This window comes from Bradyrhizobium sp. Rc2d (assembly GCF_900099855.1).
Taxonomy (GTDB): domain Bacteria; phylum Pseudomonadota; class Alphaproteobacteria; order Rhizobiales; family Xanthobacteraceae; genus Bradyrhizobium.
In genome coordinates, this window is record NZ_FNCU01000046.1 from 1 (window position 1) to 56,063 (window position 56,063).

Annotated in this window: 54 protein-coding genes, 1 tRNA gene and 1 pseudogene (1 of these 56 running past the window's edge); 29 read left to right on the forward strand and 27 right to left on the reverse strand. The window is 64.2% G+C overall.

Translation table 11 applies throughout. From position 1 onward, the window contains the following. Window positions 1-299, forward strand: a 299-nt coding sequence (locus tag BLV07_RS48395; protein WP_210187838.1) for a transposase, incomplete at its 5' end; no start/stop codon positions are given. A gap of 141 nt (window positions 300-440) precedes the next feature. Beyond that, window positions 441-1,217: a mechanosensitive ion channel family protein gene (locus tag BLV07_RS36055; protein ID WP_091895422.1), complete on the forward strand. Its 777-nt coding sequence runs from the start codon at window positions 441-443 to the stop codon at window positions 1,215-1,217. Between the two features lie 8 nt (window positions 1,218-1,225). On the opposite strand, the gene BLV07_RS36060 is transcribed toward BLV07_RS36055, so the two are convergent. Together BLV07_RS36060 and BLV07_RS36065 are read right to left on the reverse strand one after the other, a co-directional pair. Then, entirely contained in the window at window positions 1,226-1,834 is a 609-nt protein-coding gene (locus BLV07_RS36060) for a CinA family protein (RefSeq protein WP_091895425.1), read from the reverse strand. 4 nt (window positions 1,835-1,838) lie between these two features. Next, complete coding sequence (locus tag BLV07_RS36065; protein ID WP_091895428.1) at window positions 1,839-3,020, reverse strand: bifunctional 2-C-methyl-D-erythritol 4-phosphate cytidylyltransferase/2-C-methyl-D-erythritol 2,4-cyclodiphosphate synthase; 1,182 nt, start codon at window positions 3,018-3,020, stop codon at window positions 1,839-1,841. Between the two features lie 282 nt (window positions 3,021-3,302). Here BLV07_RS36065 and dusB point away from each other — a divergent pair, with 282 nt between their 5' ends. From dusB to ntrC, 3 genes are read left to right on the forward strand one after another with little or no spacing between them, the layout of a single operon-like run. After that, window positions 3,303-4,304 (forward strand): tRNA dihydrouridine synthase DusB, encoded by a 1,002-nt coding sequence (dusB, locus tag BLV07_RS36070; RefSeq protein ID WP_091895431.1) that lies wholly within the window; start codon window positions 3,303-3,305, stop codon window positions 4,302-4,304. Continuing rightward, window positions 4,301-5,470, forward strand: coding sequence for a two-component system sensor histidine kinase NtrB (locus tag BLV07_RS36075; RefSeq protein WP_091895573.1), 1,170 nt, complete (start codon window positions 4,301-4,303; stop codon window positions 5,468-5,470). The genes dusB and BLV07_RS36075 overlap by 4 nt, the downstream gene beginning before the upstream one ends. 9 nt (window positions 5,471-5,479) lie before the next feature. After that, a complete protein-coding gene (ntrC, locus tag BLV07_RS36080) occupies window positions 5,480-6,922 on the forward strand; it encodes a nitrogen regulation protein NR(I) (RefSeq protein WP_091895433.1) in 1,443 nt (480 codons plus the stop codon). 168 nt (window positions 6,923-7,090) lie between these two features. Here the strand turns inward: ntrC and BLV07_RS47970 are convergent, their stop codons facing one another. Continuing rightward, window positions 7,091-7,237 carry a hypothetical protein gene (locus BLV07_RS47970; protein ID WP_176945983.1) on the reverse strand — a complete coding sequence of 49 codons (147 nt, stop codon included), beginning with the start codon at window positions 7,235-7,237 and terminating at the stop codon, window positions 7,091-7,093. 174 nt (window positions 7,238-7,411) lie between these two features. Between BLV07_RS47970 and BLV07_RS36085 the strand changes: the two genes are divergently transcribed. The 4 genes from BLV07_RS36085 to hflX all read left to right on the forward strand — a co-directional run bounded on the left by BLV07_RS36085 (window position 7,412) and on the right by hflX (window position 13,188). Then, window positions 7,412-9,829 carry a sensor histidine kinase gene (locus tag BLV07_RS36085; RefSeq protein ID WP_091895436.1) on the forward strand — a complete coding sequence of 806 codons (2,418 nt, stop codon included), beginning with the start codon at window positions 7,412-7,414 and terminating at the stop codon, window positions 9,827-9,829. Window positions 9,830-9,846: 17 nt separating this feature from the next. Continuing rightward, window positions 9,847-11,217, forward strand: coding sequence for a nitrogen assimilation response regulator NtrX (gene ntrX, locus BLV07_RS36090; protein ID WP_027558046.1), 1,371 nt, complete (start codon window positions 9,847-9,849; stop codon window positions 11,215-11,217). Between the two features lie 310 nt (window positions 11,218-11,527). After that, window positions 11,528-11,776 (forward strand): RNA chaperone Hfq, encoded by a 249-nt coding sequence (gene hfq, locus BLV07_RS36095; RefSeq protein WP_007591126.1) that lies wholly within the window; start codon window positions 11,528-11,530, stop codon window positions 11,774-11,776. 11 nt (window positions 11,777-11,787) lie between these two features. Then, window positions 11,788-13,188 (forward strand): GTPase HflX, encoded by a 1,401-nt coding sequence (gene hflX / locus BLV07_RS36100; RefSeq protein ID WP_176945984.1) that lies wholly within the window; start codon window positions 11,788-11,790, stop codon window positions 13,186-13,188. A gap of 132 nt (window positions 13,189-13,320) precedes the next feature. Here hflX and mazG read toward each other — a convergent pair whose 3' ends face one another. Continuing rightward, window positions 13,321-14,175: a nucleoside triphosphate pyrophosphohydrolase gene (gene mazG / locus BLV07_RS36105; RefSeq protein WP_091895439.1), complete on the reverse strand. Its 855-nt coding sequence runs from the start codon at window positions 14,173-14,175 to the stop codon at window positions 13,321-13,323. Window positions 14,176-14,301: 126 nt separating this feature from the next. Between mazG and queC the strand changes: the two genes are divergently transcribed. Beyond that, entirely contained in the window at window positions 14,302-15,015 is a 714-nt protein-coding gene (queC, locus tag BLV07_RS36110; RefSeq protein WP_091895442.1) for a 7-cyano-7-deazaguanine synthase QueC, read from the forward strand. A 239-nt stretch (window positions 15,016-15,254) separates the two neighbouring features. Here the strand turns inward: queC and BLV07_RS36120 are convergent, their stop codons facing one another. Genes BLV07_RS36120 through nthA form a run of 3 tightly spaced genes read right to left on the reverse strand, consistent with a single transcriptional unit; the run spans window position 15,255 to window position 16,914 of the window. Continuing rightward, a complete protein-coding gene (locus BLV07_RS36120; RefSeq protein ID WP_176945985.1) occupies window positions 15,255-15,632 on the reverse strand; it encodes a nitrile hydratase accessory protein in 378 nt (125 codons plus the stop codon). Continuing rightward, complete coding sequence (nthB, locus tag BLV07_RS36125) at window positions 15,632-16,291, reverse strand: nitrile hydratase subunit beta (RefSeq protein ID WP_091895451.1); 660 nt, start codon at window positions 16,289-16,291, stop codon at window positions 15,632-15,634. Before nthB ends, BLV07_RS36120 begins: the two co-directional genes overlap by 1 nt. Further along, window positions 16,288-16,914, reverse strand: coding sequence for a nitrile hydratase subunit alpha (gene nthA, locus BLV07_RS36130; RefSeq protein ID WP_091895454.1), 627 nt, complete (start codon window positions 16,912-16,914; stop codon window positions 16,288-16,290). The genes nthB and nthA overlap by 4 nt, the downstream gene beginning before the upstream one ends. A gap of 240 nt (window positions 16,915-17,154) precedes the next feature. Between nthA and BLV07_RS36135 the strand changes: the two genes are divergently transcribed. The 3 genes from BLV07_RS36135 to BLV07_RS36145 all read left to right on the forward strand — a co-directional run bounded on the left by BLV07_RS36135 (window position 17,155) and on the right by BLV07_RS36145 (window position 20,657). Further along, entirely contained in the window at window positions 17,155-18,627 is a 1,473-nt protein-coding gene (locus BLV07_RS36135; RefSeq protein ID WP_091895457.1) for a DASS family sodium-coupled anion symporter, read from the forward strand. A gap of 229 nt (window positions 18,628-18,856) precedes the next feature. Continuing rightward, entirely contained in the window at window positions 18,857-20,002 is a 1,146-nt protein-coding gene (locus tag BLV07_RS36140) for a methionine ABC transporter ATP-binding protein (RefSeq protein WP_176945986.1), read from the forward strand. Further along, a complete protein-coding gene (locus tag BLV07_RS36145; protein WP_091895460.1) occupies window positions 19,992-20,657 on the forward strand; it encodes a methionine ABC transporter permease in 666 nt (221 codons plus the stop codon). Before BLV07_RS36140 ends, BLV07_RS36145 begins: the two co-directional genes overlap by 11 nt. Before the next feature lie 151 nt (window positions 20,658-20,808). Here BLV07_RS36145 and BLV07_RS47975 read toward each other — a convergent pair whose 3' ends face one another. Continuing rightward, window positions 20,809-21,027, reverse strand: coding sequence for a hypothetical protein (locus tag BLV07_RS47975; RefSeq protein ID WP_176945987.1), 219 nt, complete (start codon window positions 21,025-21,027; stop codon window positions 20,809-20,811). A 144-nt stretch (window positions 21,028-21,171) separates the two neighbouring features. On the opposite strand from BLV07_RS47975, the gene BLV07_RS36150 reads away from it, so the two are divergent. From BLV07_RS36150 to BLV07_RS36160, 4 genes and pseudogenes are all read left to right on the forward strand, one after another. Next, window positions 21,172-23,160 carry a TonB-dependent siderophore receptor gene (locus BLV07_RS36150; RefSeq protein WP_176945988.1) on the forward strand — a complete coding sequence of 663 codons (1,989 nt, stop codon included), beginning with the start codon at window positions 21,172-21,174 and terminating at the stop codon, window positions 23,158-23,160. Window positions 23,161-23,219: 59 nt separating this feature from the next. Then, the gene (fsrB, locus tag BLV07_RS36155; protein ID WP_091895466.1) at window positions 23,220-24,512 is read left to right on the forward strand and encodes a siderophore utilization protein FsrB; all 1,293 of its coding nucleotides are present in this window, start codon (window positions 23,220-23,222) and stop codon (window positions 24,510-24,512) included. 197 nt (window positions 24,513-24,709) lie between these two features. After that, window positions 24,710-25,090, forward strand: a complete 381-nt coding sequence (locus BLV07_RS46820; RefSeq protein WP_143035592.1) for a hypothetical protein — start codon at window positions 24,710-24,712, stop codon at window positions 25,088-25,090. Window positions 25,091-25,209: 119 nt separating this feature from the next. After that, window positions 25,210-26,033, forward strand: a pseudogene (locus tag BLV07_RS36160) (hypothetical protein). Here the strand turns inward: BLV07_RS36160 and BLV07_RS36165 are convergent. Beyond that, complete coding sequence (locus BLV07_RS36165) at window positions 26,030-27,226, reverse strand: M24 family metallopeptidase (protein WP_091895469.1); 1,197 nt, start codon at window positions 27,224-27,226, stop codon at window positions 26,030-26,032. The pseudogene BLV07_RS36160 and the gene BLV07_RS36165 sit on opposite strands and share 4 nt — an antisense overlap. 470 nt (window positions 27,227-27,696) lie before the next feature. Here BLV07_RS36165 and BLV07_RS36170 point away from each other — a divergent pair, with 470 nt between their 5' ends. The 4 genes from BLV07_RS36170 to BLV07_RS36185 all read left to right on the forward strand — a co-directional run bounded on the left by BLV07_RS36170 (window position 27,697) and on the right by BLV07_RS36185 (window position 33,895). Continuing rightward, window positions 27,697-28,716 (forward strand): TRAP transporter substrate-binding protein, encoded by a 1,020-nt coding sequence (locus BLV07_RS36170; protein WP_091895472.1) that lies wholly within the window; start codon window positions 27,697-27,699, stop codon window positions 28,714-28,716. 15 nt (window positions 28,717-28,731) lie between these two features. After that, window positions 28,732-30,621, forward strand: a complete 1,890-nt coding sequence (locus BLV07_RS36175; protein WP_091895475.1) for a TRAP transporter large permease — start codon at window positions 28,732-28,734, stop codon at window positions 30,619-30,621. 21 nt (window positions 30,622-30,642) lie between these two features. Continuing rightward, window positions 30,643-32,292, forward strand: coding sequence for an acyl-CoA synthetase (locus BLV07_RS36180; RefSeq protein ID WP_176945989.1), 1,650 nt, complete (start codon window positions 30,643-30,645; stop codon window positions 32,290-32,292). A 238-nt stretch (window positions 32,293-32,530) separates the two neighbouring features. Beyond that, window positions 32,531-33,895 carry an autotransporter outer membrane beta-barrel domain-containing protein gene (locus BLV07_RS36185; RefSeq protein ID WP_091895481.1) on the forward strand — a complete coding sequence of 455 codons (1,365 nt, stop codon included), beginning with the start codon at window positions 32,531-32,533 and terminating at the stop codon, window positions 33,893-33,895. Between the two features lie 72 nt (window positions 33,896-33,967). On the opposite strand, the gene BLV07_RS36190 is transcribed toward BLV07_RS36185, so the two are convergent. The 9 genes from BLV07_RS36190 to BLV07_RS36230 all read right to left on the reverse strand — a co-directional run bounded on the left by BLV07_RS36190 (window position 33,968) and on the right by BLV07_RS36230 (window position 43,718). After that, a complete protein-coding gene (locus tag BLV07_RS36190; protein ID WP_091895484.1) occupies window positions 33,968-34,945 on the reverse strand; it encodes a TRAP transporter substrate-binding protein in 978 nt (325 codons plus the stop codon). Window positions 34,946-34,982: 37 nt separating this feature from the next. After that, window positions 34,983-36,296 carry a TRAP transporter large permease gene (locus BLV07_RS36195; RefSeq protein ID WP_091895487.1) on the reverse strand — a complete coding sequence of 438 codons (1,314 nt, stop codon included), beginning with the start codon at window positions 36,294-36,296 and terminating at the stop codon, window positions 34,983-34,985. Between the two features lie 2 nt (window positions 36,297-36,298). Then, on the reverse strand, window positions 36,299-36,892 hold the full coding sequence (locus BLV07_RS36200) for a TRAP transporter small permease (protein WP_091895490.1): 594 nt from the start codon (window positions 36,890-36,892) through the stop codon (window positions 36,299-36,301). A gap of 163 nt (window positions 36,893-37,055) precedes the next feature. Next, on the reverse strand, window positions 37,056-37,853 hold the full coding sequence (locus BLV07_RS36205; protein ID WP_091895493.1) for an MBL fold metallo-hydrolase: 798 nt from the start codon (window positions 37,851-37,853) through the stop codon (window positions 37,056-37,058). Further along, complete coding sequence (locus BLV07_RS36210; protein WP_091895496.1) at window positions 37,850-38,638, reverse strand: TatD family hydrolase; 789 nt, start codon at window positions 38,636-38,638, stop codon at window positions 37,850-37,852. The genes BLV07_RS36205 and BLV07_RS36210 overlap by 4 nt, the downstream gene beginning before the upstream one ends. Window positions 38,639-38,651: 13 nt before the next feature. After that, window positions 38,652-40,613, reverse strand: coding sequence for a methionine--tRNA ligase (metG, locus tag BLV07_RS36215; RefSeq protein ID WP_091895499.1), 1,962 nt, complete (start codon window positions 40,611-40,613; stop codon window positions 38,652-38,654). 110 nt (window positions 40,614-40,723) lie between these two features. Continuing rightward, window positions 40,724-41,770, reverse strand: coding sequence for a DNA polymerase III subunit delta' (locus BLV07_RS36220; RefSeq protein ID WP_091895502.1), 1,047 nt, complete (start codon window positions 41,768-41,770; stop codon window positions 40,724-40,726). Beyond that, a complete protein-coding gene (gene tmk, locus BLV07_RS36225) occupies window positions 41,767-42,453 on the reverse strand; it encodes a dTMP kinase (RefSeq protein ID WP_091895505.1) in 687 nt (228 codons plus the stop codon). The genes BLV07_RS36220 and tmk overlap by 4 nt, the downstream gene beginning before the upstream one ends. Window positions 42,454-42,455: 2 nt before the next feature. Further along, window positions 42,456-43,718, reverse strand: a complete 1,263-nt coding sequence (locus BLV07_RS36230) for a D-alanyl-D-alanine carboxypeptidase family protein (protein ID WP_176945990.1) — start codon at window positions 43,716-43,718, stop codon at window positions 42,456-42,458. A 154-nt stretch (window positions 43,719-43,872) separates the two neighbouring features. Here BLV07_RS36230 and BLV07_RS36235 point away from each other — a divergent pair, with 154 nt between their 5' ends. Further along, window positions 43,873-44,829: an alpha/beta fold hydrolase gene (locus BLV07_RS36235; protein ID WP_091895511.1), complete on the forward strand. Its 957-nt coding sequence runs from the start codon at window positions 43,873-43,875 to the stop codon at window positions 44,827-44,829. Here BLV07_RS36235 and BLV07_RS36240 read toward each other — a convergent pair. Continuing rightward, window positions 44,823-45,758 (reverse strand): septal ring lytic transglycosylase RlpA family protein, encoded by a 936-nt coding sequence (locus BLV07_RS36240; RefSeq protein WP_091895514.1) that lies wholly within the window; start codon window positions 45,756-45,758, stop codon window positions 44,823-44,825. The genes BLV07_RS36235 and BLV07_RS36240 overlap by 7 nt on opposite strands. Window positions 45,759-46,565: 807 nt before the next feature. Between BLV07_RS36240 and BLV07_RS49860 the strand changes: the two genes are divergently transcribed. Further along, the gene (locus tag BLV07_RS49860; protein ID WP_256465491.1) at window positions 46,566-46,694 is read left to right on the forward strand and encodes a hypothetical protein; all 129 of its coding nucleotides are present in this window, start codon (window positions 46,566-46,568) and stop codon (window positions 46,692-46,694) included. Window positions 46,695-46,726: 32 nt separating this feature from the next. Here the strand turns inward: BLV07_RS49860 and BLV07_RS36250 are convergent, their stop codons facing one another. Next, window positions 46,727-46,960, reverse strand: coding sequence for a hypothetical protein (locus tag BLV07_RS36250; protein WP_244551318.1), 234 nt, complete (start codon window positions 46,958-46,960; stop codon window positions 46,727-46,729). A gap of 224 nt (window positions 46,961-47,184) precedes the next feature. Between BLV07_RS36250 and BLV07_RS36255 the strand changes: the two genes are divergently transcribed. Next, on the forward strand, window positions 47,185-47,775 hold the full coding sequence (locus tag BLV07_RS36255; RefSeq protein ID WP_091895520.1) for a TIGR00645 family protein: 591 nt from the start codon (window positions 47,185-47,187) through the stop codon (window positions 47,773-47,775). 19 nt (window positions 47,776-47,794) lie between these two features. Here the strand turns inward: BLV07_RS36255 and BLV07_RS36260 are convergent, their stop codons facing one another. The 4 genes from BLV07_RS36260 to BLV07_RS36275 form a co-directional block, all read right to left on the reverse strand. Then, complete coding sequence (locus BLV07_RS36260) at window positions 47,795-48,112, reverse strand: DUF1476 domain-containing protein (protein WP_176945991.1); 318 nt, start codon at window positions 48,110-48,112, stop codon at window positions 47,795-47,797. Window positions 48,113-48,359: 247 nt separating this feature from the next. Next, a complete protein-coding gene (locus BLV07_RS36265; protein WP_091895525.1) occupies window positions 48,360-48,551 on the reverse strand; it encodes a hypothetical protein in 192 nt (63 codons plus the stop codon). Between the two features lie 246 nt (window positions 48,552-48,797). Further along, window positions 48,798-49,472 carry an endonuclease/exonuclease/phosphatase family protein gene (locus tag BLV07_RS36270; RefSeq protein ID WP_091895578.1) on the reverse strand — a complete coding sequence of 225 codons (675 nt, stop codon included), beginning with the start codon at window positions 49,470-49,472 and terminating at the stop codon, window positions 48,798-48,800. Beyond that, window positions 49,472-51,505 (reverse strand): VTT domain-containing protein, encoded by a 2,034-nt coding sequence (locus BLV07_RS36275; RefSeq protein WP_091895528.1) that lies wholly within the window; start codon window positions 51,503-51,505, stop codon window positions 49,472-49,474. The genes BLV07_RS36270 and BLV07_RS36275 overlap by 1 nt, the downstream gene beginning before the upstream one ends. Window positions 51,506-52,011: 506 nt before the next feature. Between BLV07_RS36275 and BLV07_RS36280 the strand changes: the two genes are divergently transcribed. The 3 genes from BLV07_RS36280 (at window position 52,012) to BLV07_RS49865 (ending at window position 53,263) form a co-directional block, all read left to right on the forward strand. Continuing rightward, window positions 52,012-52,218: a hypothetical protein gene (locus BLV07_RS36280; protein WP_091895531.1), complete on the forward strand. Its 207-nt coding sequence runs from the start codon at window positions 52,012-52,014 to the stop codon at window positions 52,216-52,218. 707 nt (window positions 52,219-52,925) lie between these two features. Beyond that, window positions 52,926-53,144 carry a DUF6894 family protein gene (locus BLV07_RS36290; protein WP_091894579.1) on the forward strand — a complete coding sequence of 73 codons (219 nt, stop codon included), beginning with the start codon at window positions 52,926-52,928 and terminating at the stop codon, window positions 53,142-53,144. Continuing rightward, the gene (locus BLV07_RS49865) at window positions 53,141-53,263 is read left to right on the forward strand and encodes a hypothetical protein (RefSeq protein WP_283806564.1); all 123 of its coding nucleotides are present in this window, start codon (window positions 53,141-53,143) and stop codon (window positions 53,261-53,263) included. The genes BLV07_RS36290 and BLV07_RS49865 overlap by 4 nt, the downstream gene beginning before the upstream one ends. 746 nt (window positions 53,264-54,009) lie before the next feature. Here the strand turns inward: BLV07_RS49865 and BLV07_RS36300 are convergent. Further along, window positions 54,010-54,219, reverse strand: coding sequence for a hypothetical protein (locus tag BLV07_RS36300; RefSeq protein WP_091895539.1), 210 nt, complete (start codon window positions 54,217-54,219; stop codon window positions 54,010-54,012). Between the two features lie 485 nt (window positions 54,220-54,704). Between BLV07_RS36300 and BLV07_RS49870 the strand changes: the two genes are divergently transcribed. Beyond that, on the forward strand, window positions 54,705-54,830 hold the full coding sequence (locus BLV07_RS49870; RefSeq protein WP_283806565.1) for a hypothetical protein: 126 nt from the start codon (window positions 54,705-54,707) through the stop codon (window positions 54,828-54,830). Window positions 54,831-55,338: 508 nt separating this feature from the next. Beyond that, on the forward strand, window positions 55,339-55,611 hold the full coding sequence (locus tag BLV07_RS36305) for a hypothetical protein (protein WP_091895541.1): 273 nt from the start codon (window positions 55,339-55,341) through the stop codon (window positions 55,609-55,611). A gap of 90 nt (window positions 55,612-55,701) precedes the next feature. Here BLV07_RS36305 and BLV07_RS46830 read toward each other — a convergent pair whose 3' ends face one another. Next, complete coding sequence (locus tag BLV07_RS46830; RefSeq protein WP_143035594.1) at window positions 55,702-55,908, reverse strand: hypothetical protein; 207 nt, start codon at window positions 55,906-55,908, stop codon at window positions 55,702-55,704. A gap of 82 nt (window positions 55,909-55,990) precedes the next feature. After that, window positions 55,991-56,063: transfer RNA gene (locus tag BLV07_RS36310), tRNA-Ser, on the reverse strand; it runs 17 nt beyond the window's last position.

Here is a 56,063-nt window from a genome sequence, read left to right on the forward strand (position 1 = left end):
AGATGCGCCGCCGGGCCGAACTCGCCGAACACCCCTTCGGCACCCTCAAATGCCGGGCGGGCTACCGCCACTTCCTCGTCCGCGGCTTCGACAAGGTGCGCGGCGAATGGAGCCTGATGGCGCTCTGCTACAACTTCTCCCGCGTATTGAGCATCCTCGGAATCGACAGCTTCATGGCCTATCTGGCCAATTGCCATCCACATTGGGCGTTCTGGCTGCTTAACGCCGTCACCCGCCTACAAGCCACGGCACCGCGCTTCCAAGCAAAAATACGCCCGACCCTCGGCTACGCCATATAATCAGGGGCGAAACACAATTCTTGCCCACTCTCTGCGCTCCATCCGGGCTACACGACTACGGCACCCGTGTTCCCCCGACATCTGCCGGGATCATTTCGCGCCGTCGCGGGTTCTCAACGGATTGTCCGGGTTGGAGCCGCCATGACCATCAATTTTGACACGCTGAAAGCATCGCTCGTCCTGTATGGCTTGAACGCGATTTACGCGATGATTCTGCTCGCGGTCGGCTGGTATCTGTCCGGCGCATTGCAGCGTTTCGTCACGCGCCTATTGAGCGTCACGCACCGCGTCGATCCGCTGGTGACCTTGTTCGTTGCCAGCGTCGCTCGCTATGCCGTGCTCGCGGTCGTCGGCATCGCCGTGCTTCAGCTCTTCGGCATCCAGACCGCGAGCCTCGTTGCCGTGCTGGGCGCGACTTCACTCGCCATCGGCCTTGCGCTTCAAGGCACGCTCTCCAATCTCGCCGCCGGTGTCATGCTGCTGCTGTTCCGTCCCTTCCATATCGGCGATGACGTCGAGGTCGCCGGCAAGGCGGGGAAGGTGAAGTCGTTGTCGCTGTTCATGACCGAACTGGTCGCGCCCGACAACACGCAGATCCTCTTGCCGAACGGGCAGGTGTGGGGCGCGGCCATCATCAACCACAGCGCCTATCCCGGTACGGGCGAGATCAAGGTGGCGTTTCCGGTCAGGGCAGGGGCGGCCAATGCGTTGGCCGACCAGATCCTGAAGGAGCTGCGCGACGATCCCCGCATCGACGACAGGACCGCCCCCTCGGTCAATGTAACAAAGGTGATCGCTGCCGATCCCGCAGCGCCCGTCGTGGAATTGACGGTGAGCGCAAAGGTGAAGCCGTCCGATGCCGATGCCATCAAGCAGCGGGTGCTCGATCATGCGAGTGCGCTGCTGGCGGCGGCGTGAGAGCGCCTTTAGCCCCGCGGCGAGCGCGGCGGCCTGCGCTTCACCGCATGCCGGCGCGGCGAGCGGGTGACGCGGGGACGAAGGCGGCTCGTGGCTGCGGGGCGCGGCTTGGCCTGGGCTTGTGGGCCGCGGGCGAGGTCCATCAGCATGCGCAGTGCCTCGACCACGGAGCGGGCACGCACGGCACTGCGGCCGATCGCGCCGAAGCGGTGCTCGCGATGAATGATGCGGCCGTCGCGCGCGGCCGCCGCGAAGTGCACGAGGCCGACCGGCTTGCCGGGCGTGGCGCCGCCGGGGCCGGCAATGCCGGTGATGGCGACCGCGAGATCGACATCGGCGCGCTCGAGGGCGCCGATCGCCATCGCGGTTGCGGTCTCCTTGCTGACCGCGCCGAAATTAGTGAGCGTGCTCGCCTCGACCCCTAACATCGCGCGCTTGGCGTCGTTGGAATAGGTGACGAAGCCGCGATCGATGACATCAGAGGAGCCGGGAATATCGGTCAGCGCGCCGGCAACGAGGCCTCCGGTGCAGGACTCGGCCGTCGCGATCGTCAGCTTGCGCATCCGGCAAAGATCGAGCAGCGAGCGGGAGAGGGCGCGTGCGTCGCTGCCGCCCATGATCTTACACGCTCCAGGGAAGACGGATGGTGGCGCTCGCGGTGGCCGCGATGCCTTCCTCACGGCCGGTGAAGCCGAGCCGCTCGCTGGTCGTCGCCTTCACCGCGACGCGCGAAATGTCGACGCCGGAGATCTCGGCGATGCGGGCGCGCATGGTGTCGCGCAACGGGCCGATCTTCGGCCGCTCGCAGATCAGCGTCACCTCGAGATTGGCGACGCGCCCGCCGCGCGCCGCAACGCGCTCGATGGCATATTTCAGGAACTGGTCGGAGGAAGCACCCTTCCACTTCGCATCGCTCGGCGGAAAGTGCGAGCCGATGTCGCCGTCGGCGAGCGCGCCGAGGATGGCGTCGACCAGAGCATGCAGGCCAACATCGCCGTCGGAATGGGCGAGGAAGCCTTTCGTATGGGGGACGCGCACGCCGCAGATCATGACGTGGTCGCCTTCGCCGAAGGCGTGCACGTCATAGCCCGTGCCGGTCCTGATGTCGCCGAGCTGGGCGGCCAGGCGTGCTTCCTCGCGCACGAAATCCTCGGGAGTGGTGAGCTTCATATTGGCAACATCGCCTTCAAAGGTTGCAACCGTCAATCCTGCCCATTCGGCAATGGCGGCATCGTCGGTGAAATCCGAGCGTCCGTCCTTCGCCGCGCGACGATGCGCCTCGAGGATGACGTCGAAACGAAAGGATTGCGGCGTCTGCGCGATTCGCAGCCGCGCGCGGTCCGGCGTACCCTCGATATGGCCGCTCTCGCCGGTGAGCTTGATGGTGTCGGTGACGGGGACGACGGGGATCGCAGCGCCGGTGCGACTTGCCGCCTCGATCGCACGGGAGATCACGGCGTCGGAGACGAAGGGGCGGGCGGCGTCGTGGATCAAGACGATATCGGGCTTGTGCTTGGCCAGCGCTTCCAGACCCGCGAGCACCGAGGCCTGACGGGTGGCGCCACCATCGGTCGGCGGCTCGTGCTTGAGCCCTAAGACCGCGGCCGTGAATATCGCGCTGTCGTCGGGGTTCACCACCGGTTGCACCGCCGACACGTCGGGGTGACGACTGAAGGCTTCCATGGCGCGATAGATCACGGGAACACCGCCGATCTCGCGATATTGCTTCGGCCCGCCGGCGCCGGCGCGCAAGCCCCGACCGGCTGCGACGAGGACGACCGCAGTGCGTTGTGATTTCGCCATAGGACTCAAATACTCAGTTGGTGATGAAGAGTCGGGGAGTGGGGTGATTTGACGGCATGCCTCTAGCACGGCAGGCCCGCAAAAAAAGGGGGTTTCCACCCTTTGTGGGAAACAGCATTTTGCTGCACTGCACTTGAAAGATCTGCAGAACTGTCTAAACTGTAGGCATGGCGCTTGACTGCACAAGAATTGTGCGCAAGATAGGTCATGGCAGGCGCGATGAGGCCCTGTCCAGTCAACGAGACCCCTGTGACCGGCTCGGCAGTATCCGGCTCTAAGCCGTTGAAAATAGGCGATATTGATGTCGCCACCCCGGTCTTCCTGGCGCCGATGTCGGGGGTGACTGACTCGCCCGTTCGGCGGCTGGCCGCCGAGCTAGGGGCAGGTCTCGTCGTGTCGGAAATGACCGCCAGCGATGAGCTCGCCAACGGCCACCGGATATCGCGGTTGCGCTGCGAAGCCACGGGAATCGGCCCACACGTGGTCCAGCTCGCCGGCTGCGAGGCGCATTGGATGGCCGAAGGCGCCCGGATCGCCGAAGCCGAAGGCGCCGACATCATCGACATCAACATGGGCTGTCCGGCCCGCCACGTCACCGGCGGCCAGTCCGGCTCGGCCCTGATGCGCGACCTCGACCACGCAGTCAGCCTGATCGATGCGACGATTGCGGCGGTGAAGGTGCCGGTGACGCTGAAGATGCGGCTCGGCTGGGACGACCGCAGCCGCAACGCGCCGGAACTGGCGCGGCGCGCCGAAGCATCAGGCATCAACCTCGTCACCGTGCATGGCCGCACCCGCTGCCAGTTCTACAAGGGCGAGGCTGATTGGGATGCGATCCGCGCCGTGCGCGAGGCCATCTCCATTCCGCTCGTCGTCAATGGCGACATCACCACGTATGACAAGGCGCTCGCGGCGCTCCACGCCTCCGGCGCCGATGCCGTGATGATCGGCCGCGGCGCGCAGGGCCAGCCCTGGTTGCCCGGCCAGATCGGCCGCCGTCTGAAGGGTGGGGCAGAGGAAGCAACGCCGGCGCTCGGGACGCAGCTGCATTATGTCCGCACGCTCTATGAGGGCGTCTGCGCGCTGTACGGTCTGCGCATCGGGCTCAGGCACGCGCGCAAGCATCTCGGGTGGGCGCTCGATATTGCGGCTGATGCGAGCGGCGCTTCAGTCGAGAAGCTGAGGGGGTGGCGTCAGAAGATCCTGACCTCGGAGGATCCGCGCCTGGTCCACCGATCGCTGCAAGACGCCTTCGACGACTTCGCATGGAGCGCTGCTGCATGAACTCAGCCGCCGAACAGCGCCGGCCGTCCGACAGCGACGCGATCCTGGATGCGCTTCCCAATCCAGTGCTGATGATCGGGCCGGACGGCAAGATCGTCGCCGCCAACATCGCGACCGAAGCCTTCTTCGAAATCTCGACGCAGTTCCTGAAGCGGCAGTCGCTGAAGGAACTGGTGCCGTTCGGCAGCCCCTTGCTGGCACTGATCGACCAGGTGCGCTCGTCGAACTCGCCGGTCAACGAATACAAGGTTGATCTCGGCACGCCGCGCATGGGCGGCGATCGCCAGGTCGATCTGCATGTCGCCCCGCTCACTGAGCGGCCCGGCCACATCGTGGTGATGCTCCAGGAGCGCACCATCGCCGACAAGATGGATCGCCAGCTCACCCATCGCAGCGCCGCGCGCTCGGTGATCGCTCTGGCCGCGATGCTGGCGCACGAGATCAAGAACCCGCTGTCCGGCATCCGCGGCGCGGCGCAGCTCCTGGAGCAGCAGGCTTCCTCCGAGGACCGCATGCTGACGCGCCTGATCTGCGACGAGGCCGACCGCATCGTGACGCTGGTCGACCGCATGGAGGTGTTCGGCGACGAGCGCCCCGTGGTGCGCGGCCCGGTCAACATCCACTCGGTGCTCGATCACGTGAAGCGGCTGGCGCAGTCCGGCTTTGCCCGCAACATCCGCTTCATCGAGGATTACGATCCCTCGCTGCCGCCGGTGCTGGCGAACCAGGACCAGCTCATCCAGGTGTTCCTCAATCTCGTGAAGAACGCCGCCGAAGCCCTGATCGACGTGCCCGACGCCGAGATCCAGCTCACCACCGCGTTCCGCCCCGGCGTGCGCCTGTCAGTCCCTGGTCAAAAATCCCGGGTATCCCTGCCGCTCGAATTCTGCGTGAGAGACAACGGACCAGGTGTGCCGGACGACCTTCTGCCCAACCTGTTCGATCCCTTCGTGACCACCAAGCAGACCGGCTCGGGTCTGGGCCTCGCGCTGGTCGCAAAGATCGTCGGCGATCACGGGGGCATCATCGAATGCGAATCTCAGCCGCGCAAGACCACCTTCCGCGTGCTGATGCCGATGTATTCCACATCGGTGAAACATGCCGATCAAAGCAGTCGCGCCGACTCTGCCGGGAAGCCGTCGCCTGCATCACAGGGGGCAAAATGAGGATTAGCGATGCCCGCAGGTAGCATTCTCGTAGCTGATGACGATACCGCCATCCGCACCGTTCTCAATCAGGCACTGTCCCGCGCCGGCTACGAAGTGCGGCTGACCGGCAATGCCGCAACGCTGTGGCGTTGGGTCAGCCAGGGGGAGGGCGATCTCGTCATCACCGACGTGGTGATGCCCGACGAGAACGCTTTCGACCTGCTGCCGCGGATCAAGAAGATGCGGCCGAATCTGCCCGTCATCGTCATGAGCGCGCAGAACACGTTCATGACGGCGATCCGTGCCTCCGAGCGCGGCGCCTATGAATATCTGCCAAAGCCCTTCGACCTGAAGGAGCTGATCGCCATCGTCGGCCGCGCGCTCGCCGAGCCGAAGGAGCGGGTCTCGACGCCGGACGAGGACGCCGAGATGGAGGCGATCCCGCTGGTCGGCCGCTCGCCTGCCATGCAGGAAATCTATCGCGTGCTGGCGCGTCTGATGCAGACCGACCTCACCGTGATGATCACGGGCGAGTCCGGCACCGGCAAGGAGCTGGTGGCGCGCGCGCTGCACGATTACGGCAAGCGCCGCAACGGCCCGTTCGTCGCCGTCAACATGGCCGCGATCCCGCGCGACCTCATTGAATCGGAATTGTTCGGCCATGAGCGCGGCGCATTCACCGGCGCCAACACCCGCGCCTCCGGCCGGTTCGAGCAGGCCGAGGGCGGCACGTTGTTCCTGGACGAGATCGGCGACATGCCGATGGAGGCGCAGACCCGTCTCTTACGCGTGCTGCAGCAGGGCGAATACACCACCGTCGGCGGCCGCACCCCGATCAAGACCGACGTGCGCATCGTCGCGGCCTCCAACAAGGATCTGCGCGTCCTGATCCAGCAGGGCCTGTTCCGCGAAGACCTGTTCTTCCGTCTCAACGTCGTGCCGTTGCGGCTGCCGCCGCTGCGCGAGCGCATCGAGGACCTCCCGGATCTGGTGCGGCACTTCTTCACGCTGGCCGAGAAGGACGGCTTGCCGCCGAAGAAGCTGGATGCGCTGGCGCTGGAACGGATGAAGCAGCACCGCTGGCCCGGCAACGTGCGCGAGCTCGAAAACCTCGCCCGGCGCCTCGCCGCGCTCTATCCGCAGGACGTGATCACGTCGTCGGTCATCGACGGCGAGCTCGCGCCGCCTTCGGTCAGCCCGGGCGCCGCGGTCCAGCAGGGCGTCGACAATCTCGGCGGCGCGGTGGAGGCCTATCTGTCCTCGCACTTCCAGGGCTTTCCGAACGGCATGCCGCCGCCGGGCCTGTATCACCGCATCCTCAAGGAGATCGAGGTGCCGCTGCTCACGGCTGCACTCGCAGCCACCCGCGGCAACCAGATCCGCGCCGCGGACCTGCTCGGCCTCAACCGCAACACGCTGCGCAAGAAGATCCGGGACCTGGATATCCAGGTGTATCGGAGCGGCGGCTAGGCTTTCAGAACGGACGGTGGCTCAGCTCCCCCACCCAAGGCGGAGCTGAGCCTGTCCGGATCGCGTTGGCCGTTGCGGCTGACGCGGTGAGCAGAAGTCCGGATCGGACCGAAATGTTCCGCTCGCACTTTCAAATCGGTCATTGGGCCGCAACGCGCGGCATCAAATCTATCTGACAAGCCGGCCGGATGCCGGCATCACGCTGGCGACATTCACCGGCGGCTGCTGGAGGCCCAGGCCGTTGACCAGGAGGTCGGCGGCCACGATCAGCAGAAGAACGGCCGAAACCATCGTCGCGAGAAAAAATCTATCCATCCCCGTCAAGCCGGGATGGCGGGAATCCGTTCCCGTCCAACCGCGATGTCTTGTGGATGGGGGCGGCGGTCGCGGCCGAGACGCCGCGGAATTGTCGCAATTCGGCAACAATGTGGTACGAATACATCAGTATCCGCGCGCCCGCGGACCCGTTTTTCAGCACCCATTGCCGGAATGATCAGCGCAGATACCTCGGCCGCATCCTTTGACACGGCCCCAGCCGAAGAGCCCAAGCGCTGGTCGCTGCGGCGCTGGCTGGCACCCTTTGCCGTGGCCCTGGCGCTGCTGTCGGCCTTCCTCACCTTCCTGGTTCTGACCGGCCTCACCAAGATCGAGCCGACGCCGGAGGTGGTCCGTTCGTTCTATCTGATCAATGCGGCCACGATCCTGCTCCTGGTCGGGATCATCGTCCGGGAACTCTGGCAGCTGATCCTGGCTCGACGGCGGGGCAGGGCGGCCGCGCGCCTCCATGTCCAGATCGTCAGCCTGTTCTCGATCGTGGCGGTGCTGCCGGCGGTGCTGGTCGCCGTCGTCGCCAACGTCACCATCGAGCGCGGCCTCGACCGGCTGTTCTCGGGGCCGACCAAGGAGGTGATCCAGAATTCGCTGACGATCGCGCGGGCCTACATGCAGGACCATGCGCAGCTGATCCGCGGCGACATTCTCGGCATGGCCAACGACATCGCGCACGCCCGGCCGCTCTACGACCAGGACCGCCGCTCGTTCCGGGAGATGCTGACCGCCAGCGCCGGCTCCCGCAATCTGCCGGGCGCGATGATCATCGACAAGAACACCAACATCCTGGAATCCGCCGACACCGGCATGCGGCTGGCCTATTCGCCGCCCGCGCCGGACTTCCTCAGCAACGTCAACGAGAACGAACCCGAAATCGCGGTGCTACCGGATGCGAGCTTCGTTGCCGCGGTGATCCGCCTGCGTGCCTTCAACGACACCTTCCTCTACGTCGCCCGGCCGCTCGATCCGAACGTCGTCAACCAGCTCAAGCAGACCGAGGTCAGCGTCGCCGAATACGCCCAGATCGAGTCGCGCCGGCTCGGCATCCAGGTCGCCTTCGCGCTGATGTTCGCGGTGATCGCGCTGACCATCCTGATGGCTTCGGTGCTGATTGGCCTCAACTTCGCCAACTCGCTGGTCTCGCCGATCCGGCGGCTGATGAATGCGGCCCACACGGTCTCGACCGGCGACCTGCATGTTCAGGTGGCCGTGCACCAGTCCGAAGGCGACCTTGCCCAGCTTGGTGAGACCTTCAACAAGATGACGCAGGAATTGCGCAGCCAGCGCGACGAGCTCGTCAACGCCAGCGACCTCATCGACAGCCGCCGCCGCTTCATCGAGGCCGTGCTGTCCTCCGCGAGCGCCGGCATCATCGGCGTCGACGCGTCCGGCAGCGTCGGCATCCTCAACCGCTCCGCCGAGAAGCTGATCGGGCACTCCGAAGCGGAGACGCTCGGCCACCCGCTTTCCGACGTGCTGCCTGAGCTCGACGAGATGATGAAGGCGGCGCGGGAAGGGACCCAGCGCCTGGTGCAGGGCCAGATCACGATCACCCGCGACGGCACCGAGCGCAATCTCTCGGTCCGCGTCAGCGCCGAGAAGACCAGCCAACCGCGCGACAGCTACATCATCACGCTCGACGACATCACCGAGCTGGTCTCCGCGCAGCGCACCTCGGCATGGGGCGACGTGGCGCGCCGCATCGCCCACGAGATCAAGAATCCGCTGACGCCGATCCAGCTCTCGGCCGAGCGCATCCGCCGCAAGTTCGGCAAGACCATCACCGAGGACAAGGACAAGCAGATCTTCGACCAGTGCACCGACACCATCGTGCGCCAGGTCGACGACATCAGGCGCATGGTCGATGAGTTCTCCCGTTTCGCGCGGATGCCGAAACCGGTGATGGAGGGCGAGGACGTCGCCGACACCGTGCGGCAGGCGGTGTTCCTGATGAAAGTCGCCCATCCCGAGATCGACATCGAGGCCGAGTTCAAAGAGGATCCGCTGCGCGCCCAGTTCGACCGGCGACTGATCTCCCAGGCCGTCACCAACATCGTCAAGAACGCCACCGAGGCGATCGAGCAGGTCCCGCCGGAGGAGCTCGGCCAGGAAAACGGAAAAGGCCGCATCGACGTCGTGGTGTCGCGCGAAGGTGAGGACGTGCTGATCGACGTGGTCGACAACGGCATCGGCCTGCCCAAGGTCGCGCGCTCGCGGCTGCTCGAGCCCTACGTCACAACGCGCGCCAAGGGCACCGGCTTGGGGCTGGCGATCGTCGGCCGCGTGCTGGAAGACCATGGCGGACGCATCGAGCTGAAGGACGCCTCGGACTTCCGCGAAGGCCAGCGCGGCGCCTGGATGCGGATGCGCTTTGCGATCTCCGGGCAACCCGCCAAGTCCGAGGGAGCCGAGCCGGCGCCCCCGGGAGCAACCAAGCCGGACAACAAGGAAACGGTTGCGGATTCCGTCAAGGAATCCAGGCCGGACTCGGAAACAAAAGAGCCGGCCGCCGAAACCAAAGAGCCGACTGAAAAGACCAATGATTCAACGAAAATCGAAGCCTCAACAGGTAGCTGACAAGGCAGGCGCGACCCATGGCTAGTGAAATTCTGATTGTCGATGATGAGGCCGATATTCGGGATCTCGTTGCGGGCATTCTCGAAGACGAGGGGTTCGTCACAAGGACGGCACGCGACAGCGATACGGCCCTGGCCGAGATTGCCAATCGCAGGCCGCATCTGGTGTTCCTCGACATCTGGCTCCAGGGCTCCAAGCTCGACGGCTTGCAGCTCCTGGAGCAGGTCAAGAAGGACAATGCCGACCTGCCGGTCGTGATGATCTCGGGCCACGGCAACATCGAGACCGCGGTCGCCGCAATCAAGCGCGGCGCCTACGACTTCATCGAGAAGCCGTTCAAGGCCGACCGCCTGATCCTGGTCGCGACCCGAGCGCTGGAGAACTCGCGGCTCAAGCGCGAAGTCAAGGAGCTGAAGCAGCTCGCGCCGAGCGCCAGCCAGCTCGTCGGCCGCTCGCCGAGCATGAACCAGCTGCGCCAGACCATCGAGCGCGCGGCCAAAGCCAACAGCCGCATCCTGATCGTCGGCCCCGCCGGCGCCGGCAAGGAGCTGACGGCGCGCACGCTGCACACGGCCTCGGGCCGCGCCGACGGACCCTTCGTCGTCATCAACGCAGCCGCCATCACGCCCGAGCGGATGGAGCATGAGCTGTTCGGCGTCGAGCAGTCCAACGGCGAACAGCCGCGCAAGCCCGGTGCGCTCGAGGAAGCCCATGGCGGCACGCTGTTCATCGACGAGATCGCGGACATGCCGCGCGAGACCCAGAACAAGATTCTGCGCGTGCTGGTCGAGCAGTCGTTCCAGCGCGTCGGCGGCACCGCCAAGGTGCAGGTCGACGTCCGCATCATCTCCTCCACCGCGCGCAATCTCGAAGAGGAGATCGCGGCCGGGCATTTCCGCGAGGACCTCTATCATCGGCTCTCGGTGGTGCCGATCCGCGTGCCTGCGCTGTCGGAGCGGCGCGAGGACATTCCGGAATTGATCGACTACTTCATGGAGCAGATCTCGGCCGGCAGCGGCCTGCCCAAGCGGCAGATCGGGCAGGACGCGATGGCGGTGCTGCAATCGCACGTCTGGCCGGGCAATGTGCGCCAGCTCCGCAACAACGTTGAGAGAGTCATGATTCTGGCTGCGGGCGGGCCCGAGGTCATCATCACGGCCGACATGTTGCCGCAGGACGTCGGCTCCATGGTGCCGGCGATGCCGACCAGCAACAATGGCGAGCACATCATGGGCCTGCCGCTGCGCGAAGCGCGCGAAGTATTCGAGCGCGACTATTTGATTGCACAGATCAGCCGTTTCTCAGGAAATATTTCTCGCACGGCCGAGTTTGTTGGCATGGAACGTTCGGCGCTGCATCGGAAGCTGAAGGCGCTCGGTGTCGGCTAAAGCGTTTTCGAGCGAAGTGGGTACCGGTTCGCGTAAAGAAAACGTGTCAAAACAAGATGTCGCGCCGCGACGTTGCAGTGAGACATCAGGGATAAGCGAGGAAAATCATCGATTTCCGTAGTTTTTCGGGGCAAGACGGCGAGGGCTGGCGCCTGAAGCGGCTTGCCTAATAACTCCACCTGTCCTCTAATCGCACAGCTGTTCCTTCCGAGGGGGATCTCATGAGGGACGGCAACCGGGAAAGGCCCCGCATCAACCAAAACAGGGGCGCAACCGGCGCAATAAAAAGAAACTCAAAGCGAGAAAAAAAATGGCGGCAGACCGCGCACAAAACCTACAGGACACCTTCCTTAATCACGTTCGCAAAACCAAGACGCCACTAACGATCTTTCTGGTCAACGGAGTGAAGCTCCAGGGCATCGTGACCTGGTTCGACAATTTCTGTCTGCTGCTTCGGCGCGACGGTCATTCGCAGCTCGTCTACAAGCATGCGATCTCGACCATCATGCCGGGCGCTCCGATCCAGTTGTTCGAAGGCGGCGAGGATCAGCCGGCTTGAGAGTGCTCTGATTGGAACCCCGGAATTTCGACGGGGACGCCGACCGTCCGCGGTCGGCAGGGGCTAAGCAGACGGGGCGGGTGCTGGTCATCGGCCCCTACTTGCGAGTGCGTGCGGGCAGTGCCGACGCGCAATCGGAAGGCCATGGCTTGTCCAACCAAGTCCAGCGCGACGCCGAGGCCCGGCTCGATGAAGCCGTGGGCCTCGCGCGCGCGATCGATCTCGTCATTGCCGATGCCATCATCGCGCCGGTCAGCCAGATCCGCCCTGCCACTTACATCGGCAAGGGCAAGGTCGAGGAGATCGCCGCGCTGGCCAAGAGCCTCGACGTCGAGCTGGTGGTGATGGATTGCGCGCTGGCGCCGATCCAGCAGCGCAATCTCGAGAAGCAGTTGCACGCCAAGGTGCTCGACCGCACCGGGCTCATTCTGGAAATCTTCGGCCGCCGCGCCAAGACCAGGGAAGGCTCGCTCCAGGTCGAGCTCGCGCATCTCAATTACCAGCGCTCGCGCCTGGTGCGCTCCTGGACTCACCTCGAGCGTCAGCGCGGCGGTTTCGGATTCATGGGCGGTCCCGGCGAGACGCAGATCGAAGCCGACCGCCGCCTGATCCAGGAGCGCATCTCCAAGCTCGAGGGCGAGCTGAAGAAGGTGCAGGCGACGCGACGATTGCATCGCGCCGGCCGCCAGCGCGTGCCGTACCGCGTCGTCGCGCTGGTCGGCTACACCAATGCCGGCAAGTCGACGCTGTTCAACCGCCTGACCCGCGCCGACGTGCAGGCCGCCGACATGTTGTTCGCAACGCTGGATCCGACCTTGCGCGCGCTCAACCTGCCGCATGGCGGCAAGGCGATGCTGTCCGACACGGTCGGATTCATCTCCAATCTGCCGACACAGCTCGTCGCCGCCTTCCGCGCCACGCTGGAGGAGGTGCTGGAGGCCGACGTCATCCTGCACGTCCGCGACATCTCGCATGACGATGCCGAAGCGCAGCAGAGCGACGTCGACGCGGTGCTGCGCCAGCTCGGCATCAACCCCGACGATTCCGGCCGCATCATCGAGGTCTGGAACAAGATCGACCGTTACGATGCCGAGCAGCGCGAAGAGCTTTTGAACATCGCCGCGCGCCGGCCGGAAGATCATCCGGCGATGCTGGTCTCCGCCGTGTCGGGCGAGGGCGTCGACGCATTGCTCGCCGCGATCGAGCAGCGGCTCGCAGCAAAACGCACCACGCTGGACCTCTCCATCGACGCCGCCGACGGGGCCGGCATCAGCTGGCTGCACCGGAATTCAGAGGTGCTGGCCAAGGAGCTGCACGACGGCCGCTTCGACATGACCGTGCGGGTCGACGAGACCAAGCGGGATATCGTGGTGTCGAGGTTCGATGCCGTGCCGCATCTGTCCGCCACATAGCAGCCGTCGTCCTGGCGAAAGCCAGGACCCATAACCACAGGCCAATGCAATTGGCACCCTGCTTGCTCCAGCGGGCCTCAACAACTTGCATTTGGGGTAATGGGTCCTGGCTTTCGCCAGGACGACACTGAGTTACCGGCGGGCTTCCTTGCGTCCCTCCGACGCCGGCTTCTCCTCGCCCTTAGCCGCATTCCATAGCGCATCCATCTCCGCCAGCGAGGCCTGCTCCAGGGTGCGGCCCTGCGCCTCCAGCGTCCGCTCGATATAGGCAAAGCGCCGCTCGAATTTTGCATTCGTCGCACGCAGCGCGGCCTCCGGGTCAGCGTCGACATGGCGGGCGAGGTTGACGAGGGCGAAAATCAGGTCCCCGGTTTCTTCTGCCAGCTCCTGCTTGTCATTTCGATCCAGCGCGGCTTCGATCTCGTCGGCTTCCTCGCGGATCTTTTGCAGCACTGCGCGCGGGTCGTTCCAGTCGAAGCCGACGGTGGAGGCCTTGCGCTGGAGCTCCATCGCGCGCGTCAGAGCGGGCTGGCCGGCCTTCACGCCCGACAGCAGCGACTTGTGCGCCGGCACTTGCTCCGGCGGCCGGCGCGCGGCGCGCTCGGCTTTCTCCTCGGCCTTGATGCGGTCCCAGACTTCCTTGACGTGAGAGGAGGCGAGATTGCCGTCCTTGTCGGCGAAGACGTGGGGATGACGCCGGATCATCTTGCGGGTGATGGCCTCGACGACGTCGCCAAAAGCGAACGCGTTCTGCTCCGAAGCCATCTGGGCATGGAACACGACCTGCAACAGGAGGTCGCCGAGCTCCTCGCGCAGATCGTCGAGATCGCCGCGTGTGATCGCATCGACCACCTCATAGGCTTCCTCGATCGTGTAGGGCGCGATGGTCGCAAAATTCTGCTCGAGGTCCCAGGGGCAGCCGGTCACCGGCGTGCGCAGCGCCGCCATGATCTCGATCAGGCGGGAAATGTCGCGGGAAGAGGTCATTGCGGGGCGGTCTCCTGGCTCCAAAGCCTTATGCCAAAAGCGGGCTGCCGTTCCCAGCGGGGCGCGGCGGAACAGGCCGATTTCCACCGATTGGCGGGCGGTCTGCGCAGTGCTAAAGCGCGGGCCATGAGTGACGCATTTTCATCACAGACCGCCTTGGTGCTGTTTTCCGGCGGCCAGGATTCCACCACCTGCCTTGCCTGGGCGCTCAGCCGTTTCGCCCGCGTGGAGACGCTGGGGTTCGACTACGGCCAGCGCCATGCCATTGAGCTCGCCTGTCGCGACCGCCTGTTCGAGGGCATCAAGGGCCTGCGCGCGGATTGGGCCGCAAAGCTCGGCGAGAGCCACACGCTGTCGATCCCGACGCTGGCGGCCGTGTCCGAGACGGCGCTGACGCGCGATGTCGCGATCGCGATGGGCGCCGACGGCCTGCCCAACACCTTCGTGCCCGGTCGTAATCTGGTGTTTCTGACCTTCGCCGCGGCGCTGGCCTACCGGCGCGGCATCACCCATATCGTCGGCGGCATGTGCGAGACCGACTATTCCGGCTATCCCGATTGCCGCGACGAGACCATCCGCGCCATGCAGGCCGCGCTCTCGCTCGGCATGGCGAGAGCGTTCGAGCTGCATACGCCGCTGATGTGGATCGATAAAGCCGCGACGTGGCAACTCGCGCACGACCTTGGCGGCGACGGGCTTGTCGATCTCATCCGCGAGCAGTCGCACACCTGCTATCTCGGCGAACGCGGCGCGCAGCACGAGTGGGGATACGGCTGCGGCGAGTGCCCGGCGTGCAGCCTGCGGGCAAAGGGGTGGCGGGAGTTCGTAGCGGGGCGCTGAGACTACAAATTCGGTCATCACCCGCGAAAGCGGGTGATCCAGTGTCCCAGAGGCCGTGCTTGAGCCGAGAGGCCGCGGCGTACTGGGCGTCCGGTCAAGCCGGGCGACGACAGGTGGAGAGAACCCGCGCTCTCTCCGCCGTCATTGCGAGGAGCTCTTGCGACGAAGCAATCCAGGATCCCTCCGCGGAAAGACTCTGGATTGCTTCGCTGCGCTCGCAATGACGGGCGTGGCGAGACCTACCGAAAATCCTCAGGCCTGAGCTCGATCGGCTTGCCATGCGGCGTACGGTCGGCGGCGTGGTCCCAGGCGTCGCGGTAGCGGTGGAGTGTCTGCGTCGAAGCGACGCCCTTGCGTGCGACGAGGCCTTCAAGCGTGGCGAGCCAATGCAGATAGTAGGTCTCGCCCGTGTCAGGATCGCCGGCCGCCTGCGCACGCTTGATCTCGTCGGCGAGCGCTGCGGCCCATTCCGGCCAGGTGAACACGCCGCGTTCGTGCAGGCTCAACGCCATCGCAAACGCGTGGGCCTCCCAGGGCGCGCGGAACACCGGGCCGTCGTCGTCACGGGGAATGCTCGGAATCGCCGCAGTGGCGGCGGCCGCAAGCGGGCTGCTCATCACGCCGGGTCCAGATAGGGCTCGAACGCGTCGATGGAGACCTTCGAGGTCGGATCGCCATCTGCGCCCCAGAGATCGCGCCCCTCGAACACGACCGTATAGAGCCATTGCGGATTTTCGCCTTGCTCCATCGCCGCCGTGTCAGGAAACACGTGGCAGCCATGGTTGAGCTCGACGACGCCGACATGGCCGCGCACGTAGCGTGGCAGCCGCGTATGCGTCGCCGGATGAATGTTCTTGGCGCGTACACGGTCGCCGATCGCAAATTTCGCAGGGGCCGGGGCAGGGCGGGCGAACTTGCCGCGCACCATCACGCGCTCGACATTGGCGAGGTCGAACTTGCCGTGCTTGAGCGCCTTTGCGGGCTGCATCGCGTGGCCGGCGGCGACCTCCTCCCGTGTGAGATAGCCCTTCTCGATCAGCAACTCCTCGAGACCGAGGAACCATTTCTTGTAATAGGAACTCGCGAGATAGACGTGCGGCGGGATCGTCTCGCGATAGAAGCGGGAAGTGTCGATGTTGAAGGCGCCAGCCGCACCCATCGCACGCACCATGGCGAGGACACGCGCTTCCCAATCAGCATGGAACATCGGTTCGTTCGGCTCGGGCTCGACCTTGCCGAACCCGTCCATGCCGCCCATGTCGTGCACGCCGTTCACGACGGCGCTCCCGGCGCTTTGGGAAAGCCGGTGCCGATCATGGAGTCGCGGGTGACGAGCTCGGCGAGCTGGTCCTCGCTCCAGCCCTCCGTGCCTCCGGGTCGCATCGGCAGCACCAGAAAGCGCGTCTCCGCGGTGGAATCCCACACTCTTATTTCCAAGTCCTTGGGCAGCGTGACGCCGAAATCGGCGAGCACGCCACGTGGATCCTTGACCGCACGCGAGCGGTAGGGCGCGGCCTTGTACCAGACCGGCGGCAGCCCGAGCATCTCCCAAGGGTAGCAGGAGCATAGCGTGCACACGACCATGTTGTGGCGCTCAGGCGTGTTCTCGACCACGACGAGATGATCGCCGACGCGGCTGACATGGCCGAGCGTACCGATGGCCTTGCTGCCGTCCTCCAGCAGCGCCTTCTTGAACGCCGGATCGGTCCAGGCCTTGGCGACGACGCGCGCGCCATTATGCGGGCCGATCTTGGTCTCATAGGCCTGAATGATGGCATCGAGCGCAGCCGGCTCGACATAGCCTTTTTCGGTCAGGATGGTCTCGAGCGCGCGCACGCGCAGCTCGGTCTCCGACAGCTCGGAATGGTCGTCGTGGTGGTGGTCATGATCGTGGCTCATGGGACAAAGGATAGGCGCAATGGTCCGTTTCTGTCGAGCGTTCGTTGCAGTGCAATCCGGCCACGTGTTCGTGACGCCGTTGGCGCGCTGGCATCGCCGGTGACATGACGAAAACCGCTTTCAGTCCGGCCCTGGACAGCCATTGATATCGTCGTGGACAGTCCGTATACGCCGCGCTGGGACAAAAGCGGGTCCGGTCAACGGGCCGCACGGCGCGACGACAATCGAGGGGGAAGGCCCATGACCGCTAGCTCGCAGGCGTCTGAGGCGAACGGGTTTCGCTGGAAGCTGATCGCGCCCCTCGTGGTGTGGCTGGCGATCTATCTGTGGCCGGTGCCGTCGGGGCTCAATGTCAATCAGTGGCACTATTTTGCCGTGTTCGCGGCGGTCATCACCGGGCTCATCCTGGAATCGATGCCGGTCGGTGCAGTCGGGTTCATCGGTCTCACGGTCGCGGGCGTCGCCGGCTATATCGATGCCGATCCCACGAAATCGCTGCGCTGGATGCTGGCGGGATTTGCCGAGAGCACGGTGTGGCTGATCGTCGGCGCCTTCGTGTTCTCGATCGGCTATCGCAAGAGCCAGCTCGGCCGGCGCATTGCGCTGGTGCTGGTGCAGCGGCTCGGCCGCAACACGCTCGGCCTCGGCTATGCGGTCGCGATGTCGGACTTCCTGCTCGCGCCGGCGACTCCCTCGAACACCGCGCGCAGCGGCGGCATCGTCTATCCCATCATCAGCAACATCCCGCGCATCTATGGCTCCGAGCCGGGACCGACCGCCGGCAGGATCGGCACCTATGTGATGTGGACCGCCTTTGCGGCGACCGCGATCACGAGCTCGCTGTTCTTCACCGCGCTCGCACCCAACGCGGCGGCGCTTGCGATCGCCAAGAAGACGGTCGGAATCGAGGTGAGCTGGGGCCAGTGGTTCGTCGGCTTCGCGCCGCTCGGAATCCTTCTGATGGTGCTCGTTCCGCTGCTCAGCTATCTGGTGTGCCGCCCCGAGGTGAAGCGCAGCCCGGAAATCTCAGAATGGGCTGCGAAGGAGCTCAACGCGATGGGCCCGATGTCGCGCAACGAATGGATCATGCTCGGCCTGATCGTGCTCGCGATGTTCCTGTGGATCGCGGGCTCGAGCCCGGACATCCACGTGCCCGTGCTCGGCTCGAACTTCGTCAACGCCACCACCGTCGTGTTCATCGTGATCTCCTTGATGCTGGTGACCGGCGTGATCGAGTTTGCCGACATCGTCGGCGAGAAGAGCGCCTGGGAAGTGTTCTTCTACTTCACCTCGCTGCTGACGCTGGCCTCGGGCCTCAACGAAATCGGCTTCATCAAATGGTTCGCGGCCGAATACGCTAAGCCGCTCGCCGGGCTGTCGCCATCGACCGCGATGCTGCTGCTGGTCGGGCTGTTCTTCTGGATCCACTATTTCTTCTCGAGCATCACCTCGCATGCGGCCGCCGTGCTGCCGGTGGTGCTGGCGGTCGGATCCGGCATTGCTGATCTGCCGGTTACGACGCTCGCCATGCTCTGCATGTATTCGCTCGGCCTGATGGGCGTGATCTCGCCTTACGCGACGGGACCTGCGCCGATGTATTTCGGCAGCGGTTACATCGGCAAAGGCCAGTTCTGGGGCTTTGGCCTGATCTTTGGACTGCTCTATTTCGCCGGCCTCCTGCTGATCGTGCTGCCCTGGTTGCAGGTCCACTGAGCCTTCGCTCGAGGCGGATAGCCTGGCAGATGAATTTTCTCCCCCGGGGCGGGATTTGGAAAACTTCGTCCAACTCCCGCAGATATCTGACATTGCAAGACGGACCTGAAAGGGCGATGGTGCGTGCTGCGGTGCAGCGCGCTTACCCGAGCCCTCATCGCGGTTCCAATCCCGTCGCAGGATGCGACTAGGCTTCCCGCGCGTTTTGCGGGCAAGCGAACCATTGTGCATGAAGGCCACCACGATGAACGCCCACCAATCGCTTGCGATCGGACAGCCGATCCAGACGCCTGAAGCGATTTCGCCCGCCGCGACCGAGCCGGACGCGATGGTCCGTTTCGCCGGCATCTCAAAGACCTATCCGGCCTATCGCGGCAAGCCCGGCGTCAAGGCGCTGCAAGACATCGACTTCGCGATTCCACGCGGTTCCATCACCGGCGTGATCGGCCGCTCCGGTGCCGGCAAGTCGAGCCTGGTCCGGCTGATCAACGGGCTGGAGAAGCCGACCACGGGCCGCGTCATCGTCGACAACAGAGACATCTCGGCGCTCGCAGGGCGCGAATTGCGGCTGGCGCAGCGCTCGATCGGCATGATCTTCCAGCACTTCAACCTGCTGTCGTCGCGCACGGCGGCCGACAACATCGCGCTGCCGCTCGAGATCGCCGGCTGGGCCAAGGCCGACATCAAGGCCCGTGTCGCCGAGCTGCTCGCGCTGGTCGGCATCGCCGACAAGCACGACCGCTATCCTTCCGAACTCTCCGGCGGCCAGAAGCAGCGCGTCGGCATCGCGCGGGCCCTCGCCACGCGGCCGAGCGTGCTGCTGTCGGACGAGGCGACCTCGGCGCTCGATCCACAGACCACGCGCGCGATCCTCGATCTGCTTGCGAGCATCAACCGCGAGCTCGGGGTGACCATCGTGCTGATCACCCACGAAATGTCGGTGGTGCGTCAGCTCGCGAAGGAGGTCGTGGTGCTCGATGCCGGCCGCGTGGTCGAGAGCGGCCACGTCGCTGACATCTTCACCCATCCCAGGCACCCGATCACGCAGTCCTTCCTGGCGGAGGTGATCGGCGACAGCCTGCCGGTGTCGCTGGCGAGCCGCATTGTTCCGGAGCCGGTCGCGGGTGGACAGGCCGTGATCCGCGTTCAGGTCCGCGGCGCCGGCGATACGCTGGTGGCGCGGCTTGCCCGTGAGCTCGGCCTCGACGTTGCACTGCTCTCGGCGCGCATCGACGAGATCAGTGGCCAGCACGTCGGCTCGCTCGTTATCGGCATTCCTTTTGGCATTTCTGGCGGAGATGACGCGGTGACGCGGACGCTCGCCTGGTTGTCTCAATATCAATTCCCGGCGGAGCGTCTCGGCCATGTCGCCTGAACTCATCAACCTGATCGCCCGGGCCACGGGCGAAACCCTGTTCATGGTCGGCATCGCAGCGCTGCTCGGCACCGTCTTCGGTCTGCCGCTCGGCGTCTTTCTTGCGACCAGCCGGAAGGGGGAGCTGTTCGCCGCACCTGCCATCAACGGCGTGCTCGGCGTCATCGTCAACGCGACGCGGTCCACGCCCTTCATCATCCTGGTCGTCGCCATCATCCCGTTCACGCGCCTCGTCGCCGGCACCTCGATCGGATCGACGGCGGCGATCGTGCCGCTGACCATCGCTTCGACGCCGTTTATCGCACGCCTCGTCGAAGCTGCGATCCGCGAGGTCGATGGTGGCCTGATCGAGACGGCGTCCTCGTTCGGAGCCTCGCCGATCCAGATCGTGCTCAAGGTGCTGATCCCCGAGGCGCTGCCGGGCCTGGTGCTGGCACTGACGCTCGCGGTGGTCAGCCTGCTCGGCTATTCCGCCATGGTCGGCGCCGTCGGCGGCGGAGGCCTCGGTGATCTCGGCATCCGCTACGGCTATCAGCGCTTCATGCCGGAGATGATGCTGGCCGTCGTCGTCGTGCTGATCGCGCTGGTGCAGCTCGTGCAGAGCGCGGGCGATTATCTGGCGCGTCGCGTCAACCGCCGGCTGCGGCATCGCTGATATCGTTTCCAGATGTTGCGGACGGGCAGATTCTCGTCCGTCTGGAAACATTCCAAAATCGAAACGTGACTGGGCGCTTTCGCCGCACTTGCTGCGCACACGTCTGGAGAAATTCTAACGCTGTTCCTATCGCACTCCGAAACCGCCTGAGTTAGGGCGGGGCATCAAAAATGATACCGGCAAAGCCGGCAGTGCGTGGGGCTTCCAGGACGTGACCGACTTCCAACTTTCTTCGCGTGATGACACGCGTCGCCGGCAGATTCATCTTCTCTTCTTCGGTGCGGTCAGCACATTTGCTCTCTCCGTGCCGCTCGGTGACGTGCAAGCGCAGACACAGATTCCTGCTGTCACAGTCGATGCGCCAGCCCAACGCGCTCGCCCCGCGGCGATTGCATCGTCACGAAGGTCGGCGGCGACACGCACCGCACGCGCCAATCGTCGCGCTCCGGCGCAGCAGACTGCGCCAGCCCAGTCGGCATCGAACGGCGCAACGGGCGAACGCGCCAATGGTCCAGTGCGCGGTTTCGTCGCCACGAGGAGCGGCACCGCCACCAAGACGGATACACCGCTGATCGAAACGCCGCAGTCGGTATCCGTGGTCACCACCGACCAGGTCAGGAACCAGGGCGCGGTCTCGATCGGCGAGGCGCTGCGCTACACGGCCGGCGTCAGCGGCGACGTCAATGGCGGCTCGGACACCCGCTTCGGCGCCCTTCAGATCCGCGGCTTCGACACGACCATGTCCGGGCTCTACATCGACGGTTTGCGGATTCCGTCCAGCGTTTACGTGCATTTCAACGGCCTCGATCCCTATGGCGCCGAGCGTATCGAGATTCTCAAGGGCCCATCCTCGGCGATGTATGGCGGCAGCGGCACCGGCGGCATCCTCAACTACGTGACAAAACTGCCGACCGCGCAGCAGTTCGGCGAGGTCTCGATCTCCGGCGGCAGCTTCAACCGCTATCAGGGCCAGTTCGACATGGGCGGGCCCGCCAACAAGGAAGGCACCGTGCTGTGGCGCCTCACCGGCGTGGTGCGCGACGGCGAGACTCAGGTCGACTTCACCAAGGACAACCGCGTCTTCATCGCGCCCGCCGTCACCTTCAAGCCGAACGAGGACACCACCATCACCTTGCTCGCCAACTACCAGCGCGACCGGGCAGGGTGGGGCCTCCAGTTCTTGCCGGCCTCGGGCACGGTGTGGCCGAACAACGGCCGCACCATCCCGGTCTCGTTCTTCGCGGGCGTGCCCAGCTTCAACGCGTTCAACACCGAGATCGCGACCGCCGGCTACCAGCTCTCGCACGATTTCACCGACAACATCACGTTCCGGCAGAACCTGCGTTACGCCTATCAGCACAACGAGGAAAAGACCTTCTACGGCACGGGCTATACCGACGAGGCGGCCGGGCAGCTGGGCCGTTTCGGCAGCTACAGCAACTCCTACATCAACTCCTTCGCAGTGGACAACCAGCTCCAGGGCAAGTTCACCACGGGCATCTTCAACCACACCACCCTGGTCGGGATCGACTATCGCAACACCGCGTTTCGCGACACCGCTTTTAGCGTGACGACGTCGTCGCCGGAGATCAACGTGTTCAACCCGGTCTACAGCTACGACTGGACCATCGGCAGCATGTACGACAACACCGGCGTCAAGCAGTCGCAGGTCGGCCTGTACGCGCAGGACCAGATCAAGCTCGGTCGGCTGTCGTTCCAACTCGGCGGCCGCCAGGATTTTGTGACGACGCAGCTCGACAGCGGCATCTCCAATACCTCGGTCTCGAAGGATGCTTCGGCCTTCACCGGCCGAGCTGCCTTGATGTACAACTTCGACAACGGCATCGCGCCGTATTTCAGCTACTCGGAGTCATTCCTGCCGGTGCTCTTCACGGGGCCGGGCGGCCAGATGCTCAATCCCGAAACCGGCGTCCAATACGAGGTCGGCGTCAAGTACCAGCCGCTCGGCTGGAATGCGCTGTTCACCTTCGCCGCCTTCGACCTGACGCGCGACAACGTCGTCGTCTACGTGCCTGCAACCACCTTCGCCGAACAGACCGGTCAGGTGAAGTCGCGCGGCATCGAGCTCGAAGGCACGATGTCGCTCGCCGACGGCTGGAATCTGCGCGCAGCCTATGCCTATGTCGATGCCATGGTCACGCAGGATCCGGTGAATGTCGGCAAGGCGCCGGTCACCGTGCCGCTCAACCGCGCCTCGCTGTGGAGCGACTACACGCTCCAGAACGGACCGCTCGCAGGCTTGCAGTTCGGCGGCGGCATCCGTTATGTCGGCGCGACCTGGGGTGATGATGCCAACACGTTCAAGGTGGGATCCGCGACCGCGCTGGATGCGCTTTTGGCCTACACCAGGGACAATTGGCGCCTGTCGCTGAACGTCACCAACCTCGCCGATACACGCTACGTCGCCGCCTGCTACGGCCTGTCTGGGTGCATGTATGCCGAGGGGCGCAAGGCGATCGGCAAGCTGACCTACCGCTGGTGAGTTCACTTCAAGACGGCTCGGCAATCGCGGCCGGGTCTGCGGGATGAGAGTGGAAGACCATGAGAGCGATATTCGGACGGCTGCATCGCTGGGCGGGACTGCTGACGGCCGGCTTCCTGTTCTTCTCCGGCATCACCGGGGCGATCATCTCTTGGGATCACGAGATCGACGACGTCCTGAACAGCCATTTGTTCGACGTCAGCACCAAGGGTCCGGCGATTCCCTCGATCGAGCTCGCGAAGATGATCGAGCAGCGCGATCCCCGCGCGCGCGTGGTCTATCTCTTCATGACGCCGGAGGAAGGCCACTCGTTGTGGTTCTTCGTCATGCCGCGGATCGATGCCGCAACCGGCAAGCGTTACCCGCTCGACTACAATCAAGTCTTCCTCGATCCCAACACCGGCGCGGAGCTCGGCCGGCGCTATTGGGGCGCGGTGTGGCCGGTGACGAGAGAAAACTTCGTCTCGTTCCTCTACAAGCTGCACTACACCATGCACATTCCGGAGTTCTGGGGCAGCGACCGCTGGGGCATGCGCGTGCTCGGCGTGATCGCCATCATCTGGACCATCGATTGCTTCGTCGGCTTCTATCTGACGCTGCCATCGCGGAGGCGCGCCAAGGCGGCGCGGGCGCCTGAAGTCACGCGCCAGCTCCAGCGCGGCTTCTGGGCGCGGTGGGCGCCGGCCTGGACCATCAAGACCTCGGGCAGCGCCTACCGCATCAATTTCGATATCCACCGGGCCTTCAGCCTGTGGACCTGGGGCGTGCTGCTCGTCATCGCCTTCACGGCGTTCTCGCTGAACCTCTATTTCGAGGTGTTCTCGCCGCTGATGAAGATGGTCTCGAACTACACCCCGACGCCCTATGAGCAGCGGCCCTATCGCGATCTCGACAATCCCATCGAGCCCAAGGTCACCTTTGCCGACATCGCGGCACGCGCGGCGGCCGACGGCAAGGGGCGAGGGTTGACCACCCCGGTTGGCGCGATCAGCTACGGCCCGGCCCATGGCGTCTATGCCGCCGCCCTCTTTCATCCCGGCGACGACCACGGCGCCGGCGGCGTCGGCCCGGCGCAGCTCTATTACGACAGCGAGGACGGCCGTCCCATCGGCGAGCGCCTGCCCTGGGTCGGCACCGCCGCCGACATCTTCGTGCAGGCGCAATTCCCGCTGCATTCGGGCCGCATCGTCGGGCTGTTCGGCCGCATCCTGATCTCGATCATGGGCCTCGTCGTGGCGGCTCTCTCGGTCACCGGCGTCGTGATCTGGTGGCGCAAGCGCCGTGCCCGTGTCCGCGTGCGCGAGACCGCGGCGATGCGCCTCGACCGGCAGCAGCTCACGCCGGCAGAGTAGGGCGCTCGTCCGGTCTTCGGATGAGCGTTGCCGCGAAACCGAGCCTCGGTGCGAATCCGTAGCGCATATCCGTGGTGACGCGCAGCGCTGCGATTACGGTCACCTGAGGATACTTAGGAACCAAGAATATTCCGGCACGGTTTGTGAGTTGCAGGGAAATCCCACTTGCCCAAGGCGGTACCGCCAGGAGGCGACTGATGAGTGATCAATCCAAGCCGGTAGGTGCAAGCTCTTCCTCCAGCAACAAGCCCGATAAAGGTCTTTCTCGCCGCGGCTTCATCGCAAAATCGCTCTGCGGCGCAGCGCTGGCGGGCACGGCTGCGGCTCCGGCATGGGCCCATGGCACCGCAGGATCTGCCACGGGTGCCTATGCCCGCGCACGCAAGCCCATCCCGAAAGAGGTCGCGCAGTACCAGTATCAACCAAACGGAGCCCAGCGCTGCGGGGTTTGTGCGCATTTCCGGCCCCCCGGCAGCTGCGAGATCGTTGCCGGACCTATCAGCCCGGACGGGTGGTGCCGTTACTTCCGCGGCGCGCGAGGTTCGCGCGGCTCGTCTGGCCCGGGCCGAAGCTATTGAGGGAGACTGCATCGCTTGCCGTGCGCCGCGCGCGAAGAGCACAGCGCAGCATCGCGGATGAACCTCCTCGCCCGGCACCGGCACAAAGACGGAGATAGCTCCCAGTTGCGGACATTGCCATGAGATTACCCGCCTTGCTCTGCCTGCTCGCCTTGGCAACGCCCGCCTGTGCCGCCGCGCCCGAGGAGCATTATCTCGACCTGCGCGATCGCTACATCGCAAAGTTCTCGGCGACTAAGGAGAGCGACGAGATCTATAAGCAGCACGATGCCGCACTCAAGGAGCTGGCAGGCGTGCTGGGCGGCCTGGTTGGACCAGTCACGATCAAGGGGCTACCGGCCGAGGGCAAGTCGAACGTCGATACGCTGTTCAAGAACGACATCGGCTTCGGCCATCTCGACGGACTCAGCTTCGCCTCGGAAGGTTACAAGACGCAAGCGGTGGTGACCACGACCACGCTGCTCAAGCATTGGCTGGGCGAGCATCGCGAGGATGGCATGCCGCAGGAGAGCGGCGCTGCGTTGAAATCCGACCGCTTCTATTACTACGCGATCCAGGACGCCGCCTTCGCCATCTATGCGGAGCTGCCGATCACCAAGCCTGCAGCGGCGAGTGCCGCGGTCGCCATGCTCGGCGTGCGCGGCAATGGCGGTCTCAAGGCGCCGCCGCATGAGATCGACGTCGTCGCGATCCAGGGGGACAAGGTGTTCTTCATCGCGACATCGGACGCCGTAAAGACGGCCCCGATCCCGGCCTGTGAGAAGGTGGAAACAAATGATGGCCAAGCCGGTCGACAAGAAGGACCCGCGGCGACATGACCCGTGAAGACAACGCGATGATCGCCTTCACAGCCTGCTTCGCCAAGGAAGCGCCGAGCCAGAGCTGGTTCGCAGCAGTCGTCAAGAAGGCGCAGAGCCGGCTCGATCTGCTGCCGCTACGCTAAAGCGCGTTGCCGCCGAGATTCCACCCGCGCCCGCCTTCGCCAAAAATCTCGTATCCCGTCGGCGTCACCGCGACCGTGTCCTCGAGCTTGATGAAGCCACGCGTCGGATGCTTCATCGTGGTCTCGATCGACACCACCATGCCGGCTTGGAGCGGTTGGCGGGCGTCGGTGTCGTCATAGGGAACCGGACCCTTGGCGGTCAGGCGAGGGGCCTCGTGGCTGACGAGGCCCATGCCGTGGGCCAGGAAATCGGTGCAGTCGCGCTGGGTGATCTGGGCGAGCTGCCGCTCGGCCGCGACGTAGATGTCGCCGCCCATGGCGCCCGGCCGGACCGCGGCGAAGGCGGCGCGCTGGACCGCCTCGATTTCGGCCAAATAGTCCTTCAACTCGGCATCCGGCTTGCCCAATACGGCCATGCGCGCGAGATCGCCGATATAGCCGTGATAATTGCCGCCGGAGTCCAACGACAGCACCTCGCCTTGCTCCCAGTGCTGCGACGATGGCGCCCGGTTGTGGCTGCTGCCGCAGGCGAGTAGGCAATATTCGAAGGTCAGTCCGCGGTTGGCTTCCGCGAGGCGCAACGCATCCGCCAATTGCTGCTTGGTCGTGCCCCGACCGTGCCCGGCGATCACCGCCAGCATGGATGCGATGACGAGCTCGGACGCGGTCTTGAGCTTCGCCAATTCCTCCGCCGATTTGACTGCCCGCAGCCGCTCCAGCACCACGAGAGCGTCCTTGAACTCGGCACCGGGCAGGGCGTCGGCCAGTGCCCGGCCAGCATCCATCGGCAGGAACGCCATCTCGACTCCGACGCGCCGCAAGGACACGCCAGCATCCCGGATCAGATCTGCGGCCCGCGTGATCGCATCGACTGACCCATTGGATTCGGCCCGGAGCTGCGGAACCCATGGCGGCGCGACCGTGCGCTGATGGGCCTCCAGCCGGTGGCCGACATAGATCGCTTTCTCGGGTGCGCCCTTGGGATAGACCAGGACCGGCAAATAGCGGCTGACGCCGAGCGCATCCATGTAGTCGAAGAAGATCGCCCGCTCAGCGCCTAACAGGTACTGCACATTGTGCTTGGAGGTCGCGACCAACACGTCGAGGCCGGCGTCCTCCATGAGACGGTCGAGCTTGGCAGCATCGAACGGAATGACACGCGAGGCAGTGGCGCGGGCAGCGGTCTCCTGCATGACGACTCTCCCATGGCTGCGGCGATTTGATCTCCTGCAATTCCTGTCCGCGACCATCCGACTAACAGCCGGATGGTCAGTTGGCTCCCGATGCTAGGCCCGGAAGTAGGGTTCGCACCAGCTTGGGGAACTGCCTGCCACGTCCATATCCGTAATTCGCATAAGGTATATTATGGAATATTTTTATATACAATTAGATCAGATATTTAGACGGAAATCCTGTCACCGCACCTTCGCTCCAGGCCATTTGCGGGCTGGCGCTGGGTCGCTCTCCCAGCTCTTTGGCGGCTACTGTGCATGGGGTTGTTTTCGTATTTTTTGTCGGCCCATCTCTCCGAAAGCCGATATTGCCGTGACCTTGTCCGGCTGCAATAAGCGAGGCCTCGCGAGATCGCAGATGACCTTCTGACCTGACGTCCGTATAGGTTTGCATCTCAGAACAACAACAAACCTTCCGAGGAAGCAGACCCATGAGCTTTTCCCGACGCACGCTTCTCAAGGCCTCCGCCGCGACCGCGGTTCTGGGCGGCCTCGGTGCGCCCCATGTGGCCCGCGCCCAGAGCGCCGAGTTCACTTACAAATACGCCAACAACCTGCCGGACACTCATCCGCTGAACGTGCGCGCCAAGGAGATGGCGGCCGCGATCAAGAGCGAGACCAACGGCAAGTTCGACCTCCAGATCTTCCCGAACAACCAGCTCGGGTCCGACACCGACATGCTGAGCCAGATCCGCTCCGGCGGCGTCGAGTTCTTCACGCTGTCAGGCCTGATCCTGTCGACCCTGGTGCCGGCGGCGTCGATCAACGGTATCGGCTTTGCGTTCCCGGACTACGACACGGTCTGGAAGGCCATGGACGGCGATCTCGGCGCCCATGTCCGCGGCGAGATCAAGAAGGCCGGCCTCGAGGTCATGGACAAGATCTGGGACAATGGCTTCCGCCAGACCACATCGTCGACCAAGCCGATCACCGGTCCGGACGATCTCAAGGGCTTCAAGATTCGCGTGCCGGTGTCGCCGCTGTGGACCTCGATGTTCAAGGCGTTCGATGCGGCGCCCGCCTCGATCAATTTCAGCGAGGTCTATTCAGCGCTCCAGACCAAGATCGTCGAGGGCCAGGAGAACCCGCTTGCGATCATCTCGACCGCAAAGCTCTACGAGGTGCAGAAGTACTGCTCGCTGACAAACCACATGTGGGACGGTTTCTGGTTCCTGGCCAACCGCAGAGCGTGGGAAAAGCTGCCGCAGGACGTGCGCACCATCGTCGCCAAGAACATCAACGCCGCCGCGGTCAACGAGCGCGCGGACACCGCCAAGCTCAACGCCAACCTCCAGCAGGAGCTCGCGACCAAGGGCCTGACCTTCAACCAGCCGGCCGTGGCGCCGTTCCGCGACAAGCTGCGGTCCGCCGGCTTCTATGCCGAGTGGAAGGGCAAATACGGCGATCAGGCCTGGGACCTCCTGGAAAAGGCGGTGGGCAAGCTGTCGTAACGCGCAGGCCGCGTCATGGCTCATGTCGAGGTCGAGGTGATCGAAGTGGCGGGTGAGGCGACTGTTCAGTCCCCTCGCCGACCTTCGTTGCTGGCCTCAACGGAGCGCGCACTCGGCCTTCTCGTGGAGCTCCCGGCGGCGATCCTGGTCGTCGCCGAGATCGTGATCCTGTTTGCCGGCGTGGTTGCGCGCTACGGCTTGCACCGGCCGCTGATCTGGTCGGACGAACTCGCCTCGATCCTGTTCCTGTGGCTCGCCATGCTGGGTGCGGCGGTCGCGTTCCGCCGCTCCGAGCACATGCGCATGACCGCGGTCGTGGCCAGCGCCAGGCCGGCGATGCGGGCCTATCTCGATCTGGTCGCAACCGGCGCAGCGCTGGCATTCCTGGCGCTGATCGTCTGGCCGTCCTGCGACTATGCTTACGAAGAGAGCTACATCACCACGCCGGCGCTGCAGATCTCGAATATGTGGCGCGCTGCCGCACTGCCGGCCGGCATCAGCCTGATGGCGGCGTTCGCCTTGCTGCGGCTGCTGCGCGCCGCCGATTACCGGATGGTCGCGGCCGCGGTGCTGTCGGTTGCGGTCCTGATCGGCGCATTCTGGCTGGCGGAGCCGTCGCTGCGGCCGCTCGGCAATCTCAACCTCGTCATCTTCTTCGTCGGCGTCGCCGGCTTCTGCGTGTTTGCCGGCGTTCCCATTGCGTTCGGTTTTGGCCTCGCGATCTTCGGCTATCTGGCGCTGACCACGCGAACGCCCGTGATGGTGCTGGTCGGCCGGATGGACGAGGGCATGAGCCACCTCATCCTGCTCTCGGTGCCGCTGTTCGTGTTCCTGGGGCTCCTGATCGAGATGACCGGCATGGCGCGGGCCATGGTGGCGTTCCTGGCGAGCCTGCTCGGGCATGTCCGCGGCGGGCTGCATTACGTGCTGGTCGGCGCGATGTACCTGGTGTCCGGCATCTCCGGCGCCAAGGCGGCCGACATGGCGGCGGTCGCGCCCGTGCTGTTCCCAGAGATGAAGCAGCGCGGTGCCAAGCCCGGCGATCTCGTCGCGCTTCTTGCCGCGACGGGCGCTCAAACCGAGACCATTCCGCCGAGCCTCGTGCTGATCACGATCGGCTCGGTCACGGGCGTGTCGATCGCCGCCCTCTTCACCGGCGGCCTATTGCCCGGCGTCGTGCTCGCAATCACGCTCTGCATGCTGGTGTGGTGGCGCTACCGCCACGAGGACATGAGCCACGTCCGCCGCGCCACGGCATCCGAGATCGGCAAGACCTTCATCGTCGCCCTGCCCGCGCTCGCGCTGCCCTTCGTGATCCGCTACGCCGTGGTCGAGGGCATCGCGACCGCCACCGAAGTCTCCACCATCGGTATCGTCTACGGCGCCCTGGTCGGCCTTCTGGTGTACCGCCGCTTCGACTGGCGGCGGCTGTTTCCGATGCTGGTCGAGACCGCAGCGCTGTCGGGCGCTATTCTGCTTATTATCGGCACCGCCACCGGCATGGCCTGGGGCCTGACCCAATCAGGCTTCTCGCGCTCGCTGGCGGCGGCCATGACGGGATTACCCGGGGGAGCCGCAACCTTCATCGCCGTCTCGATCCTGGCCTTCACCATTCTCGGCAGCGTGCTCGAGGGCATCCCGGCGATCGTGCTGTTCGGGCCGCTGCTGTTCCCGATCGCCCGCGCCGTCGGCGTGCACGAGGTGCACTACGCCATGGTGATCATTCTGGCCATGGGTATCGGGCTATTCGCCCCACCCTTCGGCGTCGGCTATTATGCCGCCTGCGCCATCGGACGCGTCGACCCGGCCGAGGGCATCAGGCCGATCTGGGGCTATCTGCTGGCGCTGCTGGTGGGATTGATCATCGTCGCGATCTTCCCCTGGATTTCGATCGGATTCCTTTGAGGCGTTTTCAGGAGGATGTCGATGAGTGAGCGGCAGAACCAGTACAATATCGGCCTCGACAAGACCCCCGCCAACTATGTGCCCCTGAGCCCGCTGAGCTTCCTCGCGCGCAGCGCCGCCGTCTATCCCGATCTTGTCAGCACGGTCTATGAGGGCCGCAGCTTCACCTGGGCGCAGACTCACGAGCGCTGCCGCCGCTTTGCCTCTTATCTGGCGAGCAAGGGCATCGGCGTCGGTGACACCGTGGCGGCGATGCTGCCGAACATCCCGGCGATGAACGAGGCGCATTTCGCCGTCCCCATGACGGGCGCCGTGCTCAACGCGCTCAACATCCGTCTCGATGCGCCCTCGATCGCGTTCCAGCTCGACCATGGCGGAGCCAAGATCATCCTGGTCGACCCGGAATTCTCCGGCGTCATCACCGACGCACTCGCACAGATGACCGGGCCAAAGCCGTTCGTGATCGACGTCGACGATGCCGCCTTCAAGGGCGGCAAGCGCATCGGCGAGATCGAATATGAGGCGGCGCTCGCGCTCGGAGACCCGAGTTTCATCGCGGTCCTGCCGACCGACGAATGGGACGCGATCGCGCTGAGCTACACCTCGGGCACCACGGGAAACCCCAAGGGCGTCGTCACTCATCATCGCGGCGCCTATCTCAATGCCGTCAGCAACATCCTCGCCGGCAATCTCGGTCAGCATCCGGTCTATCTCTGGACGCTGCCGATGTTCCACTGCAACGGCTGGTGCTTCCCCTGGACCGTTGCGGCGGCCGCCGGCGTCAATGTCTGTCTGCGCAAGGTCGAGCCGACCAAAATCTTCGAGCTGATCAGACAGCACGGCGTCACCCACATGTGCGGCGCTCCGATCGTCTACAACACGCTGATCAACGCGCCCGATGCGCCCAAAGGCAACGCTGCCCGTCGCGTCGTCGGCCTGATCGCAGGCGCCGCGCCGCCGGTCGCCGTGCTCGAAGGCGCCGAAAGCATCGGCATCAAGCTGACGCATGTCTACGGGCTGACCGAGGTCTACGGCCCCGCCTCCGTCTGCGCCGAGCAACCCGGCTGGGACGAGCTTCCGCCCGCCGAACGCGCGCGCATGAAGCGCCGGCAGGGCGTGCCCTACCCGCTCGAGGAAGACGTCACCGTCATCAATCCGCAGACGATGCAAGAGGTGCCGCGCGACGGCGAGACCATCGGCGAGGTCATGTTCCGCGGCAACATCGTGATGAAGGGCTATCTCAGAAACGAGAAGGCGACCAAGGAAGCCTTCGAGGGCGGCTGGTTTCACACCGGTGACCTCGGCGTGCTCGACGAGCACGGCTACGTCATCATCAAGGACCGCTCCAAGGACATCATCATTTCCGGCGGCGAGAACATCTCCTCCGTCGAGGTCGAGGACATCCTCTACAAGCATCCGGCCGTGCTGTTCGCCGCCGTGGTCGCCAAGCCCGATCCGAAATGGGGCGAGGTGCCCTGCGCCTTCGTCGAGCTGAAGGACGGCGCCAGCGCGAGCGAAGCCGAGATCATCGCGTTCTGCCGATCGCAGATGAGCGGCTTCAAGACGCCCAAGGCGGTCGTGTTCGGGCCGATCCCGAAGACCTCGACCGGCAAGATCCAGAAATTCCTGCTGCGCAGCGAAGTCGGATCAGCGAAGGCGATCTCGGCCTGAGCCGATCGAGGCTTCAGAAATATCGGGAAACATAAGCTGCGTCTGCGCGGCGATTGTGCGTTGTCGGAAACCGAGCGCGCAGCCTCGACGACATCGAGACACGACAGGAAAAGATTGGAAAACGTTAGAGACGCATTTACGATTCCGCGTCGTCGGATTCGCCGCTTCCAGATGATTCGCCGCGCGGGCTGCGCGGCCGGCGACCGGTGCGGTTGGGGCGCTTCATGCGGTTGGTGTCGTGAGTGCGGACGCGCCTGCGCGTCTGACGCTGCTGCTATTGACGGCTGGACTGTTGCTGCCCAACGCGGCCGCCGCGCAGGCCATGCGCGAGTTCGGCGCCTTCGCGGGCGCGCTGGGACCTGGGCCTGGCGGGCCGAATGCTCCGGGTGGCTTCAATAATCCCGCAGGCGTTGCATTTGGCGGCTCGCAGCCGCCGGGTTTCTCGGGGGCCGGATTTGGCAATGGCGGCGGCCTTCCGCCAGCCTATGGCTGGAACGCCGAACCGCCGGGCCTGACCGATCCGGCGCGGTTCGGCATGCGGCGGGTCTTCGGCGGCGGCGCCGATCGCGCCGTGCAGCCCGAGACGGCACAGGCCACGTTCCTCGCGATGACGCAGTTCACGCAGACCCTGCTCAATCCTGCCGTCGAGGGCCGCGGTATCGGCCCGGCTGAGTTCGATGCAGAGCTTGCAGCCTACGCCGAGATCGGAAACGACCTGACGCATGGCGGCATCGGACGAGAGGCCTATGGGGCGATCTACGGCAGGCCTTCGCTCGCCGCCCCGCAATGGAGCGTCTGGGCTGCCAGCTTCGGTGGCTCGCAGGTCTCGACCGGCGGCAGCGGCTCGGCCAGCCGCAGTTTCGGCACCGTAGCCGGTGCCGACTACTCTCTCTCGCCGCAGACACGGATGGGCTTTGCGCTCGCCGGCGGCGGCACCGGCTTTGCCAACAATTTTTCCAGCGGCCGCTCCGATCTGTTCCAGGCCGGCGCCTTCGTCAGACACACCACCGGTTCGGCTTATGTCGCGACCGCACTCGCCTATGGCTGGCAGGCCATCACCGGCGACTATCAGGTGACGCCGGCCGGCACGGGGCAGCTCAATGCCGCGATCAACGCCAACACCTATTCCGGCCGCCTCGAAGGCGGCTATCGTTTTGCCACGCCCTGGCTCGGCATCACGCCCTATGCGGCGGCGCAAATCACCACCTTCCGCCTCCCATCCAATATCGCGCAGCCGCCCTCCACGGCCAATGCGTTGCAGAGCACGTCCGGCAGCGACGGCTTCACGGACAGCCGCACCGAGCTCGGCCTGCGCACGAGCACGTCCTTTGTCTTGTTGGGAAGTGTGCTGAACCTGCGCGGTCGGCTCGCCTGGGCGCATGATTTCAGCGCGGGACAATCGATCCCAGCTGCGTTCCAGTCCCTGCCCGGCCAAGGCGTCATCGTCGGCGGTACGGCTTTGGCGCCGAACGCGGCGCTCACGGGCGTTGCGATCGAGCTGCGCGACCTCAACGGCTGGTCCGCCACGGCGAACTTCGACAGCGAGGTGTCGAGCCTCGTGCAGTCCTATACCGGCAAAGCCATGCTGCGTCACGCATGGTGAGGCTGCCGCGAGATCGAGGAGAAGACTTCCGCCCACGCGCCGGAAAGCGGTGAGCGGAAGGCCTCGCCAGTCTCACATCTTCTTGTAGGCGTCGATCAGCGCCTGGCCGTCGGGCCCGGCCTTCTTGAGCCAGTCGGCGGTGAGCTGCTCACCGATCTTCTGGAAGCCGGCCTTCAGCGCGGGGCTCGGCGGCTCCACCGTCATGCCCTTGGCCTTGAGCTGATCGATGTACCAGGTGCTCTTGTCCTGCCAGGCCTTCCAGCCGCGGGTTTCCGCGGTCGCGGCTGCCTTGAGGATGGCTTCCTGGGTCGGCTTGTCGAGTGCCTCGAACGCGGCCTTGTTGACGAAGGTGTAGTCCTTCGGAATCCAGGCCTGCACGTCATAGAAGTATTTGAGCGACTCCCAGGCCTTCGCGTCATAGCCCGTGCCGCCCGACGACATGAAGGAGTTCACGACGCCGGTCGCAAGCGCCTGCGGCAGTTCGGCAGCCTGGATCGTGACCGATTGCGCGCCGACCAGTTCGCCGATGCGCGCGGTACCGACATTGTAGGCGCGCCACTTCAAGCCCTTCATGTCCTCGATCGTCGTCAGCGGCTTGTTGACGTAGACGCCCTGCGGCGCCCAGGGCACGACGAACAGCAGCTTGAGACCCTGCGCATCGAGCTTCTTGGCGATCGCAGGCTTGGAGGCCTGATACAGCTTCATCGCGTCGGGGAAGCTGGTCGCGAGGAACGGCACGACGTCGACGCCGAAGAGCGGGTCCTCGTTCTCGTGGATCGACAGCAGCACCTCGCCCATCTGCGCCTGCCCGGTCACCACCGCGCGCTTGATGTCGGGCGCCTTGAACAGCGAGGCGCCCGGATGAACCGTGATCTGGAGCTTACCGGACGTGGCGGCCTCGACGTCCTTGGCGAAGGCGACCAGATTTTCGGAGTGCGGATTGTCGGCAGGATACGCTGCCGGCAAATTCCATTTGGTCTGGGCCAAAGCAGGTGTCGCGGCCATCACGACGCCGGCGATCAAGGATGCGCGGACTAAACGAGAGATCATCGGGCTTCTCCTCACAGTCAATTTGAAAAGCGGTATGTCAGTCTGGGAAAGCAAGCTTGGGCAAGAACATCACGATTTGCGGATACTCCGTGATGATGAACACGGCGGCTAGCAGCAGAATGAAGAATGGGAGTGCCGCCCGCGCGACGGTGAACGTATCGCGGCCGCTCATGTTCTGGAGCACGAACAGGTTGAAACCGACCGGCGGCGTGATCTGCGCCATCTCGACGTGGATGATGAGATAGACGCCGAACCAGACCAGATCGAGGCCGGCCTGCTTGACCATGGGCAGCACGATGACGGCGGTCAGGACGATCATCGAGATGCCGTCGATCAGGCATCCCAGGATGATGTACATGATGCTGAGATAGAGGGCGAGCATGCTTGGTGTGAGCTGCTGCCCCTGGACCCAGGTGGCGAGCGCCGCCGGAATACCCGTATAGGCCATCGCAGCCGTGGTGTAGGCCGCGCCTGCCAGGATCAGCATGATCATGCAGGTCAGGCGCGTCGCGCTCATGATGCTCTCGAGGAAGTTCTTGCGCGTGAGCGTGCCGCTCCACCACGCCAGCAGCAGCGCGCCCGAGACACCCCATGCGGCGCATTCGGTCGCTGTCGCAAAGCCGAGAACGAGCGAAAGAAAGACCGCCAGGATCAATAGCAGGCAGGGCGCGAGCTTGCCCGACTCGCGGAGCTTCTGCCGGAATGGCATCGGCGGATCGCGCGGCGGAATCTTCTTCGGGTTGAGCAGCGACCAGATGATGATGTAGCCGGAATAGAGCACAATCACGAGCACGCCCGGCAGGAAGCCGCCGAGAAACACTTGAAGCACGGAGACATTCGCCGTGACCGCATAGACCACCATCGGGATCGAGGGCGGAATCAAGAGGCCGAGCGTGCCGGAGCCCGCGAGCGAGCCGAGGCTCAGGCCCTTGTCGTAGCCACGCTTGTCGAGTTCCGGCAGCGCGATCTTGCCGATGGTCGCACAAGTCGCGGCCGACGAGCCCGACACCGCCGCAAAGATGCCGCAGCCGATCACATTCACATGCGTCAACCGCCCCGGCAGCCACTGCACCCAGGGCGATAGACCGCGGAACATTTCCTCCGACAATTTGGTGCGAAAAAGAATCTCTCCCATCCAGATGAACAACGGCAGCGCGGCCAGCGTCCAGGACGAGCTTGCGCTCCACGTGGTGGTCGCAAGCACCGAGCCGAGTGGCAGGCTCGTGGTCAACGCCATCGCCACGAAGCCGACCAGCCCGAGCGAGACCGCGATCCAGACGCCGCTGCCTAGCAGCAGGATCATGACGCCGAGCAGGATGAACGACAGCTCGATCATGCCGAGATTGGCCATGGTCAACCTCCGCCGCCCTGCGAGATGCGCTCGATGAACTCGTCGGGCGTCTCGTCCGGCGAGCCCTTCTCGTAGCTCGGCCGGTTGCCGCCGACGACATTGACCATTTCATCGACCAGCGCGATCGACAGGATCGCAAGGCCGCCGGCAAAGCCGAGCTGCGGAATCCAGAGCGGAAGTGCGACGACGCCCTGCGCCACGTCGTTGAAGCGCCAGGAATCGTAGGTCATCTGCACGGCATGCCGGGTGAAGTAGAGGATGAATGCGGTGGCGATGCCCAGCGCGACGATCTCCGCGACCTGCTTGGTCCGCCCGTGCAGATGCTCCAGCAGCAGGCCGACGCGGATCATCTCTCCGCGCTTGAAGGTGTGCGCGAGGCCGAGGAAAGCCATTGCAGCCATGCACCAGGACGCGAAATCGTCGCCTGCGGGAATGTTGATCGCAAACTGACGCCCGACCGACATGACCATCATGATTGCAAAGATCGCAACAAGGAAGACGCCCGCGGCGTAGCCCGCGCCGAGATAAAGGAGATCCAGAGCGCGTCGCACCAGTCTCCGAGCCGCTACATCGTCGCCTGCCAACGCAATCCCCATCCTCACAAGAGGCGATTCAACCGATCCGGCGACTGCACATCCGGTCCCGGTCCTGCTTGAATATCGCCCTGTCAAACGCCTGTCTTTCAGACGTTAGATCAACATGATGGGGCCGGCGCAAGCAAGGCGTATGCCGCCTGGCAGGAGAATTTCCACCGCGGGTTTAGTGCGTCTCCAGCCGCAGCCCGTCATAGGCCGGCACGACGCCCGCGGGCAGCGACTGCCTGATGACCTCGTAGTCGACGTCGGCGGTCATGTTGGTGATGACCGCACGCTTCGGCCTGAAACGTTCGATCCACGACAACGCATCGTTGATGCTGAAATGGCTGACATGACTGGTGTAGCGCAGGCCGTCGACGATCCAGAGGTCCAGATTTTCCAATGCGCCCCAGCTCTCGCGCGGGATGTCGTTGAGGTCGGGTGTGTAGGCGGCATCCCCGATGCGGTAGCCGAGCGCGGGAATGTTGCCGTGCTGCACCAGGAAGGCGGTCATCGTCACCGCGCCGCCCTTCCCCAGGATGGTCTGGCTTTCGCCCGCCTCGATCGAATGCCGCGTCAGGATCGGCGGATAGTCGCTGCCCTCCGGCGAGATGAAGCAGTAGGAGAACCGCGCCATGATGTCCTTGGCGGTCGACAGGTTGAAGTAGGTCGGGATGCGGCGTCGCATATGCATGACGACCGAGCGCAGGTCATCCATGCCATGGGTCTGATCGGCGTGCTCGTGGGTCAGGAACACCGCGTCGATGTGGTCGACATTGGTCGAAAGCAACTGCTCGCGCAGGTCCGGCGACGTGTCGATCACGATGCGTGTGCTGCCGTGCTCGGACTTTCGTTCGACCAGCAGGGAGCAGCGGCGACGGCGGTTCTTGGGATTGTTGGGATCGCAGGCGCCCCAGCCGAGCGCCGGGCGCGGCACGCCGGCGGAGGAGCCGCAGCCCAGGATCGTCAGCGTCAGCGTCATGCGTCTCCTGAAGCCTTCACCTTTGAGAATAGACGGAAGAAGTTTTCGGTGGTCTGGCGCGAGATCTCATCCAACGACACGCCGCGCGCCTCAGCGAGCACCTTTGCGACCTCGACCACATAGGCCGGCTCGTTGCGTTTGCCGCGGAATTTTCCGGGTGCAAGATAGGGCGAGTCTGTTTCAACCAGAATACGGTCCGACGGCAGTTCGGCCGCAAGCGCGCGCAGGGACTCCGACTTCTTGAAGGTCAGGATGCCCGTGAAGCCGATATAGAGCCCGAGCGAGACCGCCTTCAGCGCCAGCTCGCGCCCGCCGGTGTAACAATGCAGCACCGCGCGAAACGATCCGCGTCCGACCTCCTCTTCCAGGATACGGGCACAATCCTCGTCCGCTTCGCGGGTGTGGATCACCAGCGGCAGGCCGGTGGCACGGGCGGCGGCGATGTGGGCGCGAAAGCCCCTCGCCTGCGCCTCCGGCGAGCCGTTGTCGTAGAAATAATCGAGCCCGGCTTCGCCGAGCGCGACGACCTTGGGATGCTGCGTCAGCGCGATCAACTCATCCGGCGCGATGCCGTCCTCCTCATCCGCGTTGTGCGGATGAGTGCCTACCGAACAATAGACATCGTCATAGCGCTCGGCGATGTTGACGAGATCTTGCAGCTTCCGCACCCGCGTCGAGATCGTGACCATGCGCTTGACGCCGGCCGCACGCGCACGCGACACGATCCCGTCGAGATCTTCCGCGAAGTCCGGAAAATCCAGGTGGCAGTGACTGTCGACCAACATCGCGCGACCGCCTTCAGGCCGCCGGCTCGATGTAGCGCGGGAACGCCGGTTTCGGCGCAGGCAGCGTCGAGCCCGGAGCGATGCGCGAGGTGCCACCGAGCGCCGCGAAGTTGCGCTCGGCTGCGGGGATGCCGAGGCTGTCGAGCAGCAATCCCGAGGCGGTCGGCATCGCCGGCTGGGCCAGGATCGCGATCTGGCGCACGACTTCGGCGGTGACATAGAGCACCGTCTTCTGCCTGACAGGATCGGTCTTGGCGAGCGCCCACGGCGCCTCGCCCGCGAAATAGCGGTTGGCCTCCGCAACCACGGCCCACACGGCGTTGAGCCAGTGATGGATCTGCTGCGTCGCCATTGCTTCGCGCGACGTGGCGATCATGCCGTCGGCCATCGCAAGGATCGCCTTGTCGTTGTCGCTGAACTCGCCGGGCTCCGGCAGCATGCCGCCGAGCTGCTTGGCGATCATCGACAACGAGCGTTGCGCAAGGTTGCCGAGATCGTTGGCGAGATCGGCGTTGATGCGCGCGACAATGGCCTCGTGGTTGTAGTTGCCGTCCAGGCCGAACGGCACCTCGCGCAGGAAGAAATAGCGCATCTGGTCGACGCCATACTGGTCGGCGAGATTGAAGGGATCGACGACGTTGCCGACCGACTTCGACATCTTCTCGCCCCTGTTGAACAGAAAGCCATGGGCATAGACCCGCTTTGGCAGCGGAATGCCTGCCGACATCAGGAACGCCGGCCAATACACCGCATGGAAACGGATGATGTCCTTGCCGATGATGTGCACGTCGGCCGGCCAATAGCGCCAGCTGTTATCGCTCTCGTCGGGGAAGCCGACGCCCGTGATGTAGTTGGTCAGCGCGTCGACCCAGACATACATCACGTGCTCTTCGTCGCCGGGCACCTTCACGCCCCAATCGAAAGTGGTGCGCGAGATCGAGAGATCGCGCAGGCCCCCTCTGACGAAGCTCACCACCTCGTTCTTGCGGGAGTCCGGCCCGATGAAATCGGGATGGTCCGCATAAAGCTTGAGCAGCTTGTCCTGGTACGCCGACAGCCGGAAGAAATAGCTCTTTTCCTCGACCCACTCGACCGGCGTGCCCTGCGGCCCGAGCCGCACGCCGTCATCGTTCAGGCGCGTCTCGTCCTCGGCGTAATACGCCTCGTCACGGACCGAGTACCAGCCCGAATAGATGTCGGCATAGATGTCGCCGTTCGCTTCCATGCGTCGCCAGATCTCCTGGCTGGAGCGATGATGCTGCTCTTCGGTGGTGCGGATGAAGCGGTCGAACGACACGTTCAGGCGCTCGTCCATCTCCTTGAAGCGGCCGGCATTGCGGGTCGCGAGCGCGGAAACGGACATGTTTTCGCCAGCGGCCGTCTGAACCATTTTTTGACCGTGCTCGTCGGTGCCGGTCAGGAAGAACACGTCCTTGCCGTCGAGCCGCGCGAAGCGCGCCAGCACGTCGGTCGCAATCGCTTCATAGGCGTGGCCGATGTGCGGGCTGCCATTGGGATAAGCGATCGCCGTCGTGATGTAGAAGACATTGTCGCGCGCGGGGGCGGCAACGGGAGCAGTGGCCTGCGGAGCTGCGACTGCGGCGGGCTTCGACGCACGCGGCGCCTTTTTCGATTCCTTGGGCTTCGATACCTTGGGCTTCGCAGCCTTCGGTGGCGCAACGACAGGAGCCGGCGCTGCGATCGCGGCAGGCGCAGTCACCTTCGCCTTCTTGGCCACCTTCTTCGCTGGAACCTTGGCTGGCTTTTTGGCCGCTTTCTTCACCGCCTTCTTGGCGACGACCTGCTTCTTGGTAGCCTTCTTGCCAGCCCGTTTTGCCGTCTTCGCAGCGCTCTTCTTCACGCTCTTCTTAGCGGCTGCCTTCTTGGTCTTTTTGGCAGCTTTGCGCGCAAGCACCTTTGCAGCCTTCTTCTTGCTGCTCTTGCCCTTGGCGGTTTTCTTAGCTCGCGTTGCCACGACGAATTCCTTTACCGGCTTCTCAAAAATTTGGAAACGAACCTGCGTCAGGTTGTTGTTTTGCGCATGATCTTTTCGGAAAACCGCTCCGCGCTTTTCCGGATCATGCTCTAGCGCGTTGCGTCCGCCAGCCAGCCGAACACCGAGAAAACCAAGGGCTTGCGCTCCAGATTGTAGGTTTCGGTGTCGCGCGCGGCGCGGACGATCTTTTCCCATACCTCAGCTAGCCGCGCAAGGCGCGGCAGGTTCTGGTTGGCATTGGCTTCATCCGCATGCAGGCGCTCGGCGATCCAGCGGTCGATGCCGTCGATGAAGGCGGCAAGTGCGACGCGGTCGCTGGTGCCGAGCGAATCGCCGAGCGTGTGCAGTTCGCGCGGATCGACCTGCGGCAAACGCGCGAGCAGTGCTGCCGTGCGCTGCTGGAGCTTGAGCGCATCACCGCCGAGCAGCGTCAACGCCCGCGCGACACTGCCCTCGGAGGCCTCCGCCGCCTCGCGCAGCGCGGGATCGTTCGGATCGAGGTCGGCCGCCGCAGCCGCAGCACCGATCACGTCGTCCGTGGCGAGCGGGCGCAGGCGCAGCTTGCGGCAGCGCGACTGGATCGTGGCGAGCACGCGTGCGGGCGCGTAGCTCACGAGCAGGAACAGCGATTGCTGCGGCGGCTCTTCGAGGATTTTCAGCAGCGCGTTGGCCGCGTTTGGATTGAGCTCGTCGACGGTATCGACGATGCAGACGCGCCAGCCTTCGGCCGCGGCCGTCGAGCCGAAGAAGCCGATCGTCTCGCGCGTCTCGTCGACGGTGATCACGGTGCGCATCACGCCGCGGTCGTTCGCGGTGCGCTCCAGCGTCAACAGGCCGCCATGCGAGCTCGCCGCAACCTGCCGCGCCACGGCGTCATCGGGATCGATCGCAAGGTCTGGGGCGTGTTGCACGGACGGCGCCAACGGCTGGCCATGGGCGAGCACGAAGCGCGCCATGCGGTAGGCCAGCGTTGCCTTGCCGATCCCTTGCGGCCCGCCGATCAGCCAGGCATGCGGGATGCGCCCGCTGCGGTAGGCCGTCAGCAGCGCCGTCTCGGCGTCGCGATGCCCGAACAGCCTCGACGTCTCACGCGGATGCGCAATGGCGGTTTCGCGCTCAATCTGACGCCGGCTCATGCGGAAATCACCGAAGAGGGCGTGGGAAGAAGACGTTCGCGCAGCGCCGTCCAGACACGCCCAGCAACCGTATCGGGATCGGAATTGGCGTCGATCAGCGCGCAACGCGCGGGATCTTCCGCGGCGATCTTACGATAGGCGTCGCGCAGGCCCTGATGGAACTTGAGATCCTCGCCCTCGAACCTGTCCGGCGTGGCGCTGCCGCGGCGCGCGGCGGCACGCTGCAGGCCGATCTCGACCGGCAGGTCGAGTATGATGGTGAGATCCGGCTTGAGATCGCCGATCGTGACCCGCTGCATCGCATTGATCAGGCCATCTGGCACGCGGCCGAGGCTCCCCTGATAGGCCCGCGTCGAGTCGGCGAAGCGGTCGCACAGCACCCAGATGCCTTGGCTGAGCGCGGGCTGGATCACGGTGCGGACGTGATCGTCGCGGGCAGCGGCGAACAGCAGCGTCTCGGCTTCGGGTCCGAGCAGCTTGCCCATGCCCGACAGCACCAGATGACGCATGATCTCGGCGCCCGGCGAGCCGCCTGGCTCGCGCGTGACGAGGATGCGCATCCTTGCCGCCTTGAGACGGTCGGCCAGCTTCTTGATCTGGGTCGACTTGCCGGCCCCCTCGCCACCTTCAAAGGTGATGAAGCGTCCGCGTCCAGACGGCCACCGTACCGGGCTTTTACTCATGGTCAGAGCTTCTCGGCGCCCGCGCGGAACATGCCGATCACGAGCTCGCTGGCGCCGTCGATCGCGCGGCGCATGGTCGAGCCGGTGCCGATCGCTTCGGCAGCATAGACCGGCGTTTCCACCGCGATGGCGCCGCTGCGCCAGACCTTGACCACGCCGACCCTCTGGCCGGCCTCGACCGGCGCGCGCACCGGGCCGCTATAGACGATGCGGGCGATCAGCTTGTCGCTGCCGTTCTTGTGCACCATCACCTTCACGGGCGTCTTGGCCACGAGCTTGACCGAGCGGCTCTCGCCGCCGAACACCTTGGCGTAGCCGACGGGTTGCTCGGCCGCGATCAGCACGCGGGTCTCGAAATTGCGGAAGCCCCATTCCAGCATCTTCTTGGCTTCCGTGGCGCGGTCTTCGGGATCGTCGAGCCCGTTGACCACGACGATCAGGCGCGTGCCGTTTTGCACGGCCGAGCCCACCATGCCGTAGCCGCCTTCCTTGGTGTAGCCGGTTTTGAGACCGTCAGCGCCTTCCATCGAATTGAGCAGCGGATTGCGGTTGGGCTGGCGAATCTTATTCCAGGTAAACTCCTTTTCGCCGAACAGTTTGTAGAACTCGGGGAAGTCCAGGATGATGTGGCGGGCGAGGATGCCGAGCTCGCGCACCGTCATCTTGTTGCCGGGATCGGGCAAGCCGTTGGAGTTGGCGAAGGTCGATCGGGTGAGGCCGAGCTCACGCGCTCGCTTGGTCATGAAGTCGGCCGCGAAAATCCGCTCGTTGCCCGCCATGGCTTCAGCGAGCGCGATGCAGGCATCGTTGCCGCTCTGGATGATCGCCCCGTGCAGGAGATCGTCGACCGAGACCTTGCTGTTGATGGCGGCGAACATGGTCGAGCCGCCCGAGGGTGCGCCGCCCCTGCGCCAGGCGTTCTCGCTGATCCGGTACTCATCGGTCAGCTTGATGTCGCCCTTCTTGACGGCGTTGAAGACGACCTCCGCGGTCATCAGCTTCATCATGCTGGAGGGCGCGCGCAGCTCGTCGGCGTTCTTCTCGAACAGCACGCTGCCTGAGGAGGCCTCGATCAGGATCGCGGTCGGGGCGTCGCCGTCGAAGCCCGTGTCTTCCGCCTTCTTGGCGCCCTGCACGCTCTGGTTGGCGGCGTAGAGCGCCCCGCCCCAGCCGATAGCCGCGACCAGAACCGCCGCGATCAGCCCGCGCGCCAGCGCACCGGCGGTGAACCGGGAGCGACGAAGCAAAGAAGGACGAAATGCCATGGCCAAGCCCTGAGAGCGGCGTTCTAGCAGTTGGAACAGATGCGAACAACACGGAGCTGGACGCTTGTCCCTGAGATTGCACGATTCTCCTCGCGCCCCTATCGTGGCATCTTATATTTCCCGACCAAACCCCTGAAACAAGGCGGAAAAGCGAATGTCCTCAACCCGGATGATCAAGGCCAACGGGGTCGAGCTCTTCATCCGCGAGGCCGGCCAGGGGCCGCTGGTGGTGCTGTGCCATGGCTGGCCGGAACTGTCCTATTCCTGGCGTCACCAGATCCCGGCGTTGGCAGAGGCCGGGTTTCACGTCGTCGCCCCCGACATGCGCGGCTATGGCCAGAGCGCGGCGCCGGCTGATGTTGCCGCCTACTCCATCTTCGACACGGTCGGCGATGTCGTCGGCCTCGTGCAGGCGCTGGGCGAGAGCAAGGCGATGGTGGTCGGCCACGACTGGGGTGCGCCGGTGGCTTGGCACGCGGCACTGTTCCGCCCCGATATCTTCACGGCGGTCGCGGGCCTGAGCGTGCCGCCGCCGTTCCGCGGCCGCGGCAAGCCGCTCGATTTGCTGCGCCAGGGCGGCATCACCAATTTCTACTGGCAGTATTTCCAGACGCCCGGCGTCGCCGAAGCCGAGTTCGAGCGCGACGTCGCCCGCACCATGCGCATCGTGCTCGGCGGCCGCGGCCTCGCCGATCCCTCGGCAGCCATGTTCGTGCAGGAGGGCAAGGGCTTTCTCGGCCATGCAGGCGCCGAGGGGCCGCTGCCCGGCTGGCTGAACGAGGCTGATCTCGCCTATTTCACCGAGTGCTTCCGCAAGTCCGGCTTCCGCGGCGGGCTGAACTGGTACCGCAACATCGACCGCAATTGGGAGCTGACGGCCCCCTGGCAGGATGCGCAGATCCACCAGCCCTCGCTGTTCATCGCCGGCTCCAAAGACGCCGTCATCACCGGCCTGATCGGGGCCAAGCGCGTCAACGAGCTCGAGCGCGTGCTGCCCAATCTGAAGCGCAAGCTGATCCTCGAAGGCGCCGGCCACTGGGTCCAGCAGGAGCGGCCCGAGGAGGTGAACGCGGCGCTGATGACGTTCTTGAAGGAAAGCACGGCTCAGTAGAGGCCGCGGCCGCTCAGGATGCTGCGGGCCTCGGCCGCGCCGTCCGAGGTGTAGGCGGCAGACGGAGCGCTCTCGGTCGCGTAGCGGCCGTCCTCGTCATAGGACACGGCACGTGCGTTCTGGAGCGCCCGGCCCCGGCTGCGGCTCGAGGCCGACATTTCCGAGGTCGCGTTGAGCGAGGCCATATCAGCCGAGCTGTTGCCGAGATTGTAGGGCCGCCCCTCCGGCATCGGAACCTCGCCGCGAATGGCACCGCGGCTCGATGCGGGCAATTCCGGCACGAAGGGCTTGGCCGAAGCGACCCGGACCATCGAGGGCGTCGGCGCCGGAATGCCGGTACGCAAGGTCGCCATCAGCTGGCGGTCGTCTGAGCCTTCGAGCGGCGCCCGGCCGACATATTCGACCCGGACCTTGGCGACGCCATTGCCTTTGAATTCAAGGAGTTCGGCGGCCTTGTTCGAAACGTCGATGAGCCGGTTGCCGTGATAGGGCCCGCGGTCATTGACGCGGACGATCAGCGACTTGCCGTTCGACATATTGGTCACCCGCGCGTAGGACGGCATCGGCAGGGTCGGATGCGCCGCGGTCAGCGAGGCCATGTCGAACACTTCGCCGTTGGCGGTCAGGCGGCCGTGGAAATCATCGCCGTACCAGGACGCCATGCCCTCGGCGCGATAGTTGACATCCTCCTCCGGCACGTAGGTCCGGCCCGCCACGACGTAGGGCTTGCCGACGCGGTAGGTGCCGCCACCCTTCGGGACCGGGTCGCCCCAGGCCACGACCCGGGGGCTCGAGGACACGCCGTATTTCGGATCGACGCGGCTGGCGAACTTGTTCGAGGAGGCGCAATTGGCGAGCGCAAGGCAGGTCGCGACCGCCGCAACACCGCGCGCGGCCCGCAAAACCGAATCTGACCGTCGGATCCCCATTCGCCCCAAATACCATTTCGCCGGGCGCGTACCCATCCCGCTTTAGCCGCGGGGAGCGCCGTCCGGTCCTTGTAGTCCGAGGCGGCCCACCACCGCATCGGAAGTGGTAACGATAACGCAACCCGAACACGGCGGAAATGGGGAGCCCACAGCGATCACGCCGGGATGGTAAACGGGACGTTCGCTCGCCTCCGTTGATCTACGGAGCGCGGGCGCCCTGCTCTGTGCCAAGGCTGGACATTCTGTTGCGCCAAATCCTCACTCCACCCCCATTGTCACGCCGCTCACCGAAATTCTTTTGACTGTGCAAGGCCGCACGCGTTCTCTCGAATGCAAGGGCGGGATGTGGAATTTAACGATGATCGAGACGGTTTCGGCACTGATGGGTCTGGTAAGCGCGGGGATCTTCCTGGCCCATGCGTTTGAAGGTTACCGCACGAGGGCCTGAAGGCACTCGCGCGGGGCGGCAAGCATCACCTCTTTCAAGGCGGCACGTTCGGACAATTTTAATCGATCCGATCGAGCATCGAGGACGAGAGCGGCAGGTGTCCCATGCGCAACCATGACCTCGTATCCGATGGCTTCCTGGCATTGACCGCAGGCGGCTTGGTCCTGCTCTGCTCGGGCCTTGTGGCCCTGGCCTTCGGCTGATCTCGGACGAGATCTTCGCGCTTTCCCGACGACGACCATGCCGTGCTGCAAACAGGTGTTTGCCCGGATTGTCCCGCTCCCGTTTAGTTGATTGAATTTCTGCGTTCGGCGCCTCGACTTATTTTCAAGAGGCCATCACCGACGAGGGTGACTCACATGCTTGCCGAGAAGTTTTTCCTGGTCCTTGAATCCCTGATCCGCGGCGATCGCACCTATCCCGACGGAAGTCCCCGGGTCATCAGCACCTCCCCGCACGTGCCGGTGAAGCTGCCGAGCCGGAAATAGCCGGCTCGCCGTCGAGCCCGGTGACGCGCCGCTCAGCGCAGACCCAACAGCGAGCGGCGATAGCGGCCGTCGCGAGCCTCGCTCAGACAGACGAAGCTGCCGTCAAAGCCCTGGCGATATCGCTTCTGACCCCTGGTGTAGTAGACGCCCTTCCTGAAATCGAGCCAGACCACCTGATCGTGCGGACAATGGCGCTGCGCCTGCGCTTCGTAGCGGAACGGGGTCAGCGGCGTTGCCGAGACTTCCGTGCCGCCGGAGCCGGCCATGATCGCGGCAACGAGCGCGATCCCGCCCGCCCATTTCCTGCTGCGAAACACGCCCCGCCTCCCCATCTTGATTCCGGTCGTAGCCGCCCGCGCGACGGCCGACCGGCACGATAGCACGAAAATGGCGCGATCCCTGGAAAGCGACCAGTTCGCCGCGTCTTCCGCCGGCCATCTTGCCGGGTTACATCGCAGCGAGATCATCTCGATGCGAGGATGCGGCCTGAATGTCGGTTGAGACTGGATTCCAATCCGAACTCCGCACCGAAGCCCGTCCGCCCTCGCCGCGTCTGGGCCTGCTGCCGATGATCATCTTCGGCTCGCGCTGGCTGCAGCTGCCGCTCTATCTCGGACTGATCGTGGCGCAGTGCGTCTACATCGCGCTGTTCCTCAAGGAGCTCTGGCATCTGTCCTGGCACGCGCTCGACCTCACCGAGCAGCAGATCATGATGAGCGTGCTGGCCCTGATCGACGTCGTGATGATCTCCAACCTGCTGGTGATGGTGATCGTCGGCGGCTACGAGACCTTCGTCTCGCGGCTCGACCTCCAGGGTCATCCCGACGAGCCGGAATGGCTCGGCCACGTCAATGCCAGTGTGCTGAAGATCAAGCTCGCCATGGCCATCATCGGCATCTCCTCGATCGCGCTGCTGCGCACCTTCATCGAGGCCGGCAATCTCGGCTCGAACCGGGCCACCTACACCGAGAACGGCGTGATGTGGCAGGTGCTGATCCACATCACCTTCATTGTCTCGGCGCTCGGCATCGCCTATGTCGACAGGCTCAGCGATTCCGGCGCGCGCAAGCACGCCGAATGACGTATAACGACCGGCCTTGCTATTTGCCGGCTTCGAGCTGCTGCATGACCTGGCGCAGGTACTCCAGAAGCTTCTGCGCGACCTGCTCGCGCGCCACGCCCTTGGCGGCGAGATCGCCCGACACCTTGCTCACGATGTCGTCGATCGTCTGCCTCTCCAGATTGTCCGTGACCAGCGCCGTTGCGTAGCTTGCCGCCTCGTCGGCGCTGAGGCCGAGCTGGCTTGCGGCCCAGAGCCCGAGCAGCCTGTTGGACCGGGCCGTGGCCTTGAACATCAGCTCCTCGTCGTGGACGAACTTTGCTTCAAAGCCCTGCTCGCGCTTGTCGAACGTGGTCATGGTCAGCTCCATTCTCGCTTTCGCTGAAGGGGTCGGACTGGCTGGGAGCGAACGTCTCCGTCATTCACGTCAATTGAGGATCATTCGAAGCTTCCTCCCGAAGGGCAAACGCCGTCAAGCCCGCCGATGGGTGCGACCGGGCGCGCTCAAGCTGGTCTTGAGCGCGACTGGAACACCCAATCGGCATGACATGCCGGCGTCGGTCGAAAGATCGGTCTAAGAGATTGTCAGCGCCGACCGCGTTTGGTCAGCCCTTCGCCGCGGCGGCCTCACGCGCGAGGCGTTCGGCTTTCAGCCGCTCCTTGTTGGCGTAAAACGCCTTCTGCGCCTCTTCATGATCGCGCATGGCCTTTTCGGCCTCGATCCGGCGCGCCGCATCGCGCGCCTGGCGCTGCTCGGGGGTCAGGGGTTTGCGTCGGAAGGAAAGGTCTTCAGTCATGGCGACACAACGTGGCGGCGAGGAAAAAGTTCCGCATGTTCGAGCCGAAGCGTAGCCGCTGACCACCAAAGTTTGCGAAAACAACCCCATGCACAGTAGCTAAGTCTTGTTGGCACAACGCCTTTTGCATTCCGCGTACAAGCGGGTTGACCCGTCGGGCAAAACAGTGGCACTCTGCCATCTTCGGGAAATCGTTAGATAGGCTGATGGGCCTCCACGAAGATCGTCTCCCGTCGGCAGACAATCCTAGATCTCGATGTCCGCAATCACGGGCAAATGGTCTGAATAGGCCGTTGCCTCTCCGTCGGTCCAAATTCTCCCAAACCGGCTATCGGGCGTCGCATAGATCCTATCAAGGCGGAGAACGGGCAAACGCGCCGGGAAAGTCCGCAAGCGTGTTCGGTTGGGGCAGACCTGCGCGAGCACACGCCGCACCGATTTCACCCAAAACCAGTCATTGAAATCGCCGAGGACGACGGTCCTCCCAGGTCGCACCAAGCTGACCAGGGCCTGGGCTTGCGCATGGCGCTCGTGGATACTTAGGCCGAGATGAGTGGCCACCACGCGCACATCGCCGACTGGTGTCAGCAGTCCCGTGGCAATCGCTCTGCGTGGCTCCCGCTCTCGATACGACACATCGAGGATCTCGGGCACGCCAGAGAACGGAAAGCGGCTCAGGAGCATCTGACCGTAATCGCCATCCTCAGTGACAATTGACTTAGCGTGAACGCGGTGATCGCCGACAACACTCGCCAACTTCGCAAATGGATCGTCTGACCGCGATCGCGAATCCACCTCCTGAAGTGCGACGACATCAGGGGCCCACTTGCGAACGATCGAGCAAACACCCTCCAAATCGAACTTCGGATTGAGATTGAACGTGCCATGCACATTCCATGTCATGAAGCGCATCGCCGCCATCAGCGCCTCCCGGCGAGCCAAGTCGCGACGAATTGTGCTCCCGCGCAGATCCCCAGCCAGCCCAAGAACGCCAGAGCCAACAGCAATATGTTGCTCCAGGACGCATTCCTGGCGAAGTCTGCGATCTGAGCCCCCAGAACTGCCATGGCGAGAATACCGGGCATCATGCCCAGCAGAGTTCCAACCATGAAGTCACGTAGAGGCAGCGTGCTCGCACCAGCCACGACATTCACCACCGAGAACGGTGCTATCGGAATCATCCGGATGACGACGACGGCTAGAATCCCCTTGCCCACAACGCGTTCCTGGATGCGCGCTGCACGTCGGCCGAGCAACTGCTGGAGGCGTTGTCGGCCGAGTCCCCGCCCGATCGCAAAAAGGATGAAGGCGCTGAGCAAGACGCCCGCCATTGCGGTAATGAAGCCTAGCCAGGGCCCAAGTGCGGCAGCAGTTGCTGCAATGAGCACGAGAACCGGAAACACGACCAGCCCGCCAACGACGAAAGCTGCGATAGCGAATAGTGGCCCCCATATGGACTGCGAGTAGGCAGACAGTAACGCCGAAATATGAGGCGCGTCGGTAAAATCGCTCAAAGGCGTGTACGACCAAGCCATCGTCAGTCCAAATAGCGCCAGCGTTATCGACGCGATCCCCATTAGTGTCTTCGTACTCCACATGCGAGATGCGGCCCGCTCCAGATGAAGCGGCCGCTCCGGGTCTGCCACCGGCTGAACCATTGTGGCCAGCGCACTGGTCAGGACCGAGGACTCCACTTCCCGCAGCGATTTCACCTCATCAGCTCTCGCCACGTCGTCCAGGAGCGCAAACAGACGATCCTCGTTTTCCGTTATGGTCAGTTCGTCGAGAGCGCAGAAATGCGCGATCAGGCGACGGCGGACCGAAGCGATGAAATTCCGATGCTGGTCGGATGACGCTTCAAAGATCAGGTCACATTCGCTATCGGCGCCCATCGAGCGATTGTTCAGGTTAGCCGAGCCGACCCTCAAGATCCGATCATCCACGATCATGAGCTTGCTGTGCACCATCACGGCAGCTTCGGCATCCTCGCTGCGTGAGATCGGGTAGACGAAGCGGATGCGATCCGCGACTCCAGCCTCACTGAAGCAGTCGATGAAGGCACCACGGCCATTTTGCATGGCTTGGGATTCCAACCACGATGAATGCAGTTTGGGAGTGACGACCAGGACCCGAAGCGAAGGCACGCGAAGCATCTGCTGGGCCAATTCACGCGCGATCTTGGTCGCGCTGGTAAACTGATTTTCGATGTAAACGAAGCTGGTCGCCGACCGGATCGCTGCAGTCAATGAGCGCTCGACTTCCTTGATGGTCGAACCTGCAGGACAGACCACCTCGGTCCTGGCGATACCAACCGGCAAGTGCTCGGCCTCCACCGGCACATTGGCCGGCCACCGCATGTTCCCTAGCCGGCGCCGATGATGGGTCTGTTGACCTGAAGCACGCCAGCGTTCCTCCGCGAGGTCGAACAGCCACGCTGCTGCATCCCCATCGACCATGCATTGAACATCATGAAAGGGTGGGTATGGCTTGCCCTCAGGGTCGCAGCGCAATGGATGCTCGGCCCGATGATCGCTGGTGTCCCAGCGCCTGATTGTCAGATCGAGTCCGCCAACGAACGCCAGTGAACCGTCGATACAGACCATCTTCTGGTGTTGGGCCGAACCAAACGGAAGTGTGCAATCGAGACAAAACCGGACGCGGCCAGATGTTTCGGCAGTAAATTTTGCCGCGGAATTCCGTTCTCTTTCGGAGGCGTAAAAGGAGACAAAGTCCCAGACAAGGATGTCGATCCGCAAGGTCGGGCGGCGTTGAACGAGCGCGCGCAGCAATGGGCCAAGCTGTTCCGGCAAACCATCATCCGCTCGTCCGGAAGCTCCGACCAGCCTGGTTGCACTGTGGATGTCCCATCCGATGATGTAGACCTGTTCTTGCGCCTCCAGCAGCGCTTGCCGCAGGGCCGCGAAAAACGCGGCAGCATCGTTCAGAACCGTCACGCGCCGCGCTTCGCACCGCCTCCAGACGGTGTCTCCGGGGATCAGGGTCGATGAACTCTGAAGCAGTTGGACCTCGCAAGTCGCATTCGCGGCTCAACGTCCTGAATGCTTAGGGGGTTCCACGTCCTGGGCACAGGGTTACCGTTCAGCGTGTGCGACTGCTAAGGGCCTTCTCGGCACAATCGCGCAAAAGCCGCAGGTGATCTGTTGGTCCACGCGCCTGGGTTCAGAACCGGAGTATCCCGAGCAGGAAGAGCAGCGCCACGGTGACCAAGCCGGAAATCAGCAGCGAGCCGAGACACCCCACCCGGTTCGAGAAAAAGAAGAACATGCGTGCTCGCCGTGAAGCTTCCTGCCGGGCTAATTTTTCAAATTCGATAGCGTTCCGGATGCGCTCTCGTTTGTCCTGACCGTCGAGCGGTCTGCCTCTACAGACAGCTTGGTTGACTGGTGTTCCTGGAAACAAGGGGTAAGAACCAATCTCTGGACGAGACGTTGAATCTCCGATGTCCGACGCTTTTGACTATTTCCGAGCGCACGCGGTCCGAGCCCTTTGCAAGGCCCGGGCGATGCCCCGCGGACGAATGAAGCATCTCCAATTGGTGGCGGCCCGGATCTACCATCTGCTCACCAAGGAGGCCGCGTACGGCCCGAACCTGCAGCATCTGGATGACTTCCGGGCAGCTCAGAAGCTGGAGCGGTCGATTGATTGATGCGGATCAAGCAGCCCGGTCGACCGCGACGTTGGTGCAACGCTCGCTGGGCTTTCGCGTCTTCTGAAAGAAGAGACGTGCCTATGCTTCCAGCCACGCCCCCGAGCCCCACCCTATTCCGCTGCCCCAAATGCGGCGAACCACTCAGTCTGGCGGAAAAGCTATGGGACATGAAGACAGCCCGCTTCATCCGGGTGTACAAATGCCGGTGCGGTGAACTGCTCTGGGATGATCAATCGTCCGCGGAACGCAGCTAAGGCACACCAAGCCGCCTCGATTGGAATTGCCACCGATCTCGAGCGTCGCGGCGCCCTCGACGGGTCAACAGTCACTTCAGCCGGTCGGCGATTGTGCCCTCAATATCGAGCTCAGCTGACCACGGCAACGAAGCCGCATTGTGGCTGAATTGGGCGCATACCACATCCGAAATCGGGCCGGACTGGATTCGTGAGGTGAAACACGACGCTACCCGGATGCTGGTCATCCGGGAGGACAAGAGTGTGCGCCTGCTCTTGCGCAACGGCCTCTTATTTGCGCGACCTGCCCAACATTTGCGCGGTACACGAGGCGTCATGATGGCGTTCTGATAACTGCGGGTCCTTGGTGCGACACCTAGGTTTTCCCTAGCCTCGAACCATCCATCCGCGAGTCCCCGCCTTCCTAACGCTGGCGGGGGCTTCGCTTGGCACGAACCCAGGCAATATTCGATGCCTCTCTTTTCCTTCAAGCTCATCGATTCCCAGTTGGTCTCGGATTTCGGCGTACATGACCTGCCGGGCGAGGCGGAGGCGCGGACAGAAGCTATCAAGCTCGCTCGATCGCTGCGCGAAACGAGACCGCAACTGATCGGCAAAAAGTATGCAATCTTCGTTATCGACGAGGATGGTGCCGCCGTTTGCAGCGTCCCGCTGGATGTCGTGTCGTGACCGGAATCCTGACTGAAACGGCCACCCCGCATCGCGATCGGCAGTACCGAGGCGGTCGGCAGAAGCACTGGATCAAGGTGAAGAACCGGAGCCATCCCGCGATGGCACGCGAGCTCTGACGAAAATGGCCCCGGCCATGGGGTGGGCGTGGGAGGCCGGGGCCGTTGGGGTGCTTGGACCTTGGGGAAGTTCAAGCGACTGCGAGCTTACTCACAGCTCGAGCTTCGTTCTGTTCGTTTCCGAACATTGTCAGTACTCTTCCGGACAGCGCCGGTTTCGCGCGTGCGGCCCGCCAGCGTGGAACCGGCGGGCTCTCGGTCCTCACTTCTTCAGGCACAGACCGATCGTCGGCGAGGCCCCGCACTTCATACCGTCCGCTGCCCCTCCGCTCGGGCAGAACACGGACACGAGCGTTTCGCTGGTGTCGCAATTGACGGCGCCATCCGCTTGTACCGCGCGGATATTTACGGACGCCGGATCTCCCTTGTCTCCCTTGTCGCCTTTTGGCCCTTGCGGCCCCTGAGGCCCTTGTGCGCCGGCTGGCCCCTGAGGACCGGGGACGCCCTGAATACCTTGGGCACCCTGGGGACCGGCCGGCCCTTGAGGGCCGGGATCGCCCTTTGGCCCGGGCTCTCTTCCGCAGCCCGCTAGCGCGAGTGCGGCGGTTAATGCAGCAGCGGCAATCAATTTTTGCATTGCGACTTCTCCCTATGACCGCGCCATTAAAATGATCGCGGGAAGCTGCCGCAATAGTGAGAAGGCCGCCGAAAGGAGATCCGGCGGCCTCGTATTCATCGCTTCAACCGGCGGGCGTGGGCAGCCAGCCGCTGCCGTTCGCGCTTTCTGTGGGCTCGGCGCCGCCGGTTCATGCCAAGCCGCCCTGCTGTAGGCGGTCCCGGAGCGCGTGCGCATGATCCGAGATGATCTGCGTGACGCGGTGCATCCCATCGATGGCCGTCTCCGCATCGGGCTGAGCCAACAACACGACGAGCATATCAATCAGCAGAACGATGTTTTGGATGTCAGCCTCGTTCTCGAAGCGATCGGGCAGCTGTAGCTCAACGACGTTGCTCATTGCTGCGGCCTCCCGCTGTGCTGCACGGCAAGCTCGAACAACTCCGCAAGGAGGAGGCGTGCGGCCGCAACGCCTTTCCAGAGTATGGCGCCCTCGTCGAGAAAGGGATCGACCCGGAGCGGTTCGCCCTTCTGGAGTTTCCCCGCGACTGTCACGGCTGAGGAAACGCTATTGCAAGGATGCCGCAGCGGATTGCGGCTACGGCTGGCGCGCTGCCGGGCTGTCACGCGGCGTTCGGCTCGGCCGTGGTCGAACGACGGATTGTCCAGCCGCGGTGCTGGGGCGCATGGAAATCTGATGATATTGCCGGACGGCGTCGACATTACGCCCAGCCAGGGAATGCGGTCTATCTCAGGTCCGGGTTGTCACACCCAACGGACATGCTCAGCTGATTTGGTTAAAAAAGCAATTCGCCGTGCAGGGGAAAATTTGCGTGTGTGCGCCTTGATGTGGCTCGGCGTTAGCGAGCCATGGAGGCGTGTACAATGGGGCAAAAGACCCGAGTTTTGAAGCGGGCAAACGTCCTGCCCGATCTTCTGAAAATGCTTCAGGAGCTCGAGGAGCTGCGAGAAAAGATCCGGCTCGCCGAGGCCGCCCGCGTGCTGCACTAAGCCTTTACTTCTCGTGCCCCAGGTAGGAACGCTGCAGCCTGGTGCCGCATTCGGCTGGTATGGAGCGGTTCTCTGTACCTTTGATAGTGGCCGCCGCATTCATCATCGGCGTCATCGCTGGCTATGCCATCAGGGCGCTCATTTCCGCAAGGCATCGAGCAGCGGCCCGCCGCCGGCGCCGTGATTTCAAATGACGCTAGTGAGTAGCCATGCAGAAGCCGGCTGCGGCCCCAAAGCCGGCGAAGCGGCTCCTGAGTCGCTGCGGGTCAAAAGGCTTCGAGGCGTCAATCTACTAGTCGTCGCAGCGCGTTTAGCTTGCGCTCGCCATAAGGTTGCGGAAGACTGCCGCAGGCTGGGGAAATCGATATGCATAGTCATGTGAATGCTCGGTGAATGCCCCCTTCAGGCGCTGTTGTAGATCAAGAGCCTATCAACAAAGCAGGCCCACATCTGGAAACCTTGGACGCACTAGCACGTTTGGTTCCCAGAAACGTTTCGGGAGGATTCCATGATCATCGGAGCAGCTGCGGCCATTGCTCTCCAGCTCGCAACGCCCGCCGTAGCACTGCAGAGCGACACGCCCAACCTGATTCCGGTCCGTGAAGGGCCATGCAGCTACGGGTACGATACCGACATCTACGGACGATGTTATCCGAACGGCGTCATTCCGCCGGAGTATCAAGCCGCACGCCAACCCCGCGCCTACTACGAGCCGCGCCGATACTACAGGGAAGAGTACCGCCCACGGTGGCGATACCGCTATTACCGCGACGACTATTGAGCGGTAGCCGTCGCCGCGCAGGTCCAGATCACTGCGTGCCGAAACATGCGACTTCTACGGTGGCAGGATCGTAGGCCGTGCCGGCCAGGTTCACCGCGAACATCGGGTTCGCACTTCCTGAACGCCAACGACGCGATCCTTACTACCCATCGTGTAGTCGGTACTGCCAACCTTGGTCAGGCTGCAGAGGTTAAGAATTTTCTCCAGTTCGGAGAAGCTGAGCGCGTGGCTGGGATTGGTTTGGCTTGAGCTGTTCGCGACAAGGCTGTTTGGCGGTAGCGTCTGATAATGCTGCACCAGCGCCTCCCAGCTTTTTCGACGCAATCCTTTGATTTTACTGTGAATTCCGAACGCTCGCGAACAGTGGCGAACAATATACTGGCGGAAGGGGTGGGATTCGAACCCACGGTACCCTTGCGGGCACGCCGGTTTTCAAGACCGGTGCCTTAAAC

Coding starts and splice junctions, on each gene's coding strand:
- BLV07_RS36300 (WP_091895539.1), bottom strand. CDS start 54,219: ATGAGCAACGTCGTTGAGCTACAGCTGCCCGATCGCTTCGAGAACGAG.
- BLV07_RS36220 (WP_091895502.1), bottom strand. CDS start 41,770: ATGAGCCGGCGTCAGATTGAGCGCGAAACCGCCATTGCGCATCCGCGT.
- BLV07_RS36265 (WP_091895525.1), bottom strand. CDS start 48,551: ATGACTGAAGACCTTTCCTTCCGACGCAAACCCCTGACCCCCGAGCAG.
- BLV07_RS36060 (WP_091895425.1), bottom strand. CDS start 1,834: ATGGGCGGCAGCGACGCACGCGCCCTCTCCCGCTCGCTGCTCGATCTT.
- BLV07_RS36085 (WP_091895436.1), top strand. CDS start 7,412: ATGATCAGCGCAGATACCTCGGCCGCATCCTTTGACACGGCCCCAGCC.
- BLV07_RS36140 (WP_176945986.1), top strand. CDS start 18,857: ATGAAGGCCACCACGATGAACGCCCACCAATCGCTTGCGATCGGACAG.
- BLV07_RS36170 (WP_091895472.1), top strand. CDS start 27,697: ATGAGCTTTTCCCGACGCACGCTTCTCAAGGCCTCCGCCGCGACCGCG.
- BLV07_RS47970 (WP_176945983.1), bottom strand. CDS start 7,237: ATGGATAGATTTTTTCTCGCGACGATGGTTTCGGCCGTTCTTCTGCTG.
- BLV07_RS36195 (WP_091895487.1), bottom strand. CDS start 36,296: ATGGCCAATCTCGGCATGATCGAGCTGTCGTTCATCCTGCTCGGCGTC.
- BLV07_RS36230 (WP_176945990.1), bottom strand. CDS start 43,718: ATGGCATTTCGTCCTTCTTTGCTTCGTCGCTCCCGGTTCACCGCCGGT.
- BLV07_RS36175 (WP_091895475.1), top strand. CDS start 28,732: ATGGCTCATGTCGAGGTCGAGGTGATCGAAGTGGCGGGTGAGGCGACT.
- BLV07_RS36120 (WP_176945985.1), bottom strand. CDS start 15,632: ATGAGCAGCCCGCTTGCGGCCGCCGCCACTGCGGCGATTCCGAGCATT.
- BLV07_RS36270 (WP_091895578.1), bottom strand. CDS start 49,472: ATGGCGGCGATGCGCTTCATGACATGGAATGTGCATGGCACGTTCAAT.
- BLV07_RS36165 (WP_091895469.1), bottom strand. CDS start 27,226: ATGCAGGAGACCGCTGCCCGCGCCACTGCCTCGCGTGTCATTCCGTTC.
- BLV07_RS36255 (WP_091895520.1), top strand. CDS start 47,185: ATGTCGGTTGAGACTGGATTCCAATCCGAACTCCGCACCGAAGCCCGT.
- BLV07_RS36240 (WP_091895514.1), bottom strand. CDS start 45,758: ATGGGGATCCGACGGTCAGATTCGGTTTTGCGGGCCGCGCGCGGTGTT.
- fsrB (WP_091895466.1), top strand. CDS start 23,220: ATGAGAGCGATATTCGGACGGCTGCATCGCTGGGCGGGACTGCTGACG.
- BLV07_RS36190 (WP_091895484.1), bottom strand. CDS start 34,945: ATGATCTCTCGTTTAGTCCGCGCATCCTTGATCGCCGGCGTCGTGATG.
- BLV07_RS49870 (WP_283806565.1), top strand. CDS start 54,705: ATGGGGCAAAAGACCCGAGTTTTGAAGCGGGCAAACGTCCTGCCCGAT.
- BLV07_RS36180 (WP_176945989.1), top strand. CDS start 30,643: ATGAGTGAGCGGCAGAACCAGTACAATATCGGCCTCGACAAGACCCCC.
- ntrC (WP_091895433.1), top strand. CDS start 5,480: ATGCCCGCAGGTAGCATTCTCGTAGCTGATGACGATACCGCCATCCGC.
- ntrX (WP_027558046.1), top strand. CDS start 9,847: ATGGCTAGTGAAATTCTGATTGTCGATGATGAGGCCGATATTCGGGAT.
- BLV07_RS36305 (WP_091895541.1), top strand. CDS start 55,339: ATGATCATCGGAGCAGCTGCGGCCATTGCTCTCCAGCTCGCAACGCCC.
- BLV07_RS36055 (WP_091895422.1), top strand. CDS start 441: ATGACCATCAATTTTGACACGCTGAAAGCATCGCTCGTCCTGTATGGC.
- hfq (WP_007591126.1), top strand. CDS start 11,528: ATGGCGGCAGACCGCGCACAAAACCTACAGGACACCTTCCTTAATCAC.
- BLV07_RS36260 (WP_176945991.1), bottom strand. CDS start 48,112: ATGACCACGTTCGACAAGCGCGAGCAGGGCTTTGAAGCAAAGTTCGTC.
- BLV07_RS36280 (WP_091895531.1), top strand. CDS start 52,012: ATGTCCGACGCTTTTGACTATTTCCGAGCGCACGCGGTCCGAGCCCTT.
- BLV07_RS46820 (WP_143035592.1), top strand. CDS start 24,710: ATGAGTGATCAATCCAAGCCGGTAGGTGCAAGCTCTTCCTCCAGCAAC.
- BLV07_RS36065 (WP_091895428.1), bottom strand. CDS start 3,020: ATGGCGAAATCACAACGCACTGCGGTCGTCCTCGTCGCAGCCGGTCGG.
- BLV07_RS36145 (WP_091895460.1), top strand. CDS start 19,992: ATGTCGCCTGAACTCATCAACCTGATCGCCCGGGCCACGGGCGAAACC.
- BLV07_RS36235 (WP_091895511.1), top strand. CDS start 43,873: ATGTCCTCAACCCGGATGATCAAGGCCAACGGGGTCGAGCTCTTCATC.
- BLV07_RS36075 (WP_091895573.1), top strand. CDS start 4,301: ATGAACTCAGCCGCCGAACAGCGCCGGCCGTCCGACAGCGACGCGATC.
- tmk (WP_091895505.1), bottom strand. CDS start 42,453: ATGAGTAAAAGCCCGGTACGGTGGCCGTCTGGACGCGGACGCTTCATC.
- mazG (WP_091895439.1), bottom strand. CDS start 14,175: ATGACCTCTTCCCGCGACATTTCCCGCCTGATCGAGATCATGGCGGCG.
- BLV07_RS36135 (WP_091895457.1), top strand. CDS start 17,155: ATGACCGCTAGCTCGCAGGCGTCTGAGGCGAACGGGTTTCGCTGGAAG.
- nthA (WP_091895454.1), bottom strand. CDS start 16,914: ATGAGCCACGATCATGACCACCACCACGACGACCATTCCGAGCTGTCG.
- BLV07_RS36290 (WP_091894579.1), top strand. CDS start 52,926: ATGCCTCTCTTTTCCTTCAAGCTCATCGATTCCCAGTTGGTCTCGGAT.
- queC (WP_091895442.1), top strand. CDS start 14,302: ATGAGTGACGCATTTTCATCACAGACCGCCTTGGTGCTGTTTTCCGGC.
- BLV07_RS36200 (WP_091895490.1), bottom strand. CDS start 36,892: ATGGGGATTGCGTTGGCAGGCGACGATGTAGCGGCTCGGAGACTGGTG.
- BLV07_RS36205 (WP_091895493.1), bottom strand. CDS start 37,853: ATGACGCTGACGCTGACGATCCTGGGCTGCGGCTCCTCCGCCGGCGTG.
- BLV07_RS36210 (WP_091895496.1), bottom strand. CDS start 38,638: ATGTTGGTCGACAGTCACTGCCACCTGGATTTTCCGGACTTCGCGGAA.
- BLV07_RS49860 (WP_256465491.1), top strand. CDS start 46,566: ATGCTTGCCGAGAAGTTTTTCCTGGTCCTTGAATCCCTGATCCGCGGC.
- BLV07_RS36250 (WP_244551318.1), bottom strand. CDS start 46,960: ATGGCCGGCTCCGGCGGCACGGAAGTCTCGGCAACGCCGCTGACCCCG.